57 protein-coding genes, 2 pseudogenes and 1 riboswitch (2 of these 60 running past the window's edge) are annotated in these 57,671 nt (G+C 45.7%); of the genes and pseudogenes, 48 read left to right on the top strand and 11 right to left on the bottom strand.

Annotated elements, in window-relative coordinates; translation table 11 throughout:
• From CKV62_RS09320 to CKV62_RS09305, 4 genes are all read left to right on the top strand, one after another.
• Positions 1-446: the 3' portion of a hypothetical protein gene (locus tag CKV62_RS09320; RefSeq protein WP_095066734.1), read on the top strand. Its footprint begins 709 nt before the window's first position; the window shows 446 of its 1,155 coding nt (coding positions 710-1,155); its start codon lies off the left edge, out of view; it ends in the stop codon at positions 444-446.
• Positions 447-487: 41 nt separating this feature from the next.
• The gene (locus tag CKV62_RS09315; RefSeq protein WP_038117563.1) at positions 488-868 is read left to right on the top strand and encodes a GerW family sporulation protein; all 381 of its coding nucleotides are present in this window, start codon (positions 488-490) and stop codon (positions 866-868) included.
• Positions 869-1,015: 147 nt separating this feature from the next.
• Positions 1,016-1,474, top strand: coding sequence for an OmpH family outer membrane protein (locus CKV62_RS09310; RefSeq protein ID WP_038117561.1), 459 nt, complete (start codon positions 1,016-1,018; stop codon positions 1,472-1,474).
• 259 nt (positions 1,475-1,733) lie between these two features.
• Positions 1,734-2,255 (top strand): nitroreductase family protein, encoded by a 522-nt coding sequence (locus CKV62_RS09305; RefSeq protein ID WP_095066658.1) that lies wholly within the window; start codon positions 1,734-1,736, stop codon positions 2,253-2,255.
• Positions 2,256-2,506: 251 nt separating this feature from the next.
• Here CKV62_RS09305 and CKV62_RS09300 read toward each other — a convergent pair whose 3' ends face one another.
• The 3 genes from CKV62_RS09300 to CKV62_RS09290 form a co-directional block, all read right to left on the bottom strand.
• Positions 2,507-2,794, bottom strand: a complete 288-nt coding sequence (locus tag CKV62_RS09300; protein ID WP_095066657.1) for a cupin domain-containing protein — start codon at positions 2,792-2,794, stop codon at positions 2,507-2,509.
• A 259-nt stretch (positions 2,795-3,053) separates the two neighbouring features.
• The gene (locus tag CKV62_RS09295) at positions 3,054-3,719 is read right to left on the bottom strand and encodes a hypothetical protein (RefSeq protein ID WP_095066656.1); all 666 of its coding nucleotides are present in this window, start codon (positions 3,717-3,719) and stop codon (positions 3,054-3,056) included.
• Position 3,720: 1 nt separating this feature from the next.
• Positions 3,721-4,677 (bottom strand): DUF1858 domain-containing protein, encoded by a 957-nt coding sequence (locus CKV62_RS09290; RefSeq protein ID WP_095066655.1) that lies wholly within the window; start codon positions 4,675-4,677, stop codon positions 3,721-3,723.
• Between the two features lie 460 nt (positions 4,678-5,137).
• Between CKV62_RS09290 and sfsA the strand changes: the two genes are divergently transcribed.
• The 14 genes and pseudogenes from sfsA to CKV62_RS09225 all read left to right on the top strand — a co-directional run bounded on the left by sfsA (position 5,138) and on the right by CKV62_RS09225 (position 17,054).
• Complete coding sequence (gene sfsA, locus CKV62_RS09285) at positions 5,138-6,451, top strand: DNA/RNA nuclease SfsA (RefSeq protein WP_095066654.1); 1,314 nt, start codon at positions 5,138-5,140, stop codon at positions 6,449-6,451.
• A 231-nt stretch (positions 6,452-6,682) separates the two neighbouring features.
• Positions 6,683-7,498, top strand: a complete 816-nt coding sequence (locus CKV62_RS09280) for a hypothetical protein (RefSeq protein ID WP_095066653.1) — start codon at positions 6,683-6,685, stop codon at positions 7,496-7,498.
• Between the two features lie 106 nt (positions 7,499-7,604).
• On the top strand, positions 7,605-10,076 hold the full coding sequence (gene gyrA, locus CKV62_RS09275) for a DNA gyrase subunit A (protein WP_095066652.1): 2,472 nt from the start codon (positions 7,605-7,607) through the stop codon (positions 10,074-10,076).
• Positions 10,077-10,227: 151 nt separating this feature from the next.
• Positions 10,228-10,599, top strand: coding sequence for a hypothetical protein (locus CKV62_RS09270; protein ID WP_095066651.1), 372 nt, complete (start codon positions 10,228-10,230; stop codon positions 10,597-10,599).
• A gap of 218 nt (positions 10,600-10,817) precedes the next feature.
• On the top strand, positions 10,818-11,192 hold the full coding sequence (locus CKV62_RS09265; protein WP_038117538.1) for a hypothetical protein: 375 nt from the start codon (positions 10,818-10,820) through the stop codon (positions 11,190-11,192).
• Between the two features lie 250 nt (positions 11,193-11,442).
• Positions 11,443-11,655, top strand: a complete 213-nt coding sequence (locus CKV62_RS09675; RefSeq protein WP_422821982.1) for a hypothetical protein — start codon at positions 11,443-11,445, stop codon at positions 11,653-11,655.
• A gap of 169 nt (positions 11,656-11,824) precedes the next feature.
• A complete protein-coding gene (locus CKV62_RS09260) occupies positions 11,825-12,358 on the top strand; it encodes a flavin reductase (protein WP_095066650.1) in 534 nt (177 codons plus the stop codon).
• A gap of 198 nt (positions 12,359-12,556) precedes the next feature.
• Positions 12,557-12,994 carry a hypothetical protein gene (locus CKV62_RS09255; protein WP_095066649.1) on the top strand — a complete coding sequence of 146 codons (438 nt, stop codon included), beginning with the start codon at positions 12,557-12,559 and terminating at the stop codon, positions 12,992-12,994.
• Positions 12,995-13,116: 122 nt separating this feature from the next.
• Positions 13,117-13,719 carry a DNA-3-methyladenine glycosylase I gene (locus CKV62_RS09250; protein WP_095066648.1) on the top strand — a complete coding sequence of 201 codons (603 nt, stop codon included), beginning with the start codon at positions 13,117-13,119 and terminating at the stop codon, positions 13,717-13,719.
• A gap of 224 nt (positions 13,720-13,943) precedes the next feature.
• A pseudogene (locus CKV62_RS09245) lies at positions 13,944-14,114 on the top strand (DUF554 family protein); the annotation flags it as partial.
• Between the two features lie 597 nt (positions 14,115-14,711).
• The gene (locus CKV62_RS09240) at positions 14,712-14,996 is read left to right on the top strand and encodes a type II toxin-antitoxin system RelE/ParE family toxin (RefSeq protein ID WP_095066647.1); all 285 of its coding nucleotides are present in this window, start codon (positions 14,712-14,714) and stop codon (positions 14,994-14,996) included.
• Positions 14,997-15,007: 11 nt separating this feature from the next.
• The gene (locus tag CKV62_RS09235) at positions 15,008-15,322 is read left to right on the top strand and encodes a HigA family addiction module antitoxin (protein ID WP_095066646.1); all 315 of its coding nucleotides are present in this window, start codon (positions 15,008-15,010) and stop codon (positions 15,320-15,322) included.
• Between the two features lie 57 nt (positions 15,323-15,379).
• A complete protein-coding gene (locus CKV62_RS09230) occupies positions 15,380-15,733 on the top strand; it encodes a Spx/MgsR family RNA polymerase-binding regulatory protein (RefSeq protein WP_038117523.1) in 354 nt (117 codons plus the stop codon).
• A gap of 547 nt (positions 15,734-16,280) precedes the next feature.
• On the top strand, positions 16,281-17,054 hold the full coding sequence (locus CKV62_RS09225) for a hypothetical protein (protein ID WP_095066645.1): 774 nt from the start codon (positions 16,281-16,283) through the stop codon (positions 17,052-17,054).
• 201 nt (positions 17,055-17,255) lie between these two features.
• Here the strand turns inward: CKV62_RS09225 and CKV62_RS09615 are convergent, their stop codons facing one another.
• Positions 17,256-17,732: an MFS transporter gene (locus tag CKV62_RS09615; protein WP_231968329.1), complete on the bottom strand. Its 477-nt coding sequence runs from the start codon at positions 17,730-17,732 to the stop codon at positions 17,256-17,258.
• A complete protein-coding gene (locus tag CKV62_RS09610) occupies positions 17,729-18,577 on the bottom strand; it encodes an MFS transporter (RefSeq protein ID WP_231968328.1) in 849 nt (282 codons plus the stop codon). The genes CKV62_RS09615 and CKV62_RS09610 overlap by 4 nt, the downstream gene beginning before the upstream one ends.
• A 462-nt stretch (positions 18,578-19,039) precedes the next feature.
• Between CKV62_RS09610 and CKV62_RS09215 the strand changes: the two genes are divergently transcribed.
• The 8 genes and pseudogenes from CKV62_RS09215 to CKV62_RS09180 form a co-directional block, all read left to right on the top strand.
• The gene (locus CKV62_RS09215) at positions 19,040-20,974 is read left to right on the top strand and encodes a heavy metal translocating P-type ATPase (RefSeq protein ID WP_095066644.1); all 1,935 of its coding nucleotides are present in this window, start codon (positions 19,040-19,042) and stop codon (positions 20,972-20,974) included.
• A gap of 165 nt (positions 20,975-21,139) precedes the next feature.
• Positions 21,140-21,658: a MarR family winged helix-turn-helix transcriptional regulator gene (locus CKV62_RS09210; protein ID WP_095066643.1), complete on the top strand. Its 519-nt coding sequence runs from the start codon at positions 21,140-21,142 to the stop codon at positions 21,656-21,658.
• 110 nt (positions 21,659-21,768) lie between these two features.
• A complete protein-coding gene (locus tag CKV62_RS09205) occupies positions 21,769-22,167 on the top strand; it encodes a hypothetical protein (protein WP_038117515.1) in 399 nt (132 codons plus the stop codon).
• 215 nt (positions 22,168-22,382) lie between these two features.
• Positions 22,383-23,153, top strand: a complete 771-nt coding sequence (locus CKV62_RS09200; protein ID WP_095066642.1) for a carboxymuconolactone decarboxylase family protein — start codon at positions 22,383-22,385, stop codon at positions 23,151-23,153.
• Positions 23,154-23,162: 9 nt separating this feature from the next.
• Positions 23,163-23,795, top strand: a complete 633-nt coding sequence (locus CKV62_RS09195) for a site-2 protease family protein (RefSeq protein WP_095066641.1) — start codon at positions 23,163-23,165, stop codon at positions 23,793-23,795.
• A 118-nt stretch (positions 23,796-23,913) separates the two neighbouring features.
• Positions 23,914-24,147, top strand: coding sequence for a (2Fe-2S)-binding protein (locus tag CKV62_RS09190; protein ID WP_095066640.1), 234 nt, complete (start codon positions 23,914-23,916; stop codon positions 24,145-24,147).
• A 268-nt stretch (positions 24,148-24,415) separates the two neighbouring features.
• The gene (locus CKV62_RS09185) at positions 24,416-25,567 is read left to right on the top strand and encodes a glycoside hydrolase family 3 N-terminal domain-containing protein (RefSeq protein ID WP_095066639.1); all 1,152 of its coding nucleotides are present in this window, start codon (positions 24,416-24,418) and stop codon (positions 25,565-25,567) included.
• 125 nt (positions 25,568-25,692) lie between these two features.
• Positions 25,693-26,406: pseudogene (locus CKV62_RS09180) on the top strand (iron-containing alcohol dehydrogenase); the annotation flags it as partial.
• Between the two features lie 250 nt (positions 26,407-26,656).
• Here CKV62_RS09180 and larA (CKV62_RS09175) read toward each other — a convergent pair.
• Entirely contained in the window at positions 26,657-27,934 is a 1,278-nt protein-coding gene (gene larA / locus CKV62_RS09175) for a nickel-dependent lactate racemase (RefSeq protein WP_095066638.1), read from the bottom strand.
• Positions 27,935-28,271: 337 nt separating this feature from the next.
• Between larA (CKV62_RS09175) and CKV62_RS09170 the strand changes: the two genes are divergently transcribed.
• The 8 genes from CKV62_RS09170 (at position 28,272) to CKV62_RS09135 (ending at position 39,377) form a co-directional block, all read left to right on the top strand.
• On the top strand, positions 28,272-29,819 hold the full coding sequence (locus CKV62_RS09170) for a ClC family H(+)/Cl(-) exchange transporter (RefSeq protein ID WP_095066637.1): 1,548 nt from the start codon (positions 28,272-28,274) through the stop codon (positions 29,817-29,819).
• Positions 29,820-30,151: 332 nt separating this feature from the next.
• A complete protein-coding gene (gene larA, locus CKV62_RS09165) occupies positions 30,152-31,426 on the top strand; it encodes a nickel-dependent lactate racemase (RefSeq protein ID WP_095066636.1) in 1,275 nt (424 codons plus the stop codon).
• A gap of 192 nt (positions 31,427-31,618) precedes the next feature.
• On the top strand, positions 31,619-32,362 hold the full coding sequence (gene larE, locus CKV62_RS09160) for an ATP-dependent sacrificial sulfur transferase LarE (protein WP_095066635.1): 744 nt from the start codon (positions 31,619-31,621) through the stop codon (positions 32,360-32,362).
• Positions 32,362-33,141 carry a nickel pincer cofactor biosynthesis protein LarB gene (larB, locus tag CKV62_RS09155; protein WP_095066634.1) on the top strand — a complete coding sequence of 260 codons (780 nt, stop codon included), beginning with the start codon at positions 32,362-32,364 and terminating at the stop codon, positions 33,139-33,141. The genes larE and larB overlap by 1 nt, the downstream gene beginning before the upstream one ends.
• 31 nt (positions 33,142-33,172) lie before the next feature.
• Positions 33,173-34,531: a nickel pincer cofactor biosynthesis protein LarC gene (gene larC, locus CKV62_RS09150; protein WP_095066633.1), complete on the top strand. Its 1,359-nt coding sequence runs from the start codon at positions 33,173-33,175 to the stop codon at positions 34,529-34,531.
• A 40-nt stretch (positions 34,532-34,571) separates the two neighbouring features.
• Complete coding sequence (locus CKV62_RS09145) at positions 34,572-35,366, top strand: sulfite exporter TauE/SafE family protein (RefSeq protein WP_095066632.1); 795 nt, start codon at positions 34,572-34,574, stop codon at positions 35,364-35,366.
• Between the two features lie 457 nt (positions 35,367-35,823).
• On the top strand, positions 35,824-38,646 hold the full coding sequence (locus CKV62_RS09140; RefSeq protein WP_095066631.1) for an FAD-binding and (Fe-S)-binding domain-containing protein: 2,823 nt from the start codon (positions 35,824-35,826) through the stop codon (positions 38,644-38,646).
• A 116-nt stretch (positions 38,647-38,762) separates the two neighbouring features.
• The gene (locus CKV62_RS09135) at positions 38,763-39,377 is read left to right on the top strand and encodes a tetratricopeptide repeat protein (protein ID WP_095066630.1); all 615 of its coding nucleotides are present in this window, start codon (positions 38,763-38,765) and stop codon (positions 39,375-39,377) included.
• Positions 39,378-39,514: 137 nt separating this feature from the next.
• On the opposite strand, the gene rarD is transcribed toward CKV62_RS09135, so the two are convergent.
• The gene (gene rarD, locus CKV62_RS09130) at positions 39,515-40,399 is read right to left on the bottom strand and encodes an EamA family transporter RarD (RefSeq protein ID WP_095066629.1); all 885 of its coding nucleotides are present in this window, start codon (positions 40,397-40,399) and stop codon (positions 39,515-39,517) included.
• A gap of 177 nt (positions 40,400-40,576) precedes the next feature.
• Positions 40,577-40,751: riboswitch (cobalamin riboswitch) on the top strand.
• A gap of 258 nt (positions 40,752-41,009) precedes the next feature.
• On the opposite strand from rarD, the gene CKV62_RS09125 reads away from it, so the two are divergent.
• Genes CKV62_RS09125 through meaB form a run of 3 tightly spaced genes read left to right on the top strand, consistent with a single transcriptional unit; the run spans position 41,010 to position 46,612 of the window.
• On the top strand, positions 41,010-43,172 hold the full coding sequence (locus tag CKV62_RS09125; RefSeq protein WP_095066628.1) for a methylmalonyl-CoA mutase family protein: 2,163 nt from the start codon (positions 41,010-41,012) through the stop codon (positions 43,170-43,172).
• A gap of 4 nt (positions 43,173-43,176) precedes the next feature.
• A complete protein-coding gene (gene scpA, locus CKV62_RS09120; protein WP_095066627.1) occupies positions 43,177-45,366 on the top strand; it encodes a methylmalonyl-CoA mutase in 2,190 nt (729 codons plus the stop codon).
• Positions 45,359-46,612 carry a methylmalonyl Co-A mutase-associated GTPase MeaB gene (gene meaB, locus CKV62_RS09115; protein WP_095066626.1) on the top strand — a complete coding sequence of 418 codons (1,254 nt, stop codon included), beginning with the start codon at positions 45,359-45,361 and terminating at the stop codon, positions 46,610-46,612. The genes scpA and meaB overlap by 8 nt, the downstream gene beginning before the upstream one ends.
• 195 nt (positions 46,613-46,807) lie before the next feature.
• Here the strand turns inward: meaB and CKV62_RS09110 are convergent, their stop codons facing one another.
• Together CKV62_RS09110 and CKV62_RS09105 are read right to left on the bottom strand one after the other, a co-directional pair.
• The gene (locus tag CKV62_RS09110) at positions 46,808-47,185 is read right to left on the bottom strand and encodes a type II toxin-antitoxin system HicB family antitoxin (protein WP_095066625.1); all 378 of its coding nucleotides are present in this window, start codon (positions 47,183-47,185) and stop codon (positions 46,808-46,810) included.
• 9 nt (positions 47,186-47,194) lie between these two features.
• Positions 47,195-47,371: a type II toxin-antitoxin system HicA family toxin gene (locus CKV62_RS09105; RefSeq protein ID WP_095066624.1), complete on the bottom strand. Its 177-nt coding sequence runs from the start codon at positions 47,369-47,371 to the stop codon at positions 47,195-47,197.
• Positions 47,372-47,608: 237 nt separating this feature from the next.
• On the opposite strand from CKV62_RS09105, the gene CKV62_RS09100 reads away from it, so the two are divergent.
• Genes CKV62_RS09100 through CKV62_RS09085 form a run of 4 tightly spaced genes read left to right on the top strand, consistent with a single transcriptional unit; the run spans position 47,609 to position 50,219 of the window.
• The gene (locus CKV62_RS09100) at positions 47,609-48,214 is read left to right on the top strand and encodes a MotA/TolQ/ExbB proton channel family protein (RefSeq protein WP_095066623.1); all 606 of its coding nucleotides are present in this window, start codon (positions 47,609-47,611) and stop codon (positions 48,212-48,214) included.
• Positions 48,211-48,615 (top strand): ExbD/TolR family protein, encoded by a 405-nt coding sequence (locus tag CKV62_RS09095; protein ID WP_095066622.1) that lies wholly within the window; start codon positions 48,211-48,213, stop codon positions 48,613-48,615. The genes CKV62_RS09100 and CKV62_RS09095 overlap by 4 nt, the downstream gene beginning before the upstream one ends.
• 3 nt (positions 48,616-48,618) lie before the next feature.
• A complete protein-coding gene (locus CKV62_RS09090; protein ID WP_095066621.1) occupies positions 48,619-49,488 on the top strand; it encodes an energy transducer TonB in 870 nt (289 codons plus the stop codon).
• Positions 49,489-49,547: 59 nt separating this feature from the next.
• Complete coding sequence (locus CKV62_RS09085; protein WP_095066620.1) at positions 49,548-50,219, top strand: hypothetical protein; 672 nt, start codon at positions 49,548-49,550, stop codon at positions 50,217-50,219.
• Between the two features lie 62 nt (positions 50,220-50,281).
• Here the strand turns inward: CKV62_RS09085 and CKV62_RS09080 are convergent, their stop codons facing one another.
• A complete protein-coding gene (locus CKV62_RS09080) occupies positions 50,282-50,689 on the bottom strand; it encodes a CAAX protease (protein WP_095066619.1) in 408 nt (135 codons plus the stop codon).
• Positions 50,690-51,014: 325 nt separating this feature from the next.
• Between CKV62_RS09080 and purB the strand changes: the two genes are divergently transcribed.
• Both purB and CKV62_RS09070 read left to right on the top strand, forming a co-directional pair.
• Positions 51,015-52,310: an adenylosuccinate lyase gene (gene purB / locus CKV62_RS09075; protein ID WP_095066618.1), complete on the top strand. Its 1,296-nt coding sequence runs from the start codon at positions 51,015-51,017 to the stop codon at positions 52,308-52,310.
• Between the two features lie 244 nt (positions 52,311-52,554).
• On the top strand, positions 52,555-53,694 hold the full coding sequence (locus tag CKV62_RS09070) for an MFS transporter (protein WP_095066617.1): 1,140 nt from the start codon (positions 52,555-52,557) through the stop codon (positions 53,692-53,694).
• Positions 53,695-53,820: 126 nt separating this feature from the next.
• Here CKV62_RS09070 and CKV62_RS09065 read toward each other — a convergent pair whose 3' ends face one another.
• A complete protein-coding gene (locus CKV62_RS09065; RefSeq protein ID WP_095066616.1) occupies positions 53,821-54,429 on the bottom strand; it encodes a TetR/AcrR family transcriptional regulator in 609 nt (202 codons plus the stop codon).
• A 269-nt stretch (positions 54,430-54,698) separates the two neighbouring features.
• On the opposite strand from CKV62_RS09065, the gene CKV62_RS09060 reads away from it, so the two are divergent.
• From CKV62_RS09060 to CKV62_RS09040, 5 genes are all read left to right on the top strand, one after another.
• A complete protein-coding gene (locus CKV62_RS09060; protein WP_095066615.1) occupies positions 54,699-55,379 on the top strand; it encodes an isochorismatase family protein in 681 nt (226 codons plus the stop codon).
• Positions 55,380-55,699: 320 nt separating this feature from the next.
• On the top strand, positions 55,700-56,539 hold the full coding sequence (locus CKV62_RS09055; RefSeq protein ID WP_095066614.1) for a pirin family protein: 840 nt from the start codon (positions 55,700-55,702) through the stop codon (positions 56,537-56,539).
• A 55-nt stretch (positions 56,540-56,594) separates the two neighbouring features.
• Positions 56,595-56,822 (top strand): (4Fe-4S)-binding protein, encoded by a 228-nt coding sequence (locus CKV62_RS09050; RefSeq protein WP_197696277.1) that lies wholly within the window; start codon positions 56,595-56,597, stop codon positions 56,820-56,822.
• Positions 56,823-56,897: 75 nt separating this feature from the next.
• A complete protein-coding gene (locus tag CKV62_RS09045) occupies positions 56,898-57,173 on the top strand; it encodes a GNAT family N-acetyltransferase (protein WP_197696276.1) in 276 nt (91 codons plus the stop codon).
• Positions 57,174-57,396: 223 nt separating this feature from the next.
• Positions 57,397-57,671 carry the 5' portion of an adenylosuccinate synthase gene (locus CKV62_RS09040; protein ID WP_095066612.1) on the top strand. It continues 1,009 nt past the right edge of the window, so 275 of the gene's 1,284 nt are visible here — the first part of the coding sequence; it begins with the start codon at positions 57,397-57,399; its stop codon lies beyond the right edge, outside the window.

Here is a 57,671-nt window from a genome sequence, read left to right as displayed (position 1 = left end):
AGCCTGATCCGGATGATCCTGTGGCATCGTTCAAATCAAAAATTCCTACATTCTGGTTCATGAAACATGTGACTAATACGGAATTATGGCGTCAGCTGTTTCTCGTATCGAAGCGGTGTTATAATCATTCAAAACCTCGAGATATAGAGGTTGAGGGCCGTTTCGGGCTGGGAAATCCGTATCGAATGGGGATAATAGCATCCATGCTGTACAGCATTTGGCCCGAGCAGGCCGAACACATCGAGCTGGATTATGTAAACCTCACCTGTGCCGGTAGCGTACATATTAAAGGGCGCATTATGTTAGGTGTTCTGGCGTGGCATGGAACGCGATTCATGCTTTCAAAACCTGTACGTGATCTGCTTGGTGAAAGCATACGTGTATTCTGGACGAAGCGAAAGGAATCAAAAGAATTAGAAAAGCTGAAGGCGCAGCAGGCGTCGTAGCTTTCACGATAGTAACCTGATGAAATAGCGGAGGTACTGTGATGGAGAACAGTAATGTAAAAGAGAATTTGGAAGTCCTATTTGAGAAATTTAAAAATATGATCAAGGTGGAAACCGTTGTGGGCGAGGCGGTGCAGATCGGCGATACCACATTGGTGCCGTTCGTGGACGTAACCTTCGGTTTCGGGACCGGTACGAATCATAATGTTGCCAATAAAAGTCAGGAATCCGGCGGCGGTGGCGGCGGTGCGCGCATGGAACCGAGCGCTATTCTCGTTATCAAAGGGGATCGCATCGAGTTGTTTAACATCAAGGGGAATCCTTACAGCAGCAGCTTCGATCGTCTTATCGGTCTGGTGCCGGATCTCGTGTCCAAGCTCAAATCCGACAAGTATATTTATTTGAATGATGAAGCGCAATAGAGCTTTATTTATAAGGGTTCATGATGAGTTCATGGGCCCTTATTATTCTATATGATAGAGTCTTGTGAAAGTTTCCGAGATTTGATATAGTTAAACAGTGCACTAGTTGATAGTGTGATGAGACTTTACTGTTGAGGAGGATTTTAGATGAACGTAACTAAGAAATTAACAACTCTAGCTATCGTTGGCGCTCTTTCCGCTACTGCAGCTGTAGCAAGTGCGGCTAATATCGGCTTGGTGAATATGAGTCAGGTAGTTAACAGCTATCCCGGTTATGGCGCTTTGGATATGAAAATGCAACAGGTAGACGCTCAATACCGTCCACAAATTGAGAAGAAAGTTGCTGAAATTGAAAAAATTCAGGATAAAGCACAAGCTGAAGCTGAATTCAATAAATCCGTAGCTCCATTGCTTCAAAAGGAAAACGAAGAAATCAATAAAATTGCTGAACCTATGATGCAGTCGATTCACAACGCAGTAGAAACAATCCGCGTTGAAAAACACATGGATGTAGTTTTGGATGATCCATACACAATCCGCGCTGCTGATAAAGACAGCAAAATTGAAAATATTACCGATGAAGTAATTAAACGCCTTAAAAAATAATCTCTTTTGGGGTGACAATCCCCCTTCGGAAAGCTTCCAAAGCCACCCACTAGCGTGCGCTAAGTCGTTTTCCGAAGGGGGATTGTCTTTTATATAGATTATTCTTTTAAAGCGTTAGAGGTCGGAGTAAAGTTGATTTACTTTACACGAGGGTACTAAGTCGGTTTTTGGGGTCTTTTTATCTAGCTGAGTTATTATTTTAAGGCGTTGGGTATAGAGATTTTTTAAGGCATTTTATACAGAAAAGGAGTGAGGTTCAATGGAAGGTTTTAAATCGTTAGCAGCAAGTCGGTATTCTGTTCGGAAGTTTGACACTAAACAGGTGGAGCAGGAGAAGGTTGATTCGCTTTTAGAGGTTGCCGGATTGGTGCCTACGGCTCATAATAATCAGCCGCAGAGGCTTCTTGTGCTCGATTCGGCGGATAGTTTAAATCGGTTGAAGGATTGTACACCGTGTCATTTTAACGCACCGTTAGCGATTATTGTCTGCTACGATAACAAGGTCAGCTGGAAACGCTCTTTTGATAATGAGGATATGGGGGTCGTAGATGCAAGTATTGTAGCGACTCATATTATACTTGAGGTGGTGGATTTAGGTTTGGGCAGCACCTGGGTGGCTTATTTTGATCCGGATAAGATCCATGAGTTATTTTCCTTGCCGGACAATATCATTCCTGTGGCTGTTATTCCGATCGGTTACCCTCATGCTGAAAGTGTTCCTGCTCCGGGGCATACGGCGCGTTTTGATATTAATGATTTAACGACGTATAATTCGTTTTAATCATCTATTGAAATGTTAATTATATATTTATTCTATAAATTTTCTACTGACAGGGATTTTATATTGTGGGGATAACAGTATACGATTTCTATATAGAAATATGGAGAATAAATTCCAAATAAATCGTGGATGGGTACAAATAACCCCCTACGTTAGATGTTACTTACTCTAACCGTAGGGGGTTATTTATTGATTGGACGGTATAACCGTCCATTATTTATATAAAAGCTATTTTATAGCCATTAATTTTGTTATTCCGGTTTATGGATAAGGTTTACTACGAATTCGCTGTCTTCCACGAGTGTTGCCTGGATATAGTTGTCGCCGTTGAATTCGAGTACTTGGCCCGGTACGAGGATGTGTTCTTCAGTTTCGTTGAGGAATACCTGTACTTTGCCTTTTACGACCGTGAAGATGACGTTGGCTTCCGGATGGTTGTGTTTTTCGACTTTCTCACCGGCTTTGCCGCCTTTTTTCACGATGACGTAGTTCGGACCTTGAAATAATAAACCTAATTCTTGATTTACTGTGCCTGTCATAATAGACCTCCTAATTCCAGCTTTTGTATTTTGAAAGCTTACGCTAACTTTTAATTTACATTGTGTAATTACCTTATGAGTACATTATAAATGAAATTACTTATCAATTATGTACCTGTAGCTACAGTTATGTAGAAATATATAGAAATTCAAAATCATAATAATTTTTCAAGGTTATTATATGAAAAAACGAGCGTAAGTTTACGCTCATCTTTCAATACATATATTTTATTCTAAATGGTTTTATCAAATGGTTTCATCATTTTTTATGAATGGAATATAAACGGGTACCGTTTTCCTCAGTTGTGACGAGTTCGAATGCAGGATCGATTGCTTTCACAAATGCCTCGAACCATGTCTGGTACGCCAGTTCCATGAATTTATGGTCGATGCCCGCCGTGCGCCAGTAGCCCGCCTGTAATTTGTGGTCGCCGACCCATGTGAATTCGTCTTCGCTGTCAGTAACGATCTGGTCGCCACCGTCGCAAGGCATGCCGTTTACATAGTAATTCTGCAGCGCGTTGTAAATCGCAGGCGCCGTATTTTCCGCAAGGCTGTCCTGTGCCACGATCCCGCATGCCTGGCCCTGCACCGCGAAGGCATCCAGAATTGCCGTCACCACGTGAACCGCTTCGTCGCCGGAGTTCGTATCGAGCAGGTCTTTGATGAAAGCCGCTTCGCGAACAGAGGCGATGTTCATCTGATTGGACAACCAGCCGTGGATATTGCCGTGGTCGATGATATTTTCGAGAGGAATACTCGGATTGATAGGTTCTCCGTAGGTATCGATGGAAATGGCGTGCAGTTCGTCAGCCAGATCGTCGACAACCTTCGATGTTTTTTCCAGAATCAGATTTTCCCGTTCCACGAGTAATTGAATTTTGCGATATAACCAGTAGTGAATGTGACCTAAGAATGCGGACATGTTAAGCTCCTTTGCGTGCAGTTTCTAATTTTTCTATTAAATCGTATACGTTTACACCGTGAATTTCTGCGGCCTGCCACAATGGTTCAGCCGTAGAAGACGGACAGCCGAGGCAGCCCATGCCGATGCTTTGTAATACGGGTACAACGACCGGATAGGTATCCACGATGTCGCGAATGATTGTGTCCGGCGTAATCGGAGCGCCTGCTTCGAGGCGGGGCTGTTCCACGATAGGATCGTTGCCCTGGCCCGGCAAGAATACAGCCGGCTCATCGGATTTACTTTCAGCGGGAGCCCCTTCGAGGTCGCCCAATACGGCCGCTTTGAAAGCCTCTAAACCGATGCGGTCGATGAATTCGCCCATCCGTTCAATTTGTGCGTTTTCTTTGTAATAGGCGATGATTCTGTCGACTAATGCAAGAGCTTCTTTTTCTGTTTTCACCTCTGCAATGAGGTCGCCGATGCGAGGGTGAGCACCGCCGCTGCCGCCTGCGTATACATTCCAGCCCTCAACGGTACCGATGACGCCGACGTCTTTCATGCGGCTTTCAGTACAGGAATTCGGACAACCGGAAATGCCGATTTTCATCTTGCTGGGCATTTCCTCGGATAGATACTTGCGTTCAATCTGCATGCCGAGATGGACGCTGTCCTGTTTAGCACGCTTACAGAACGTCGTGCCCGGGCAGATTTTGACGCTGCGCACGCGATTGGACACGGTGTAAGCCGGTTCCATGCCGAGCATTTCCCACGCCTGGTCCACGCTCTCAGCTTTCAAATTCGTAATCATAATGCGTTGGCTGCCCGTCAATTTGAGGACGGCCCCGAATTTGTTCGCTACGTCGATATATTTCTGTAATTGATCCGGTTGAATGAAACCCGCCGGAATACGCGGTGTAATTGCATAACGGCGTTGACCGTTTTTAATGCGTTGTAAATTTGCTGCGATTTGTGCCATGATAAATCCTTTCTCGAGCCCCTCTCTGCGGAGGATTGTGGCTAAACTACTTAGTTAATCTATGTAATTTTTTATATGTTATCTAATACGCCGTAGGGTTTTGTGAAAGCTTCGCATTTAAATACGAACAGCGTAATGAGATCAACTAGGCGATGCCTCATCAAAACCCGGCGCAGAGATCAGCATGGGTATTTGGAATACTGACCTTATGGTCCTTAGTATAATACATTTCGATGATAATGAATGTAACTTCAGCTACATAATTTGAAGCTTTCAATACTAATTATTAATACTAATTATGCACTATATAAATGATATACGGTACGGACAGCTGCTGTATCGGATTATGGGAACATTAGATTCCTGTCGTCATATTCTGTATAATAAAGGTAGTTTTCTTATAGTATATCATTAAAAAATGTGGATTCAGTTGATTTATATACATAGCACATGAGGTTATATGAAAGTATTATATGACACTATATTGAAGGGACGTTTTGTGAATCGGCCCAATCGTTTCGTCGTTCACATTGAACTGGACGGCGAGGTTGTGACTGCTCATTTGCCGAATCCGGGTCGCATGTGGGAACTGCTGTTTCCCGGTATCATCATGTATGCAGTGCCTCACAGCAAGCCTGATGCGAAGACACAGTTTCGCGTGGTCGGTATCGAGCGGGACGGGCAGGTCATCATGCTCGATACAAATTACAGTAATGATGTGGCTCAGCATCTCATTGAGAATCGGCTCATTCCCGGCTGGGAACAGTGGCGCGTCGTACGCCGCGAATATACCGTGAAAGTTCACGGCACGTCATCGCGCTTTGATTTACTTTTAACGAATGATCATGGTGAGGAATTTCTGCTGGAGGTCAAGTCCTGCACATTGTTTTCCAAGACGGGCGCCATGTTTCCGGATGCTATTACCGAGCGCGGTCGCAAGCATCTGCTGCATTTAAAGGAATTACAGGATGAAGGGTATCACACGGGCGTGCTGTTTCTTGTTCAATGGGACAGGGCCCGGTGGTTCCTGCCGGATTACCATACGGATCTCGCGTTTGCCCAGACCTTTAAAGAGGTGGCGCCGCATCTTGACTGGAAAGCCGTTGCCGTAGCGTGGGATGACACCTTTGCCATGCCGACGGTCGCCCGTGAATGTATGTATCCCGGTGCAGTTCTTGCCAGCGAAGCTCATGATAGCGGTGTGTACGTCATGGTGATGCATCTGGATCGCGATTTGGAACTTGAAATCGGTTCCAAAGGAATGATGCATTTCAAGGCGGGCTATTATATGTATGTAGGCTCTGCGAAGGCGAACCTCACAAAGCGCATCGAGCGGCATAAACGAAAACGCAAGAAGATGCATTGGCATTTGGATTATTTCCGCGGGCACTGTGAAATGATCGGAGGCCTGCCGATACGAACCAGCGGGCACCCGCAGGCCATGACGCTTGGTGCTCAGATACAGCGTGAGTTCGCTAACGACGACTCGCCTGTTCGTGAAAGCACCGCTGTGGGCGCAATCGATGTGAGCGTAACCGATAGGGGAATAATTATGGGTACAACTATGGGCGAAAGCGAAATTGACGTAGAATGCGCTCTGGCTGATGCGGTGCGAGCTATTGCGGAATGGGATGTACCGAACTTCGGGTGCAGCGACTGTGAGTGCAACAGCCATCTGTTCGGAATGACGGAAAACCCGATACATAATAAAGGGTTCATGGATGTGATTGAGGAGTTTCGGATGAATATGCTAGATGAACTAGTTAATGGTTAATCATTATTGATGGGGCCCAGGAGTTATATGGCTTAATTAGCTAAAAAGTGCCACTACCTATTTCTTCGCTCCAAAGCGAGCTAAGTCGTTCATCAATAGGTAGTGGCACTTTTTAAAACTTTAGTTATAAAGATGTCCCATCAATAATAATTTAGTCCTTTCAACAGTTGCATCAGCATATTTCATTTGAAATAGAGTAGTGGAGAGTTGGTTGTGTGGGGAGGTGTGTGTATGCGGCTTTGTGTTAGGTATGTGCTGTTAGTTGCAGTTTGTATTTCAAGTTTTTTATTGAGTGGTTGTGACTTCATCTGGACGACGTCCAATGGTGATCCGGCATCGCCGGATGATGTAAAGGCGGGCATTGAGAAGGAATTTAAGGTTTGCAATCCTCAGCTGGTATTGCAGTCGTCTGTGGTGGAAAAGGAGAAGCCGTTTCAGCGGAATGTGTGTGTGTTTTATGATGAACACAATGGTTTCTCTTTTTCGACGCGCTCTAATGTAAAACGTCCGACATTGCCGGTTCCCGGTGGTCAGAGGAATACGAATGCGGATTTTGCATATGCAGAGGCGTATTTAAATCATTTAAACGGTAAAATCAGTGAATTAGCTCGGAGTTATGGAATGCGAACGGCTACGGTCGATGAGCAGGCGATGCTGACACGTTCCAAATTAAAACGACAGACCGGCATGAGTGAAGTACCGCTTTTTGATGAAGGTGAATTTATCTTTGTAGACCACACGGTGAAAGGTGCCGACATGGTTACTATGTTGAAGAAAATATATGCACTCTATAAGCCGAATGATGATGAGGCGCTGTTGCGTCCTTTATTCGGGCGGAAGGTTTCTTTTTACTATCTGCCGATTGGTGAACAGGATAAGACCAAAGCCGGTTATATTGAGGCTATTTGGTTCAAGGGAAAAGATGATTGGCGTGCTACGTTGCTCAATGCTTACGGTAGTTCTTCTTTTGATACCTCTAAGCTAGAGAGTGGATTAGGGGAATATTTTAATCGTAGAATAAGTGATGCGAAGAATAGAGTTAATTAGGTAACTAAACTTTCACAGAATTCATAAGAACAATAGCGATAAATCAGGAAAAATGCTATAATTATATGATGAATCAGTATCAGTGTTAGTAAAATGAGGTGAGATTGTGGCAGACCAACAGTGGTCCCACGGGAATATTCATCCCGTTCAGATTGATAAAGAAATGAAGAACGCGTACATCGATTACGCTATGTCCGTAATCGTTATGCGTGCGCTTCCGGATGTGCGCGACGGTTTGAAGCCGGTGCATCGTCGAATTTTGTACGCTATGCACGAAACAGGCATGACGCCGAACAAGCCGTACAAGAAATCCGCCCGTATCGTCGGTGACGTACTCGGTAAGTATCATCCACATGGGGATAGCTCCGTTTACGATGCGACGGTTCGTTTGGCGCAGGATTTCAATACCCGTTACCTATTGGTGGACGGGCACGGTAACTTCGGTTCCATCGACGGCGATAGTGCCGCTGCGATGCGTTATACCGAGGTTCGTATGGCGAAGATCACGATGGAAATGCTTGCCGATATCGACAAGGAAACCGTTGATTTCATGCCGAATTATGATGAAAGCTTGCAGGAACCGACCGTTTTGCCGGCGAAGATTCCGAATCTTCTCATCAACGGCTCCAGCGGTATCGCCGTAGGGATGGCGACAAATATTCCGCCGCATAATCTCAACGAGGTGTGTAACGGTCTTGCGATGCTCATCGACAATCCGGATGTGACTGTGGATGAATTGATGAAAGCCATCAAAGGGCCTGACTTCCCGACAGGGGCGCTTATTTTGGGCCGGGAAGGTATCAAAAAAGCATATGCCACAGGTCGCGGCAGCGTGAAAATGCGCGCCCGTGCATCTATCGAAGAGATGTCCAAGGGCAAGCATAGAATTGTGGTTACCGAAATTCCATATCAGGTCAACAAGGCTCGTGTGATTGAAAGCATCGCGAATCTCAGTCGTGACAAGGTTGTGGACGGTATCACCGCATTGCGTGACGAATCCGACCGTCAGGGTTTGCGCATCGTTATCGAATTGCGCGCTGATGTGCAACCGGATATCGTGCTTAATAAATTGTATAAACATACCCAACTTCAGGAAACATTCGGCGTGATTATGCTCGCCCTCGTGGACGGTCATCCTCGCGTATTGAATTTGAAAGAAGTCTTGGGTTACTACTTAAATCATCGCCTCGATGTAATCGTACGCCGTACGCGCTTTGAACTCAATAAAGCGGAAGCGCGCGCTCACATCCTGGAAGGCTTATTGATTGCACTGGACCACATCGATGAAGTGATCGCGACGATTCGCAGTTCCCAAACGGACGACATCGCACGCAACGCATTGATGGAAAAATTCGGGCTTTCAGAAAAGCAGGCGGTGGCCATCCTCGACATGCGTTTACGCCGTTTAACAGGTTTGGAACGCGAGAAAATCGAAGACGAATACAAGGAATTGTTGGCATTGATCGAAGATTTGAAAGCTATCCTTGCCAGCGAAGCGCGTCAGCGTCAAATCGTTAAGGACGAACTGGACGACATGAAGAAGAAATACGGCGATCCTCGTCGTTCTGAAATCACGATCGATACGTCCGACCTTGATGTGGAGGACCTCATCGCTGACGAAGAAATGGTTATCACCTTGACGAAACAGGGGTATATCAAGCGCATGAATGCGAACGTATATCGCAACCAGCATAAAGGCGGCGCCGGCGTTATCGGCATGAAGACGAAGGAAGATGATTATGTAACGCAGATTATGCACGTGCGGACGCATAATACCTTGCTATTCTTCACGTCTACGGGCCGTACGTATCGTCTCAAGGCGTACGAAGTACCGGAAGCGGGTTCACGCAATTCCCGCGGTACCGCGATGGTCAATGTATTGCCGCTCGCCGTGGGTGAATCGGTTACGACCATGATCGATCTTGAACGTATACAGGAAGATGTAAACTTATTCATGGTGACGGAGCTCGGCGTCGTGAAACGTACAGCTATCGAAGAATACCGCAACATTCGTCGTTCCGGCCTCAATGCGATTAATCTCGATGAGGGGGACCGCTTGATTTCCGTCAATGTGACGACTGGCAATCAGGATATTCTGATCGGTACGAAACTCGGTATCGCTATCCGCTTTAACGAAAATGATGCGCGCCTCATGAAGCGGGCGGCTCACGGTGTGCGCGGTATTAAGCTCAATACGGGCGATGTCGTTGTCGGTGCCGGTGTCCTTGATACAGAGGAACGGGATGTGCAGATCTTCACCATCTCCGAAGAAGGCTTCGGCAAGCGCAATGATGCGGATGCGTACACATTGCAGAAACGCGGCGGTAAGGGCTCGAAGAACTTTAAGATCACGAACAAGACCGGCGATGTCGTGGCTGTAGAGGTCGTTCATAATGATGACGAAGTGATGCTCATTTCCGAGCAGGGCAAGATTATCCGCTTCAACATGAACGATATTGCCGTTAAGAAGGGCAAAGCTATTTCCGGCGTGAAAACGCAGAACCTTGACGAAGGCGATAAGGTTGCGAGCATTGCTGTCATTCCGGCAGGGGAAATCGAAAACGAAGAAGAATTATAATAAAATATCGGGGTGTTTCGTACATCTATTGTATTCTGTGAAAGTATATGTACATTCGTCATATACTGTATATATATTCATGTAAGAAACTGGCGGGCGACCATCGTTGATGGTCGCCTCTGGTCGTAAAGGGTACATTAAGGGGTAACATATGAAAAAATGGTTAGTTGCCATTGTTATGGCAGGGGTAATGTTTGCTGGCGGCTTCGGACAGGCGAATGCGGCGGACTGGTATTATATCGATGCGGATGCTGATGATGCGACATGGTTTATCGATAATGCGTCCGTGTATAAAACGGACGATATGGCGACCGTATTGGTAAAGGTCAACAATGTGGAAGGCTTTACTTACATTTATACGGTGCGTATCGATCGTAATGCAAAAATGTGGACAGAACTTGAATCAACCGTGTACAGCAATGCGGGGATTGCGCTATTGACCAATAAAAAAGTACAAAAACCGATGAAAATTGAAGGGGATACCATGGGGGCGGAAGTTATGCAGGCCCTCTGGGGAAAATAATCTATTAGTGAGCAAAGAATCCCCCTCCTAAAAACTCCAGCAAGCCACCCACTACGTGCGCTAAGTCGTTTTTAGGAGGGGGATTTTTTTTGTGTATAGCTTATTTCAGAGGGCCTTGAAACTCGCTCTAGGGAAATATGCAACTTCTCTTTCATACAATATTTATTTTCTACTTATATACTATTATTGTATTTTTATTTTTTATGAGAGGTATTGATATGAAAAAAACATTGGCAGCTGTATTGGCAGCAGGGGCTTTATTAATCGGCGGTATCGGTAGTGTTGATGCGGCTAACTGGTATACTGTAGGTACTGATAATAACGGTATTACTTGGTCTATCGATAACGATTCCGTTAAGAAAGATGATAAGAAAGCTACATTGGATATCAAGGCGATGGATGCTGAAGGTTATCATTATATCGTAACCGAAGAATTCAATAACAAAAAACGCGAAGTAAAGGATCTTAAGGTAACTCTGTACAATCCTCAAGGATATGTGGTGAAAGAGGAAAAAACTAACAAACAGGCTCATAAGGTAACTCCTGGTACACCGGCTTATGCTGTATACCGACTTATCTGGGGCGGTAAATAATCGGCTCTCGCTGAATTCTGATAGGCTCATAAACTGATTGAATCAGGTGAAAGCTTATTTTCTGCGCGAAAATAAATGATTTCAACAACGCACGTTCTTATAGTGAGAGCGTGCGTTTTCTTTCACAAATGGTCATGATTGTCTGCCATGAATAGATATGAGAAAGAGGATGATACATATGGAACAATTGAAAGCGCTGTTATCTTTATCCGGACGGATGAATCGCTGATCCTTTTTAGTTAATTTATTAATCGTCTTTGTTATCGGTTTTGTTGGTGGATATATTCTGGGCCTGACTAAATTTTCCACAGTCGGTATTTGTATTGGCGGACTGATCGTGTTCATTGCTATCCTTAGAGAATTAGCGGTGGCCTCGCGACGTATTCATGATGTGAATGGACCGACTTTCCTTGCGTTTATTTATATCTTATCCAGTATCGTTGCCATCTGGTCGCCGGTATAGGTTTGGTGTTACTGTTTGTTAAATTGTTGTTAGTGGTTATCCCCGGTAATAAGAATACAAATAAATACGGAGATAAACCGGAGAATAAGATAGTTTTTTAATATATTTTCGAAACGAAATCTATTATATTTCGATAATAAATTGTCAGTTTTATGACGGAGGTATTTCTATGAAACCGTTTGAATCTCGTAATTATAAAGCTTTTACTATATTCGCAGATCGTTGGGCACTTGTAACGGCCGGTACGCTCGATGATTTCAATACGTGCACCGTCAGCTGGGGCAGTCTCGGCAATATTTGGGGCCCTAATGACGATGATATGTCGACGGTGACGGTATATATTCATCCGGCACGGTATACGCAGGAATTTATGGCTAAATACGATACATTTACGGTCAGCTTTTTCCCGGACCGCTATCGTCAGGCTCTAGGTTACTTGGGTTCTCATTCGGGGCGTAACGAGGATAAGGTGGCTAATTCCGGGTTGACGCCTGTGAAGATAGGGGATGACGTGACCTTTGCGGAGGCGGAATTGACATTTGTATGCAGAAAACTGTATGAACATCAGTTTGATGAGGCTCATTTGGCAGATCACGTGAAGGCGTTTTATGCAGCTAATTCACCTGTGTATACGCAAGCGGGCCACAATCGCTGGGAACCGCATTATATGTATATCGGCGAGATTATTGATGCGGTCGAATAGACTCCTTATAAGAATGTTGCTTTCAATATAATGTTGAAAGCAACATTTTATGTGATTTTTATGAATCTGTACCTCACAATTTGCCTCAAATCTGTTATAATTAATTTTATATTATAAACTGTTGCGCGTATGTCATCGCCGGTTCACTCCGAAGCGTGTGCATATGCGTTTATTATTCTGTTTGATGTAGGTAGTCTCATGAGTGTATTGAAGCCTTTGTTGTGGCTGTTAGAACCGTATATAGTGTACAAAGCCTATTTGTGGGGGCTTCATTTTATCGCTCGACCTCTGATGTGGGAGGGCGATGTTGATCTCTTTGCGCTCACATTGGCCGTGTTGTTGGCGCTGGATGCCATCGTGCTGCCGTTTGTACTTCTTTACTGTCCTGCGCTGAATGATGGTAAAAGCATCCCGGCCTGGATGGAGCGGTTAATAGAGTCCGCCTGCCGCGTATATGATTTGATCGATAATAAGGTTCATAAGAGCACGTCGGTTTCGTGGATCCGCAAAACATTGCACGTGATGCTGTTGTTCGTTTATTATCTGGTGCCGTTTTATGTCGGCGGCAACCTCATCATGGCGCTTGTCATGGCCCTCATGTATGATATATTGTTGTGGGCACAGGGGTTAGTGTAGATGAATTGAGGTTCATTCAGGATATTTATTATTGTGAAAGTAGCTGTCAGGTATTTCAATCTATTTGTAATTTGAAATGGTGTCCGGTTAGAGACTGTTTTGTATTTTCCCGGGAGTTTTTTATGGAAAAGTTTATCTGTGAATGGCCTACGACGCCGTTGTATCATGCTTATCACGATTATGAATGGGGGCGACCCGTTCATGATGACCAACATCAGTTTGAGCATCTTTGCCTTGAAAATCTGCAGTGCGGGCTCAGCTGGCTTACGATTTTAAACAAGCGGGAAATTATACGGTCCTGTTTTGATCATTTTGATATCGATAAGGTGGCTCGCTACACCGAGGATGATGTACAGCGCATTTTGCAGACGGAAGGTATGATTAAGGCACGCCGTAAAATAGAGGCCATCATCAATAATGCGCGCGCTTTTCAGGAGGTTCAGCGAGAGTTCGGGTCTTTTTGCGACTATATCTGGGCTTTCACAGGTCATAAGACCATTATTTATGACGGTCATCCGGAGGGAAAGGTGCCGCCGAAGAACGGCTTATCCACGCGGATCAGTCAGGACTTGAAGAGAAGGGGATTCAAGTTTGTCGGGCCTGTAACGATTTATGCTCATATGCAGGCGGCCGGCCTCATCAACGATCATGCCAAAGACTGTCCGTGCTTTCACGAAATCAATGCGAACGCGGATGTAGTGCATTTGCCGGCAGATGATGAGTAGAGGCTTCTATGCGTGAATGTTTACGGATTGTTCATATGTGAATGTTTATAGGCTGTTCATGCCTAAATGTTTACAGACTATAAGTTGATTTTTAAATGCGAAAATGCATATAAGTAAAGTCCGTCCGACTAAGGCGGGGCGGCTTTCACAGGAAAGGGAACTGGTATGTTCGGTTTGGGGACGGTTATTAACGTGGTTCTTATTATTGCGGGGAGCCTCATCGGGCTTGCGTTTCGGCGCCTCTCATGACACAAAGCGCTATCGATAATCTGTCCTATGTGGGATCGATTTTGATTTTCTGTGTGGGCATCGATTTAATCTGGCCCGGTAAAATACGCATCGCCAATTTGTTGCCGGCCATATTCGTGGCTATGGGGCTGACGTTCTTCCTTTGATTTCTATACGGTGGCTCTATACATTATTTCAGGATTTTTGTTATATAATTTTCGGTTTTTCCGATGAATCATCTATCAGGTATCCGGATATATAATTTAATCGGGTATCCGAACATATAATTTAATACAATATATGACTGAGTTCGCTATTCTGCGGACTCAGTTTTTTGTTGTAGATTACTATTTAATACAACATATGATTGAGTTCAGTATTCTGCGGACTCAGTTTTTTATTGTAGATTACTATTTAATACAACATATGATTGAGTTCAGCATTCCGTGGACTCAGTTTTATGCTGTAGATTACTATTGAAAGAATTATTGTATGTATTATTTTTAGTTGTAAGCGTGCCATCTCCAGAATGAGGTGTTAGTTTATATTTCTATGTGCTGTCGGTAGTTTTCTCTTTTGTAGTATTGGCAGTCGTGCCCTTGAGAATTTTTCGGTCGCGAACGATGTGACCATTGGTGACATCAGCAGGTTTCAGATATACTTTCACAGAAATAATTCATAGATTAGCATTCTTATACCTGTAATTCGGGTAGAGTATATTGAATTATACCTGTATTACAGGTATAATTAAGGAGAGTCAGTTTATGATTATCGGATTTAAGGATAAGGAAACAGAGAAAATTTTTTACCGTAGTTATTCTCGGCATCTGCTGATTCATATTCAGCGGAAGGCTTTGTTAAAATTACGGTTTCTTCATGCCTGTCGATGTTTAGAAGATTTTATGGTTCCGCCAGGCAATCGATTTGAGGCTTTACATGGTGATAGAGAGGGTCAGTGTAGTATTAGAATCAACAAGCAGTATCGTATTTGCTTTCGTATAGATGAGGATTTCAACTTACATGATGTAGAAATTGTAGACTATCATTAGGGAGGATTAGAATGAGTGAACTGATTCCCGCGCCAAAGATGAGTGAAGTTTTATTGGAGGAGTTTATGCGACCATTAGGACTTAGTACATATCGTGTGGCAAAGGATATTAAAGTCCCTGTGTCTCGCATTCAAGAAATTTTGCAGAATAAGCGTAAAATTACAGCAGATACAGATTTAAGATTATGTAAATATTTTGGCATGTCCAATGGTTTTTTTCTTCGCATGCAAATGGATTTAGACTTACTTGAGGCGAAAGATATGGTCAACCTTCAGGCAGATTTAAAAGAAATTACATGTGTTGCTAATCAATCCGTTGATAATTGATATGTTTGTTACACTTATGGTAAAAGCAGGATTATACAGTATAGAAAAGGAGATCATATGTTATTCGTAGAATATCCGAAATGCACAACTTGTAAAAAAGCAAAGAAGTTTTTAGATGATCATAATATTAAATATACCGATCGTGATATTAAATCGGAAAATCCGACAGCCGAGGAAATTGCGGCATGGTATCCGCAATCCGGAAAGGATTTGAAAGCATTCTTCAACACGTCCGGTATGATATATCGTGAGCAGCAACTGAAGGATAAATTGCCAAATCTCAGTGAAGAGGAAAAACTTGCTTTGTTGGCATCGAACGGGATGTTGGTGAAACGTCCTATTTTGGTGCTGGACGACCGCGTACTCGTCGGGTTTAAAGAGGCCGAATGGGTGGAGGCGTTAAAGCTCTAATTTTATATCAAATATGAGGGAAAGCCCCTATCTCTAAAAGCCTCCAAGGCCATCGCTGCGCCGCCAAGTCGTTTTTAGAGATAGGGGCTTTCCATTTGATGAGTTAAAATTAGATCTTTAACTAAGCCTCGTAAGAGGTACTCCGAAGGCCACCCACTTCGTGCGCCAAAGTCGCTTTAGGAGCTATGTCCATTCCTGCATTTAAGTTGCTACTGACTAATTAGATCTTTAACTAGACCTCGCAGGGGGACTCCGAATATTTTGATAGGTATTGTCATTCATGGAGATGTTTTGTATAATATTCACAGTAGATATACCCCTATGGGTACATTGACGAATAGCTGATTACTTAGAAGGTAAATAGCTCTAAATATTTAGACGGTAAATGGCTAATTGCTTGGAAGGTAAATGGGTAACTATTTCAAAGGTAAATGATTAGTCAGTTTAAAACCACTATTTAAAAACAATTGTTAAAAACATTTATTTCAAAGTACATGTGAAATTCCCGCCTTAAGTGTGGACGGTATCTATCAATAGAGAGGTCTTTATGAAACTATTACAAGCGTTATCAGCGCACTGGTCATTACGCACACAGGGGAGCATATTGACCCTTGGTGCAGTATTCATAATACTGGATATAATTACGGAGCGTATGGGGCTGGTTATTGATCTGGCGTGGGTGACCGTGCTTATTTGCGGGTTACCATTGTTGATTAATAGCGTGCAAAGCATATGGGATAACCTGGAAATTCATGCGAATTTCCTTATCGTCGTAGCCATGTTGGCGCTCATTGCTATCGGCGATTATCACACGGCCGCGTATGTGGGGCTTGTCGTGCAGGCCGGCTTTTTCCTGGAACAGTTAATTACGGGTGAGGTCCACTATACGCTCGATGATGATATGCTGCCCGCTATGCCGGCGCCGCTGGTAGCGATTAGACAAGGGCTTAACCGATATTCGTCGGTTATCGTTGTGGCGGTAATGCTGCTTTCTATGGGCGCTTTTGCATTAACACGCGATTTTATGCATACCGTTACATTGCTACTGGTACTCTGCCCGTGCTCGTTGGAACTGATTCTCGTATCTCTTATGATGGGTTCTCTTGTTGATGAAAGCTCTCCGACGGCATTGCTTTCAAAGGAGGCCAAACAAATTCATTTATGTATGCTCATCCTATCCGTAGTATTCCACATAGCGATCATCGGGGCCGGTGTATTCGGTCTCATCGGACCTGTGATGGCTGTCGTTTTACATGGCCTCGCACGACTTGGTCTGGTGTATAATCTGAAAGTATTGGATGGATATTTATGTGTGGCATAAATAGATGGACTATCGTCATAAGTTGTAACGATATAAATTTGCAACGGCGTAAATTTGTAACACGTTTTGTTCCATAACCCTTTTATCCAATAAGTTTGAAATACTGATAAAAAGGACTCTAAAACAGCTCGATAAAGCTGTCTTAGAGTCCTTTTTGTGTGAAAGTATCGTTAGTGTAATTGTTATGAGTTGTAATCTATACTATTGTCTTTTATCACCAAGGGTAAGAAGCAAGAATACGATGGAGAGGATACATGCACTTACGAGCGCTACAAATCCACCGTTCCAACCGTAAAGGTCAACCATGAGACCCATGAAGGCGCCTGCACCGGCGGAACCGATGAGGTAACCAAGCAAGCCCGTAAGGCCTGTGGCACCGCCCGTTGCTTCGCGTGGAACCATGTCGGCTGCCTGAAGGCCGATCATCATAACCGGACCGTAGATAAGGAAACCGATCGCGATGAGCGCCAAGTTATCGATGAAGATATTACCGGCCGGATTGAACCAGTATACGAGAATGGCGACGATAACGAGGATCATAAAGCAGATCGTAGCCGGAGCACGACGGCCGCGGAATACACGGTCGCTCAGGTAACCGCTGACGAGCATGCCCGGAATACCCGCCCATTCATAGAGGAAGTAAGCCCAACGGGAACCTTCCTTTGTAAAGCCTTTCACGCAGTTAAATAGGTAGGAGCCCAGCTGACTACACCGTAGCGGATGAAGTATACGAAAATATTCGCAATAGCAAGGTACCACAAGTATTTGTTGTGCAGAATATATTTAAAGAAAATTTCCTTAAACGTGCTTTTTGTATGGTCTTCTTTAGGAGTATGGGTAACCGATTCGTGTTTGTATTCCTCAATAGGCGGCAGACCGCAGGATTGAGGGGTATCTTTCAGCAGAACAAAGGTAAGAATCGCAAGTATGATAGCAATAATAGCAGGGAAGAAGAAAATACTATGCCATGTGCCGAATAGATAAATACCCAATGTGGCAAGAGGTGCAATGATGCCGCCACCGAGATTGTGCGATACGTTCCACCAGGACCACCACACACCGCGTTCGGAGCGGGAGAACCAGGTAACCATATTTTTCGCATATGGAGGATACCCCATGCCTTGGAACCAACCATTCAGGAAGGCGAGAACACACATGATAGGAATGCTGCTCATAACGCCCGGCAAGGTACCGAATAACAGCATTACTAATGCGCTCAGCAATAGACCTACCGTTGAAAAATACTTCGGGTTAGAGCGGTCAGAAGCATTACCCACGACAAACTTACTGACACCGTAAGCTACGGATAAGACGGTCATAACAACACCGAGATCCGCTTTGGCGTAACCGTACTCGGCAATCATGTACGGCACAGCGAGGCTGAAGTTTTGTCGAATCAGGTAGAATGTAGCATACCCGATAAATGTACCGGCAAAGACCTCTTTGCGAAGTCGTTTGTAGGTGGAATCAATTTGCGCCTCAGGTAAACGTTCGATATGAGGAGCAGGAGAAAAAATCGACATCGTCACACATCCTTTCTACAACATGTCTTTTGTAATAATACCATGTAGGGTATTACATCGACTATATTTAATTTTTAATTATGATAAATAGTTATTAAAGGTTGTATCAGTTAGCGTTTTGCATAGATACGGTGATATTTATATATTTGTTATATGAATAATTGTTCATGCATTTGTGTAATGCACAGTTATAAAAATGGCATGCATCGTAACAAAGCAGTAATTATACGGTTTTGTGAACATATATGAATGTCTGTACATATTTTGTTATTGACACAAATATACCCATAGGGGTATAACATAATCATAAGATATACCCATGGGGGTATATAAAGACATATGTAAATAGATTTACGAATCAGTGAAACTGTTTACAAACAGGGTTATATACATGGACGCATGTACGTATACCACGGTAAATGTGTACATATCAATGATAGTCAGCTTTCACAGGAGGTAATTATGAATCGGTGGAGCAAATTAGCGGAGTGGTTCGATTTGAATCGCGAAAAGATCATATTAGTGGCCGGCGGAATCGGCGTTGTATTCAGTTTATTGGGCATCCGGTTGGGCTTGCCGTTCGATTGGGCCTGGTTTACCATCGTCCTTTGCGGGGCACCTATCGTGTGGGGCGCAGCGGTGGCTATGTATGAGGATTTCGATGTGAAAGCGGATTTACTCGTATCCTTGGCGCTTATCGCGGCTGTAGCTGTCGGTGAAGTATTTGCGGCGGCAGAAATTGCTTTCATCATGCAACTGGGGGCGATGCTCGAAGAGTTTACCGTCTCCAAGGCGCAGGCGGGCATTGAACGGCTCGTAAAATTGACGCCGACGACGGCGCGTATTGTGCGCAACGGTAAGGAAGAGGTGATGCCTGCGGATATCGTGAGCGTAGGCGATGTGGTGCGCGTGTTGCCCGGCGAGGTCATTCCTGTAGACGGCACCATTGTGACCGGTGATACGGCTATCGACCAATCCGTTATGACCGGTGAATCCATGCCGGTGGACAGGACCGTTGGTGACGAAGTCTTCTCCGGTACGGTGAATCAGTTCGGCGCCTTTGATATGACGGCGACGAAAGAGGGCGAGGACAGTTCGATTCAACGGATGATTAAGCTCGTGAAGTCTACGGATCCGGGAAATGCGAAAATCGTGAGCATTGCGGACCGCTGGGCGACATGGATTGTGGTGATTGCCCTCTTGGCGGCGGCCGGTACGTATGCGGTGACCGGCGAAATCATCCGCGCCGTAACGATTCTCGTTGTGTTCTGTCCTTGCGCTCTCGTGTTGGCGACGCCGGCGGCGATTATGGCGGCCATTTCGAATGCCAGCCAACGCGGTTTTCTCGTGCGTCGCGGCAGCATTATGGAGCAGCTGGCGAAGGTGAATACGATGACCTTTGATAAGACGGGGACCTTGACGAACGGTACGCCGGAGGTCATTGCCGTTGAAACCGTCAGCGATATATCTGATGCCGAACTGTATCGCCTGGTGGCATCCATCGAGCGGAAATCCGAGCATCCTTTGGGCAAGGCCATCGTGTCCGGCTTCACGTCCCGCTATGGTGAACGCTTTGATGCGGTAGATTCTTTCCGCATGATTCCCGGCAAAGGCTTAGAAGCAAGTGTACAAGCTCAATCCGTTTTAGCCGGTAATGAGGCGATGATGATTTTGGCCGGCATTTCGATTGAAGATTCCGTGAAAAATGCCGTTCGTGAGCATTTGCATCGCGGCGCATCCATCGTGTATGTAGCTATTGACGGTGCTTTAGCAGGTTATGTAGCGTTAGCTGACCGCGTCCGCCGTGAAAGCCGCTCCGTGGTCGAGTCCCTGCATGAACTCGATGTCATGCCGGTTCTGTTGACCGGTGATCATGTGGCGACGGCAAAAACGATCGCTAAACGACTTAATGTATCCCATGTTATCGCCGACTGCTTGCCGGAGGATAAAATGGATACGGTAGCCCAATTACAACAAGAGGGTAACATCGTGGCCATGGTGGGCGACGGTGTCAATGATGCGCCGGCCCTTAAAAAATCCGATGTAGGCATCGCCATGGGCGGTATCGGCAGTGATATCGCCGTTGAAGCGGCGGACATCGTTCTTGTTAACGATAACATCAGGGAATTGCCTCACCTCGTGGCATTGTCTAAACGCATGATGACTACAATTAAAATCAATCTGTCCTTCTCCCTGATTCTGAATTTTGTAGCGATTATCCTGGCGATGCTGGGCACATTGTCGCCCGTGTGGGGCGCGCTCGTTCATAACGGCGGCAGTTTGCTCGTGGTGGCAAATTCTGCTTTATTACTTAGCTGGGCTTATAAATCGAGCGTTCCGGACGACGATTTCGTCCTTGTGAAAGCTGCGCGCAATAAGGTATTAGAATCTAATTAAGTACTGCCTTTATCGACATGTGGATTATTAATTAATCAGAAAAAATATATAAATTAATTGACAAATCTGAAAAAAGTGCTCAAATTACCGCTTTTAAAGTTGACTGCTTGCCGTCATATTGTGTACAATTAGTTTGTAGAGATTGTGTGCACATGGAGGTAGAAGATGGCAGAAATTGGAACACTTGAAGGATACGAACACGTTGAAGATATCCCTGCGGATGACTTCTTACGACTAGAAAATCAGATCAGTTTCCCTCTTTATGTAGTGGCGAAGGAAATTGTTAACGCATATCGCTTATATTTGGATCCGTTGAATTTGACATATACTCAGTACATCGTAATGATGGCTTTATGGCAGTATGGGGAGTTATCCGTTAAGGAATTGGGCAAAGTATTGCGCCTTGATTCCGGTACGCTGACACCGTTACTTAAAAAATTGGAAGCTAAGAATTTTCTGAAACGTAAGCGTAGCCGTCAGGACGAACGCGTTGTTATGGTAATTCTTACCGATTCCGGTAAAAAATTACGTGAAAGTGCCATCCATGTACCTCAGAGATTGGCGGAGGCTTCAGGTCATATTTTTGATGTAGAGGAAGCTCGTCAATTACGCGGTTTATTAAACCGTTTATTAGATGCCATCGATAAAGCGAATGTAGAAACCAGCAATCGCTTGAAGGGCTGAATTTCATTTCTTCTTTCATAAATATGGTATACTGTATATAGCGTACAGCGCTAAGGCCTTATGAGAACAGGCCGATTAGTTGATATGCCTGTGGGCAGAAGGAGAGCATTATGAATAAAAACTTATTAGGTGCATTCGTTTTAGCCGGTACATTATTGGTCGGCGGTGTAGCAAATGCGGCAAACTGGAACGGATTGGATAATTATCCTGAAGTTCCGAATAGTGCTAATGGTACGGAAACATATTACTTTGATAAAGCATCGCAGTTTAAAGGTATCGACGGCAGCCGTAACTATGTATTCGGCATTAATGTTGTAAATATGCATAATAACCAATATGGTGAAGCATCGTTGTTTAAATACATCGTTCATCCAAGCCTTCGTACCGTATATCGCTATGCTCCGGACGGACAGGTTTACCAAATCAATCCGGGTACAAATGAATACAATATGTTCTTGGCTACCTGGAAACAAGTTTACGGCACTAATTTCGAATTCCCTGCTTTATAATTGAGGGCATTTTGCCGTAATAATTACATAACTATTATTGGTGAAAGTTCTAATCGGGCTTTCACCATTTTTATTTATAGACCTTTTATTACTTTTCATGTGTATATTTTAATGATAAAATATATGAAATATTAACGTCTTTTCTTTCGGTATTGAACTGTATTGGTTATCGTTACGGTGGTGATATGTATCCATTGTGAATGGAGGTTTTTTTTATGTCTAAATCTGAATTCGCTCAAGCCTATACAGAGCGCATGTTTCCTGATATTGCGGCCCCGGCCGGTTATATTGATCCGGAATTTGAAGTATTATTTGATAACTTTGCCTTCGATGAGGTTATCACCGAAGAGGACCGCAATGTACCGTCGAAGGACCGTTTTCTGGCGATTCTCGCCACATTGGTGGGGGTTCAGGCCGTAGATGAATATGCATTGATGTTGCCTGCGGCACTTAACTTCGGACTCATTCCGGACGAAGTGGTGGAGCTCATTTATCAGGCGGTGCCGTACCTCGGTATCGGTCGCGTACGTCCGTTTTTCAAGGTGACGAATAAGATTTTCGATTACCGCGGTGAAATGATTCGGAATCCTGAACGCAGTACCGTTACCCGTGGCTCCCGTCTTGCAAAGGGCATTGAAAAACAGGTGGAAATTTTCGGTGAAAGCGTGCGTAATCTCCATCAGGAAGGCCCTGAAGAAATCCGACATATCAACAAGTGGTTGGCGAATATGTTCGGCGATTATTACACTCGTAAAGGCCTCAGTGTGGCCCATCGTGAGATGATTACGTTCTGTTTCCTCTCCGCTCAGGGAGGCTGCGAAGAGCAGCTCAAAGCCCACATACAAGGTAATCTGAATGTAGGTAACAGTAAACAATATTTGATTAATATCGCATCCCAGTGTGTGCCGTATATCGGCTATCCTCGTACGCTCAATGCGTTGCGCTGCATCCAGGAAAGCGCTACCGCATGGGAGGCGAAACAATAAAGGAGTTTTATGTTTGATTTTAATCCTGTACAGATTTTAGCCAGTATTCCGGCGATTATTATCGTGTTTTCGGTATTCGGCTATGCAGAAGCTAGAGTTGCGACCTGGCTCGGAGATCCTACGCCGCGCATGGCCGGTCGATTGACATTGTCACCGATGGCGCATCTGGATTTGTTCGGCACTATTTGTATCATACTTATCGGGTTTGGATGGCCTAAAGAGATGGCTATTAATCCGTCGTTCTTTAAGGATCCTCGTAGAGACATGACGTTGCTCGCTTTTTCCGGTCCCATAGCGGGCCTTGTTACGGGGTTTATTTTTACTTTTATTTATATATTGCTTAGTATGGGCAATCTAGTCCAATCGCAGGGCCTTTTTATGGTGTTGCAGTATATTATTTCATATAGTATCGGCATTTCTTTGTTCTGTCTGATTCCGTTTCCGCCTTTGCCGGGATTTAATATCATTTTACCCTGGTTGCCTGTAGAATGGCAGATGAGATATTATCAGTTGGGGTTACTGAATCTGTTATTTTTTATTATCCTTATTAATACGCCGATTATCTCAATGATTATTATTCCGTTGCAACATACGATTTTCAAAATGTATTTTACCGTTATAGGTATAATTTTGGGTATGTAACATCTATTTACATTTAAAACTATCGATATAGTTTGTAAGTTGTGATATACTGATTATAGAAATCACAAAATTTCGATATAGTTAATGAATGTATTCAAGTGAATAGATGAGGAATCATATGAATTTTGAAGAAAATACAGTGCCGGAAGCAATTCTGGACAAGCTCACGAAGGTGTGCACCTGCCGTAGTATTACGCGTAAAACGATTAAAGAAGCCATTTTGAATGGCGCTCATACATTTCCGGAAGTAAAAGAAGCAACGCGCGCAGGAACCGGCGCATGCGGCGGTAAGGGTTGCGGACCGCGGATCGTGAAACTGCTGGCGGAAATGCGGGAAAGCGGAAAAATTTAATAGGTTTGCAAATGGACTGTTCTAGGAAAGACTCCGGAGGCCACCTGCTTCGCAGCGCCAAGTCGTTTTCCTGGAACAGTCCATTTTTACATATTAACTTTCTTCCTAGGGAGGAGTAGTATTTTGCGGCGCTAAGTCGGTTTCAGCTAGGCATTTCCTTCTTTGCATTAAGCTTTTTCTGTGAGAATAGAGTTGATTTGTCTTGTGTATCTATTGACAGGGTTTCTGTTTCAAAGGACAATAAGTATATTGAGAAAAGGGGGGCTTTATGAGTTTATTTCGTTCTTTATTGATTGGCTTATCTGTCTGCATACCGCTTGTATTAGGCGGTTGTGGTCTGAATCCGTTTACACACACTTCGGAATCCGTGACGTATGAGTCTGTGGCTCAAAGCGAGCTTTCACCGGAAGAAAAGGTGGACAAGCTGGTGGCGTCCATGAGTGATGCGGACAAGGTGGGACAACTGTTGATGATCGGCGTTCACGGCACGACTTTGAATGATGATGCGAAATTCATGATTAACGAATATCGCGTGGGCGGTATTATTTTGTTTGACCGCAATATGGAGTCCAAGGAGCAGGTGCGAACGCTTATTACGGATATGAAGAAGACCGCCAAGGCTGGTGGTTTGACACCGCTGTTTATCGGGATTGACCAGGAGGGCGGTGCCGTGGCGCGCATGGAGGACGAGCTTGTAAAGGTACCGCCTGCGGAACAGCTGGGACAGCGCGATATCTCTGAAACGGTGGCGTTGGCGAAACAGTCAGGGGAAGAGCTTAAGTCCTTAGGGTTTAATATCAATTTTGCGCCGGACGCCGATTTGGGATTAACCTATGGACGTTCTTTCAGCACAAATCCTGATGAGGTCATCCGCTATGCCGGCGCTGTCGGTAAGGCTTATGATGAGGCGGGGCTGTGGTATTCATATAAGCATTTTCCGGGGATCGGCAAAACGGATGTGGATTTACATGCGGATACCAGCGTAGTGCCCGTGTCAAAAGAGGTGCTTTCACAAGAGGATACAAGAGTATTCGCATCGTTGATTAAAGATTCAAAACCAAATACATACATGATTATGGTTTCTCATGCAGTGTATTCGCAGATTGATCTCGATCATCCGTCCAGTTTATCGAAGACGATTATTACCGATTGGCTACGCAAGGACATTGGATATAACGGCGTTGTGGCCACGGACGATATGGATATGGGCGCATTGGCGAAACATTATGCATTTTCGGAAATGGCGGTACAGTCGATCCTGGCGGGCAGCGATTTGCTCCTGGTCTGCCATGAATACGAACATATGCAGGAGTCCTATAATGGGCTGATGAAAGCCGTCAAAGACGGGCGTATTTCTCAGGAACGCCTCAATGCGTCGGTGAAACGGATTCTGCTCATGAAAATGAGTCGGGATGCATGAGTTCGTGTCATATCTATAGTACGTGATGAAAATTATATACAGGAGTTTACATAACCGATGGAGAATTACTAAGTATAGTAATCCTCTGTCGGTTTTATCTTTTATATACGTTAGGAGTGATGTATATGGCTCAAAGAATGATATTAAACGGTACGTCCTATTTCGGGCAGGGTGCGATTCAGGAAATCGTCAATGAAATCAGGAATCGTCATTTTAGGAAGGCTCTTGTTACATCCACACCTGATTTATTTGAGTTCAAGGTGGCGACGAAGGTAACGGATTTGCTTGATGCGGCGGGAATCGAGTATGTCGTTTATGACGGTATCAAACCGAATCCGACCATTGAGAACGTAAAGGCCGGTGTCGAAGCCTGTAAAGCGGCCGGTGCAGATGTTATCGTCGCTGTCGGCGGAGGCAGCCCTATCGACACGAGCAAGGCTATCGCTACGATTATGACGAATCCGGAGTTTGCCGATGTGCGCAGTCTTGAAGGTGTGGCCCCTACCAAGAATCCTTGCTTGCCGATTATCGCGGTCACGACTACGTCCGGTACGGCGGCTGAGGTGACTATCAACTATGTCATTACAGATGTCGAAAAGAATCGCAAGTTCGTCTGCGTCGATCCGCATGATATTCCTATTGTGGCCATCGTGGATCCCGATATGTCCGCATCGATGCCGACCGGTCTATGCGCCGCGACAGGGATGGATGCGCTTGTGCATGCCGTCGAGGGTTATATTACGCGCGGTGCTTGGGAATTGACGGATATGCTCCATTTAAAAGCGATTGAAATTATCAGTCGCTCGTTACGCAGCGCAGTGGCCGGTGATTACGAAGGTTTTAATGAAATCTGCAGATTTAGTAAAAGAAGGCTATACATAATCGTATTTACAGGAACAGGACCTTTAATAAATGGCTGTTCCGAGCGATTATGTATAGCCTTTCTCTATGTGGTTATATATACTTTATGGGCTGGAGTTCGAGTGAAAGTGCTTTCACATGGAACTGTTTGAAATGTATAGATGTTAACTATAGGAATCCTGATTTGTCTCTATAGGCGTCATTGTGGCGGACAACCTTAAAAGGGGGTTATTGTTTCACGATTACGGATACACCGTCAGGGATAACCGTGATTTTGGCATCTTCACCGACCTTTTTCATTGCTGTTTGTAACGCCTGGTCAAAGTTATAGGCGTGTTCTAAATGCATATCCGTCAACATTTGAGGATCGCATTGATCTGTTACGACAATAACCGTGAACTGATCTAAGATTCTAGCCAGAATTTGCATTTCCCATTGATCGGGAATCGTTTCATTCCGCGGTACTTTGGCGATTCTGTCGAGCAATTCTCGCGGGGTGGTCGCATTTTTCAGATTTTCATATAAGGATTGCCCTCCATGACCGTCATTACATGCGGCAAGTATGATAATGACGCCGTTTTTCTTACAGGTGGCTTCGGCCGCTGTCATGCCTTTTACGGACTGGTAAATATTTTGATCTAACGGGTAGCCGCCGTTAGTAGTGACAACGATATCGGCAGGTACGGCTTTCACACTCGCTAAATCGGATACAAAGGCACAACCTTTTTCGTGAGCTTTCTCCATATCACCCGCAAAGGCGTTGATGATATGTTTATCGGCATCGATAACAACATTTAAAATAAAGGCGAGTTTAGCCGTACGCGCCGCATAGACCATATCTTTATGAATCGGATTGTTTTCAATGATACCGGTTCGTGCATAGGGGCTGTTGATGAACTCCGCACAATGGTTCGCCATGACCGTCACCTCCGATGCTATGCCCGGGAGTACCGATTTACGACCGCCCGAGAAGCCTGCGAAGAAGTGAGGTTCAATGAAACCTTCGGCGATTAACAGTTCCGTTTCGACGGCGATTTTATTGATAATACAATCGCCACCGGATGGGAGAACCCCGATTTTGACCATTTGGGATGCATCTCCCGAAATATGATTTACAATTTTTTCATGGGCCACGATATCCTCACCGAATTTATCGATCATTTCCTCTTTTGTGGTCGGTCTATGAAATCCTGTTGCCAATAAAATCGTGATGTCTATGGACGGATTTGCGCTGCGGATACGGCGTAACAGAATCGGCATCGTGACTTTGCTGGGAACGGGTCTCGTATGGTCGCTTGTAATGATGACCATATTTGATTTTCCCTTTACCAACTCTTCTAATGATTTACCCCCTATAGGATGATCCAATGCGGCTTCGACGAGTTCTTCCTGTGAAAGCTCAGGTTTGTATGAGTGTGCCCTGGATTCCAGTACGCCTGCAATTTGTGTTTCTGGAATCTGAATATCAACGGTGCTTTTAGAATAGGGAAGGTGAAACGTTTTCATTGGTGTTGCTCCTTACGTATATCAAACTACAGAACGATATACCTTCAGTATATTCTATAGAAATGAAAATCCGCTTAAAGAGGACAAAAATCTATCACAAGTGTACAAGTTCGTAGATATATTTTTACAATCAATATTCTTGAAAAAGTGAATACGGACAAGTATACTAATTATGAATATAACTAATATATATGCATTTAATATAAATTGAGAGATTCAGTTATTTTCAGGTCGTTATAAATATATGCTATAAATACAGTAAGGTATTATAATGCGGCATAGTATTAATCTGTATGGAGCGTGCGGACCGAAACGGTTCGAGGCGGAGGGACATAGTATGAAATTATGGAAATTGAATAAACGCAGTTCCACCTTAGCGGATATGTCCATGAATCGTATTCTGTTATCCGAATTGATTCTGAAAGGCGCCTTGGTCGGTGTCATCGCAGGGTTCGGCGGCGCCACATATCGCTATCTGATCCTCGAATCGGAGCATGTGCGGTGGGGGCTGATGGATGGAATTTCCCTTGAATGGGCGTTAATTTGGCTCGCAGGGATGATTCTATTTGCCTTTATCGTGGACCGCCTGCTACAGTGGGCGCCGTTGTCTGGCGGATCCGGCATTCCTCAAATCGAAGGGGAAATGCTGGGTTTGTTCGATATGAAGCCGTATCGTACGTTCGTATCCAAGATGATTGGCGGCGTGCTGACGGGCTTTGCGGGGTTTTCAGTGGGACGGGAAGGCCCGGCCGTACAAATCGGCGGCTCCGCCGGTAAAATCGTGTCTTACTGGATGAATTCGGGCCTACGGGAACAGCGTATACTTACCTCCGCCGGTGCTGCGGCCGGTTTGACCGCCGCCTTCAGCGCTCCCGTGTCGGGGGCGATGTTCGTTTTTGAAGAGGTGCATAAGAGTTTTTATCCGTACCTCGTCATTCCTACCTTTGTGGCGGCGTTGATTTCCAATTACATTACGGTCAGTATTTTCGGCCTCGAGCCGGCGCTGGGCTTTTCCGTGACGACGGGGATGCCTCTGGAGTATTTCCCGTCTCTTCTCGGTGTGGGCGTGTTCACCGGATTGTGCGGCGTTTTTTTCTGCCGTATGATTTTCGCGTTTAAAAGGTTCTTTGATTGGCTCGAATGTTCCCGATTTTTGAAATTAGTCATTACATTTGTCGCCGTGGCGGCTATCGGATTTGATTCGCAGCTGTTGTTGGGCGGCGGCAATGATCTGGTGGGGCATTTGGCATTTCAGTCGCATGGGGTGTGGCTCCTTGCGGGCATCGTCGCGGGCAAGATTTTGTTGACCACGTTCTGCTATGGCAGCGGTGCGCAGGGGGGCATCTTTTTGCCCATGCTCGTTATCGGTGCGGCGACCGGTGCCTTTTGTGAAAGCCTCCTGTCGTCACTGCATCTTATTTCCGGTGAGTTTGTGCCGCAGTTCGTCATTTGTGCAATGGGCGGTATGCTGGCGGCGGCAATGCGAACTCCGATTTTAGCAATCCTGCTGGTTCTTGAAATGACGAACAGCTTTTCAAATATTTATGCCATCGGTATCGTGACCATTGTTGCCTATTTGGTAGCGGAACTGTTGAAAGAACCGCCAATTTACGACTCCTTATTGCGGGCTATGAGCGGACAAAGCAATCTGGAAGCGGTGCAAACCTTCTTTCAGACGAAGGTGCCTGTGGTGGCACCGTATATTGGCAAACAACTGCAGGATCTGGGTGTGCCTGACGGGACTTTGATCGTCAGCATCAGACGAAACGGGACATATATCGTGCCGTTGCGGGATGTGGTGATTGAGGCCGGTGATGAATTGCAGGTTTCATGCGAACGAGGGCGCCTCAAGGAGGCTAAATCGTTTTTTGCATCCAGTATGTAATGCTGTTGGCTGTAGCCGAAGTTTTATTGATATGAACTTAATATATTGAAAATACACCGGCAGGAAAGCCTCCAAAGCCACCCCTTGCGGCGCTAAGTCGTTTTCCTGCCGGTGTATTTTATTTACTTATAAAACTTCGGCTACAGAGGCGCCAATTGTCTCAATACTGTTTACAAAAACGATTGCTGATGTTTCTAATGGCGCCTCTTCTCGCATGAAACTAAGAGGGCCTCCAAAGCTGTTTGATTTCACGTGGATTTTATAGATTGATTATACGGTTCGGTGCTATACTTAACATATATATGAGTTCTGGCGGCTACGGAGGGTTAATCATGAAAACGTATACTTTTCCTTATGATTATAAAAAGCTGGATGTGTCTCTTGATGAGCGTTTCGTTTCGGGCGTGTTGGAGTCAAATGCGGCTTCGTATCAGGCTGAGTTGAGTCAGAGCGAGTCGGTAGAGTATGCTTTGGACCATCCTGTCAACAGTCCTCCGTTGGAAATATTGGTAAAAGGTAAGAAGAATATGGTGATTATCACGAGTGACCATACGCGGCCGATGCCAAGCAAGGTGACATTGCCTATTTTGCTTCGCCGTATCCGCGCTGTGAATCCCGCGATTGATATTACGATTCTGATTGCCACAGGCTTTCACAGGCCCATGACTCATGAGGAGATGGTCGCCCGTTTCGGCGAGGATATCGTTAATCATGAGACGTTGATCAATCATGATTCCGAGGATGATGCGAACATGGTTGAAATCGGTACATTACCGTCAGGGGGCAAATGTATTATCAACAGATTGGCTGTAGAGACGGAGTTATTGATTGCGGAAGGGCTCATCAATCCTCATTTCTTTGCGGGATTTTCCGGCGGACGTAAATCGGTACTGCCCGGTGTGGCATCTAAGGTGACTGTTCTTGCCAATCATTGTGCCGAATTTATTGAAAGTGAATTTTCGCGGACCGGTATCATCGATGAAAATCCGATTCATAAAGACATGCTGTATGCCGCTAGAAAAGCGGATTTACAGTTTATTCTCAATGTTGTCATCGACAGAAAAAAGGAAATCATCAAAGCTGTTGCCGGTGATTGCGTAGATGCCCACAAAGAAGGGTATGAATTTATCCGTTCTTTATCGTCGGTGAAGCGCATCCCTGCGGATATCGTCATTACCAGCAACGGCGGCTATCCGTCGGATCAGAATATTTATCAGTCCGTAAAGGGGATGACAGCGGCCGAGGCATCCTGTAATGACGGGGGCGTCATCATTCTGGCGGCTTCCTGTAAAGAAGGACATGGCGGACAGGCTTTGTATGATGCGATTAAGGGCATGGACAGTGCACAGCAGATATTAGATGATATTCACGGTGTTCCAAGGAATGAGACAAAGCCGTATCAATGGAAAATTCAGATTCTTGCAAGAATTTTGAATCATTATTCCGTTATCGTGGTGACGACCGACTGTGATCATCAGGTGATACGGGATATGCATATGATACCGGCTTCCACGCTGGATGAAGCGGTATCCATTGCGAGAGGAATTAAAGGCGAGGATGCATCGATTACGATTATTCCGAACGGAACCACGGTTATTGTAGAGTAGAAATCATTCAGGTTTAGAAATTTGTTTTAATTGAGGCTAAAGATTATCTTATACTGAGGTTACTGAGGCTAAGTGTATCTTATACAGAGTATCTATGATACAGGTAGAGTATCTACGTTACAGGTGCAAAGTTCAGTATGAATCATAGATTATTTCGTATGTTGGAATCTGTACAGTTTGAGGAGGATGTCGATGGAGCTGGTTGATTATTTAAAACGCTTTGAGCGTTTAGCCATCGCATTCTCCGGCGGTGTCGATTCATCGTATCTGTTATATGCGGCTGTGAAAGCGGGCCTTACGGTGCAGCCCTATTTTGTGAAATCTCCGTTCGTTCCGGATTTTGAAAGGGCCGATGCATTGCGTTTGGCCGCGTCTCTGGGCGTTTCGGTACAGGAAATAACAGTTGACCCGTTGAGGGATGAAAGGATTGTCGCCAATCCGGATAATCGCTGTTATTACTGTAAACAGCATGTATTTAATGCAATTATCGAGGCGGCGAATCATGACGGCTTTCACTATGTGGCGGACGGCACCAATGCGAGCGATGAGTATGATGATCGTCCGGGCATGAAGGCGATTCAGGAACTCCACATACATTCTCCTCTTAGGACGTGCGGGCTGACAAAGTCCATGATTCGAAACGCATCGCGTGAGGCGGGGTTGTTTACGTGGAATAAACCGGCGTATGCGTGCCTTGCTACGCGATTTCCTGCGGGGCAGAGGATTACAAGGGATGGACTTCGCAAAGTGGAAGAGGCGGAGGGATATCTTTTTTCGTTGGGATTTTCCGATTTTCGCGTACGATTACTTGGCAATATAGCTAAAATTCAGGTGCCTCAATCGCAGTTGGAAAACGTATTGCAATATAGGGAGCTCATAATAAAACAGTTGAGTCCTTTGTTTGATGCGGTGTTATTGGATTTAGAGGTGCGATGATGAGTCAGGATGTACGTACTTTGTTAGAGGCTGTTAAAAATGGAACTGTCGATATCGATACGGCATTGCTGACCTTGAAGCAGGCGCCGTTTCAGGATCTGGGCTATGCTCATGTGGATCTGCATCGCACCGTGCGCCAAGGTGTACCCGAGGTTATTTACGGTGAAGGTAAAACCGTTGAACAAGTTGTCGGCATTATCCAATCCATGAAAGCCAACGGAATCGATAACATATTGGTGACACGATTGCCGAAAGCGATGGCACAGGCCGTTCAAACGCAGATATCACAGATCATGCAAACGCATGTATCTCTACATTATTATGAGGCCGGACGTATCGGCATCGTCGGTGATATGCCCGTTGAAAAGACAAGCAGTCATATTGCGGTTGTGACGGGCGGTACCAGCGACTGTAATGTGGCGGAGGAATGTGCTCTGACGGCGGAATTTTATGGAAATTCGGTACATCGCATCTATGATGTGGGCGTGGCCGGTATTCATCGTCTCCTTCATCATCTGGATGAGCTGATGAGTGCTAAGGTTATCGTCGTTATCGCCGGAATGGAGGGCGCTCTTGCCAGTGTTGTAGGCGGGCTCGTGGATGTTCCGGTGATTGCCGTGCCTACCAGTGTCGGCTACGGGACGGCTTTCGGCGGTGTAACGGCGCTGTTGTCCATGCTTAATTCCTGTGCCAGCGGCATTTCCGTGGTAAACATCGACAACGGATTCGGCGCCGCATATATGGCGAATATGATTAACCATATCGGTGAAAGCGAGTGATTGCATGGGTTATGAGTAAAGGGTAACGATAATGAAGCGGTTATTTTTAGACTGTCAGATGGGGGTCGCCGGGGATATGCTGACGGCGACTGTATTGGGACTGACGGACGATCCTTTTCGATGGATTGAAAGATTAAATACTGTCGGCATCCCCAAGGTGACTTATCGATTGGAACCGAAGGAAGAATGCGATTTACAGGGGTATCATTGTACGGTTGCCGTCGACGGTCATATAGAGGATGAAGATATAATTTCTGATCATCGTGATCATCATAATTATAGTCAGCACAATCATGATCAGCAGGCTTATGGCCATGAGCGACATGATAGTCAGCAGCATCATGAACAGGATTATCATCACTTACATCTCCATCACTCACATTCTCATCATACATTGTTGGATGTTCAGAAAATTATTAATGGCTTGTCCTTACCGGATGAGGTAAAACTCGATGCTTTGGCGGTGTATCGGTTAATTGCCGATGCGGAGGCTGAGGTACACGGGACAGATGTGAATATGATTCACTTTCATGAGGTCGGTGCCTATGATGCCATCGCCGATGTGGTGGCGGTATGTTATGTATTGTATTATCTTGCGTTCGACCGGATTATGGTGTCGCCCATTCATATGGGATATGGTACGGTGCATTGTGCTCACGGCACATTGAATGTACCGGCGCCGGCCACGATGAAACTGTTACAAGGCTTGCCGTGTTATACGGATTATCAGGTGGAAGGCGAACTTTGTACGCCTACAGGGGTTGCGCTATTGCGATATTTTGGAACGGATTTCGGACCGATGCCCGTGATGCGCGTTGAATCTGTGTCGTATGGATTCGGAACGAAGCCATATAATCGACCTAACTGTGTACGCGCCTTTGTGGATACGATTACATTGAAAGAAGATACGGCTGGACATTCCATTGAGAATTCTGAGCGGAGGAATGCACGCGATGTGACCGATGCCCTCTATAAGGATGATGAAATCATAGAGATTCAATGTAATATTGATGATATGACGGCGGAGGAAATCGGATATGCGGTGGAGAAACTGATAACATCTTCGGCGCTCGATGTCTTTACTACATCCGTTATGATGAAAAAGCAGCGTCCCGGCACGATGATTACCGTGTTATGTCATGAGGAACATCGCGCTGAGATAGAACAGTTGTTGTTGAAACATACCACAACGCTGGGGCTCCGCTTTCAGAGAAAGGAACGACACATTTTACATAGAGAGTCCGGTTCTATCACGCATAAGGGGCAGGTTATCAGGTATAAAAAGGCCTATGGGGCTGACGGGACATCGATTAAGTATGAGTATGATGATCTTGTAACGGCGGCCGAGGCTTTGGGTATAAGCTTATTGGAATTGAAGCGGCAGCTGTAGGGAGACTATTGTATCCCCGATATATCAGGGAGGTTGTATTATGATTGATAATCCGTTTGTATTCTATTTATTTTTTATGATCGTCGGTTTTTTTACGGCCATGTTAGGGACGATTATCGGCGCCGGTGGAGGTCTCATTTTTGTGCCTTTATTCATGTACTGGTTTCCTCAGTGGTCGCCGTCGATGATCGTGGGCACGTCTTTATTTGCCGTTATGTGTAATGCTATTTCCGGTTCGCTGGCGTATATCAGGCAGAAAAAGGTGTTTATCAGCGCCGCTCTTATTTTCAGCCTGGCCACCTTTCCGGGCGCCATTTTAGGGGCGCGTATGTCCGCCTGGTTCTCAGGCCCTGAATTTATGTTTGCCTTCGGGTGTTTCCTGGCCTGTGTATCTATTTTGATCGGATTTAAAAATTTCCGTAAAGGCGAGCGTCAAGCGGAGTCCCTCACGCTGGATGAGGTTACCTATAATAAGCCGCTAGGCATCGCTATCAGCATTGTGGTCGGCTTTATATCCAGCATCTTCGGTATCGGCGGCGGGCTTATTCACGTGCCGGCGCTTATCTATCTGATGAGCTTTCCCACACATCTGGCGACGGCTACGAGTCAGGCCATTTTGGCGGTATCCACCATGGTGGGCGTTATTACACACTTCCTGTCGAACCATATCGTATTCAGCATTGCTATTCCTGCCAGTTTCGGCGCTCTGTTCGGGGCCCAGGCGGGGGCACAGATTGCAAAACGTCTGAAAGCAAAGGTCATTCTGGCATTGATGAGTGTCTGCGTATTCGCACTGGCGGTGCGGCTGATTATCGGGTCCGGCATTTTGTTCTGATATGGTGTCGATTTTGTAGAATGTTTTGTAAAATGTGTTTATGCTGAGTTATATAGTAGATCTGTTTTTATTTTGCTATGAAAAAAAATCATACATATTTGTAATTGAGAATGTAATGGATAAAATATATATACATGAAGGTTTTATGTATATATATTGCTATCTGATTCTTGTAGGGTTATATATGTTCAAGTCCCTATCTATATGGATTTAGAGATACTTTTTTATTCGTGTATATCTGATCCGGATGGATAGGGGCCTTTTTGCTTTACATGTGGAGAAATCGGTACATGATAATGCGAATGAGATGTACTTTCAACATATAATTTAAAAGGCGTATCGATATCGATAATTATTGGAAGAGATATAAATTATGCATAATTGTGGTAGGCATAATGAGAACGGCGTATACTAAATTTATAAAGATTTCCTTAAGCTGGGATTGGAGGTTATTCAAGTGAATTCATTAGTAAGAGATTATGACCGTTTTGCCAAAGAGGCGCAGGAGATTTGTAAAGATCGTGTGTATACGGATTATCTGAGACGTTATGCATATGGCGTGGATGCATCCTGTTACAGCTATTTGCCGAAGGTTGTGGTGAAAGCGCAGGATGAGTCCGAGGTTCGCCGCTTGATTCGTCTGGGTCAACAATGCGGTACGCCATTCGCATTCAGGGCTGCCGGTTCGTCCTTGTCCGGTCAGTGTTCCTGTGAAGATGTACTCATCGTATGTAATGACGGTTTTAAAAAGATGGAGGTTCTGGATAACGGCCTTGCATTAAAATGTGATTGCGGTGTAATCGGTTCTGATGCGAATGATATGCTACAACCGTATAATCGCAAGATCGGACCTGATCCGGCAACCATTGCGACTGCTCTGATTGGCGGTATTTTGAATAACAACTCATCCGGCATGTGCTGCGGTACGGCACAGAACTCATACAAGACAATCCGTTCCATTCGCGTCGTATTGTTGGACGGAACGATTCTCGATACATCGGATCCGAAGAGCGTCAAGCAGTTCCTCAAGGAAAAACCGCAAATGGTGGAGGATATTTTGCAATTGCGCAAAGATATCTTAGCAGATGAAGAATTGACACACATGATTCATCATAAATACAAGATTAAAAATACTACCGGTTACGGCTTGAATTCACTTGTTGATTTTGAAGATATTATTGATATTATCAATCATCTGTTTATCGGCTCCGAAGGCACGTTAGGTTTCGTGTCCGAAATCGTGTACAATACCGTTGAGGACGTGCCTCATAAGGGGTGCGGTCTCATGTTCTTCCGCACATTGAACGACGCTTCTCTCGCGGTTGTCGCCCTTGCCAACATGGGCCGCGAGAAGGTCGTCGCTGCGGAAATGATGGATTACCAATCGCTCTGCGCGGTACAAAGTCTTGAAAATGTGCCGGCTTTTCTTAGCGAAGTACCGGAAGGTACCAGTGCGATTCTGTTCCAAACTGAAAGCTATTCAAAGGAAACGGTGGATGCGAACTTAGCGTTTATTAAAGATCAGTTGAAGGATATTCCGACGGCTATGCCGAGCCTATATTCCCAAGATCCGAAGGAATATGATTCGTGGTGGGCTATCCGCAAGGGCATCCTGCCGATTGTCGGCGGGCAGCGCAAGAAAGGTACAACGGTTATCACCGAGGATGTGTGCTTCAAAATCGAGGACTTCACCAAGGGCATCGAAATGATTACGGAGCTATTCCATAAATATGATTTTGTGGACGGCGGCGTTATTTTCGGTCATGCTTTGAGCGGGAACGTGCATTTTAATATCACCCCCGATTTCAGCAATCCTAAGGATACCAAGAATTTCGCCGATCTGGTGAAAGAAATGTCCGAGCGCGTATCCGGATTCGGCGGCTCCTTGAAGGCGGAACATGGTACAGGTCGCATGGTCGCTCCGTTTGTTGAAATGGAATGGGGCAAGAAGGCGTATGAAATCAATCGTCGTATCAAGGCCATCTTCGACCCTACGGGCATCTTGAATCCTGATGTTATCATTACCGATGATCCTGATGTGTACAAGAAAAATCTGAAAGCGCAATGCGTTATTGATGATGCTTTCACCATTTGTATGGAATGCGGTTTCTGTGAAAAGCATTGTCCGAGTCGCAATTTAACATTGACACCGCGTCAACGCATCGCGTTATTGCGTGAAACGAAACGACTTGAAGCGGAAGGTAATTTCACGCTTGCCGCTGAGCTTAAAAAAGGTTATCAGTACTATGGAGTGGATACCTGTGCGGCATGTTCCATGTGTAAAGGTCTATGTCCGCTCAGTATCGATACGGCGCAGATTGCATTGTCCATGCGTAAAATCGATCCGCCTGCACCGAGTCTCGCGAAGACGATTTACGATAATTTCGCGACGACCCTTGATATGTGCCGTGCCGGCGTGAGCCTTGAAGGCATTGCCGGCGCTATCGTGACGAAGAAGGCGATTTCAAAAATCACGGATGGTTTACATGGCGTGACCGGAATGACGCCGTACTTGCCGAAGACGACACCGAAGGCGAACCGTTATAAATTGAAGAACCGCATCAAGCCTGGCAATTTTGAACGGGTCGTATACTTCAGTACCTGCGCCAACCGCGCGTTCCGTCCGAACCAGGGCTATAACGATGAACGAAGCTTGCAACAGGTTTTTGAAAGCTTATGCAGCAAAGCTCATATCGATGTGGTGTATCCGCCGCATATTGAAAACCTCTGCTGCGGTCTCAGCTTTGAAAATTATGAAGATATCGATAAACGGGCGCTCAAGGATCTTCATGATGCATTGATGACTGCCTCCGAAAACGGTAAATATCCTATCGTAATCGACCACAGTGCATGTTTCAGCCATGCTTTCAAACATATTACGGATTTGGAAATCAATGATATTTCCGAGTACTTGTATAATCATGTGGTGCCGCGCCTTGATATCCGTAAATGCGATGAACGTGTTCTCGTACATAAACAATGTAAGATTAAATCCGCCGGCAAGTCCGAATATATTGAGCAGCTCGCAAATCTTTGCTCCGATCATGTATTCAATATCAAGTCGTTCGCTTGTGACGGTTTTGCGGGACAAAAGGGGTTCTTTACGCCGGAGCTCAATAAATGCGCTACGAAAGACTTGTCCGGCGAGGTGGCCGAATACGGTGTGACCCTTGGTGTCAGCTCCAGTTCGACTTGTGAAATCGGGCTCGGTGAAAACTCGGGCATTCCGTTCGTCGGCATTGCGTATCTGTTAGACCGGTGTTCTACAAGTAAAAAGTAATAAATTAATGAGTTACAGATGTAAATTATCTGAGATATAACGAAAAGGACGAGTTACCTGAACCGCATCTCCGGAAATTGTGTCTAAATCGGTAGAATTGATAAGCGGGGTGTTTTATGAGATCTGCTTTATTATGTGTATATTTGCTCGTAAGTTTGCTTGGTGTCTGGGGGTGTGGCGTCGATAGAGACCGGACGCAGGAGACCGCTACGGCCACAACGGTGGAGAAGTCCAAGGTGAATGAGGACTCCGATTCACATGTAACGGCGGCCAAGTCGGCCCTTTCAGCGGGCGATTACGACAAGGCCGTACAGGAGGCCACCGCATCGATAGCGGCTCATGCGGGCAATGCGGAGGCGTATTCTGTGCGCGGCATGGCGGAGGCGCTACAGGGGGATACGGACAAGGGTCTGCAGGACACCAGGAAATCTTACGATTTAGATTCCGATAACGTGGCCAATTATTACAATATGGCGATGGTCTATAAATTGCAGGGCCGCTTGAACGAGTCCAAGGAATGGTTTGAGCGTGTATTGGAAAAGGATCCTCGTAATACATGGTCCGTTTACGGTATCGCCACCATTTATGCGGATCAGGGGGATGATGTAAAAGCTCTCGACTGGCTGGAACAGGCGATTAAAATCGATCCGTCCGTGAAAGCCGTGGCAGCGGAGCAGGATCATTTTATGAAATACCACGGTCAGCCCCGCTTTGAAGCATTGATAAAATAATTTATATAGTAAAATAGCCCTTCCACTATGAAGGTCGCCCTACCATCAGATCAAGTTCAATCTGATATCAGGGCGGCACAAAGATGTTATTCTTTAATAGCGGAGGGGCTATATTGTTTATATGTTGAATATATATTTTACCTGTTCCGTTGCAACTGATTCGACATCGTAAAGATGACGAGGGCGAGCCAGATACAGGAGAAGGCGATGATGTTCGTCGTAGTGAAGCTTTCACCGAAGTAGAAGATCGCCAGGAGTAACGCGATGGTAGGCGATACGTATTGCAGAAAGCCGAGTACATTAAGCGGTAACAGGCGGGCGCCATACGAAAACAGTATGAGCGGAGCCGATGTGGTCAGGCCCGATCCGATGAACAGCAGGGTCGTATTCCAGTCCGTGCCGAAATAGGACCATGACGATGTGTCGATGAACGTCGTGTACAATACGGCGAGAGGGGTTACAATCCATGTTTCGAGGGCGATGCTCGTGAACGGATGGATGATCAGTTTTTTCTTTACCGCACCGTAGAGGCCGAATGAGACGGCGAGGGCCACGGAAATCCACGGCAGAGAGCCCAGTTGCCACGTAAGGAAGGTGATGCCCAAGGCGGCGATGCCGACACTGAGCTTTTTCGGAAACGTGAGGACCTCTTTGAAAATGATGACGCCCAACAGTACATTGAGGAGCGGGTTGATATAGTAGCCGAGACTGGTGTCCATAACATGATTATTCGCGATGGCCCAGATATAGGTGCCCCAGTTGAGGCTGACCAGTAATGCGGTGCATAGGAGCAGTTCGATTTGTGAATGATGTGTCCATAAATGGTGGCAGTCCTTTTTGAATTGTGTAAAATTTATGCCCATAACGATGAAAGCCATAAAAATGCCGGACCATATGATGCGATGAGCCAGTACGGTATAAGGGGAAATGTGCTGTAACAGTGCCCAGTAAATAGGGAGTAATCCCCATATGATATAACAGCTGAGGGCCATAAGCAGCCCTTTTTTATCTGTGTGTTCCATAGAATAGATGCCTCCTGGTAAATATGATTTATTATAGCATTATTCATGTGCGATGCGAATATATTACTTTTAGTTATGCTGTATGCTTTTTACATATAATATAAAATTAGGTACTTATGAATTGATTTTATAAATGTTGACTGGATGCAGTGTTTTACACTATATTTAAGGGAGAACAACAAAATATTGAGAATAGGTGTCACAAGACTTAATAGAGAAATCGGTATAAGCCGATGCGGTCCCGCCACTGTAAGGACGAGCCTGCTTTCATAATGTCACTGGAGCAATCTGGGAAGGCGAAAGCGAGGCGATGACCCCGAGCCAGGAGAACTGCCTATTTGATAATCACCGTTATGTACCTACGAGCGATAGGAAGGGGATTGAGGTATACTGCTTAGAGGTTTTTGTGTACCTTTCAACAAGAAACCTAACGTGTCACTCCAGGGTGGCACGTTTTTTGTTGCCATTCGGGAGGGGCGTATTAGGAGCTTTGTATTACGACTCGGTAATGCCGGATTTGCTCGAGTCGGATTCATCCCGAACAGTTTATAGGTACGATGACGGATTCGCTGTTCCCAGTATGGTTTCGAGTTGAAAAGGAGGCACATATATGTCTGATAAAATGGCTTCAAATGCCGCAAATAGTGAACTGCTAGCTCCTGTGTCATTTGATGAATTTGAGAAACCTACGTATGAAAAATGGCAGGCTGAGGTTGAAAAGGCTTTAAAGGGCGGGGACTTTCATAAAAAGATGTTCACCAAAACCTATGAAGGAATTACTTTACAGCCGATTTATACGCCAGCGTTGCATCAGGAAAAAATTCCGAAGGGAGTGTATCCCGGTGCGGGGCAATTTTTGAGAGGCACCAAGGCGAGCGGCTATATTAAGGATTCCTGGGGCGTGTCGCAATACGTAGATGAGTCGTTACCGAAGGACGCAAATCATGCGAGCCTGTACGAAATTGTCAAGGGCAGTACGATTCATAACATCCGGCTGGATGAAGCGACGCGTCATGATCAGGATGTGCAGGTCGACGCCGCTGTAGGCGAGGGCGGTACATCTTTATCGACTGTTGAAGATTGCACGCAATTATTGGAACGGTTTAACTTCAAAGAAAATCCTCTCTACATCGAGGCCGGTGCATCATCCGCCATCCTGTTGGGGATGATTTCCGCCACTGTGAAAGCGACGAAAAAACAGACGTCCGACCTGAAAGGTCTCGTAGGCGCGGATCCTATCGGCGTATGGGTGAAGGACGGCACGCTGCATATGTCGTTGGACACGGCGTTTGATGAAATGGCACATAGCGTGATCTGGGCTTCCGAACAGGCGCCACAGCTCAAGACTGTCCTTATTTCCGGCGATGCCTATGCAAACGGCGGTGCTAATGATGTGCAGGAAGTGGCTTACGCTCTGGCGACGGCGGCGTGCTATGTTCGTCAGCTGGCGCAACGCAACGTGGATATTCACACCATTGCAAACAGCATGATGTTCACATTCTCCTTAGGGGCCAATTTCTTCATGGAAATTGCGAAATTGCGCGCTTTGCGTGTGATCTGGGCGCGTATCATGGAGGCCTTCGGTGCTGATGAAAGCGATCGCGCGGTGCATGTTCACGGCAGAACATCGGCTTTCACAAAGACCGTATACGATCCGTATGTAAATCTGTTGCGTAACACGACACAGGCATTCTCCGGCGTTGTGGGCGGTTTGGACAGCCTGGAAGTATCTCCGTTTGACCAGCCGATTCGCAAATCCGACGATTTCTCCCGTCGTATTGCGCGTAATATTCAGGTCATGTTGCAGACAGAATTCGAATTGCGTCAACCTGTGGATCCTGTAGGCGGTTCCTGGTATGTGGAAACCTTGGCGGCCGAACTGTGTGAAAAAATCTGGGCCGAATTTCAGACTATTGAAGCGAAAGGCGGCATTGTCGCCGCATTGAAGGAAGGGTATCCGCAGGTGCAGGTGAAAGCTGTATTGGCAGAGCGGTTCGAGAACCTGGCATACCGCAAAGACGTTGCCGTAGGGAACAACATGTATGCGAACATGACCGAAGAACTCTTGGATCCTAAGCCTGAAAATCAGGATACATTGCGTCAAAAACGGACGGCGCAAATCGAGGCGTACCTGGCCGGAGCCGATCCTGATGCGGTTGCGAAAGCTCAGGCGGCGCTGGAGGCGAGTACGACGGAACCGGGCGCATTGATCGGACTTATCGAACTGGGGGCGTTGCAGAAATTGACGATGCGTCAAATCCGCAAAGCTTTAGATGCGGGCGATATCTCATCGGAAACGATCGAAGCCATCACGCCTCATCGCTGGACGGAACAATTTGAGGCGCTCAGAATGCGTACGGAAGAATACAAACAACGGACGAAGGACAATGTGAAGGTATTCCTGGCGAATATGGGTCCTATACCGCAACATAAACCGCGCGCCGATTTCTCCACAGGCTTCTTTGAAGTGGCGGCGTTCGAGGTTATCAAGAACGACGGTCATGAAACGACGGCTGATGCGGCGAAGGCGGCTCGTGAAAGCGGCGCCGATGTAGTGGTTATCTGTTCTACGGATGCCACTTATCCTGAATTGGTTCCGCCGCTCGCCAAGGAGTTGAAGGAAACTATGCCGAATGTGACGGTTATCCTGGCAGGGGCACCTCCGAAGGACCTGGAGCCTACCTACCGCGAAGCGGGCGTAGATGATTTCATTTCCGTTCGTGCAAATTGTTACGAAATCTTACATACGTTACAAGATAAGAAAGGGATGTGAGCTCATGTTTAAAAATCCAGACTTCTCCTCTCTTGGCTTGGGAACCCAGACGGCTACATCTCGCGATGCATGGCTTGCTGAACTCCAAAAGGAAACGGGAAAAAGCTTTGAAGAGTTATACAATACGACGATGGAACAGATTCAGGTGAAACCGCTCTATACGGAGAGGGATTATGAAGGAATGACACATCTCGATTACATGGCCGGTGTGCCTCCGTATTTGCGCGGACCTTATTCCACGATGTATGTAACGCGTCCTTGGACGGTTCGTCAGTACGCCGGTTTCTCCACAGCGGAAGAATCCAATGCGTTCTATCGCCGTAACTTGGCAGCCGGTCAGAAGGGTTTGTCTATCGCCTTTGACCTTGCCACTCACCGCGGCTATGACTCCGACCATCCACGCGTTGTGGGCGACGTCGGTAAAGCGGGCGTTGCGGTGGATTCCATCCTGGATATGGAAATTCTGTTCTCCGGTATTCCTCTTGATCAGATGTCCGTATCCATGACCATGAACGGCGCCGTTTTGCCGGTAATGGCGTTCTACATCTTAGCCGGTGAAGAACAGGGCGTAGATAAAAAGGTTATGGCCGGCACAATTCAAAACGATATTTTGAAAGAATTCATGGTGCGTAATACATATATCTATCCTCCGGCTACATCCATGCGTATCATCGGGGATATCTTCGCGTATACATCGCAAAATATGCCGAAGTTTAACAGCATCTCCATTTCCGGTTACCATATGCAGGAAGCGGGCGCTACGGCGGATATCGAATTGGGTTATACATTGGCCGACGGTCTCGAGTACATCCGTACCGGTGTCAATGCGGGCCTTCACGTTGACCAGTTCGCACCGCGCTTGTCCTTCTTCTGGGCTATCGGCAAAAACTACTTCATGGAAGTGGCGAAGATGCGTGCGGCTCGTATGTTGTGGGCTAAGATTATTAAAAGCTTCGGCTCTGAAAATCCTAAATCCATGGCTCTTCGTACACATAGCCAGACATCCGGCTGGTCTCTTACGGAACAGGATCCGTTCAACAACGTGGCTCGTACATGTATGGAAGCGATGGGCGCCGCTTTGGGTCATACCCAGTCACTTCATACGAATGCGCTTGACGAAGCGATCGCATTGCCTACGGACTTCTCGGCGCGTATTGCGCGTAATACTCAACTTTACATCCAGGATGAAACGAAGGTATGTAAGGTTATCGACCCATGGGGCGGCTCCTACTATGTAGAAGCGTTGACCGACGAATTGATTCGTCGCGCCTGGGGTCACATTCAGGAAATCGAATCCCTCGGCGGTATGGCGAAAGCTATCGACACAGGGCTTCCTAAGATGCGTATCGAAGAAGCCGCCGCACGTCGTCAGGCTCGTATCGACTCCGGTCGTGAAGCGATCATCGGCATCAACAAATATCGCTTAGATAAGGAAGATCCGTTGGATATTCTCGATGTAGATAATACGGCGGTACGTGAAGCGCAAATTCGTCGCCTTGAACAATTGCGCGCCAACCGCGATGAAGAAAAGGTTCAATCCTGTCTCGAAGCGATTACGAACGCTACGGAATCGGGCGAAGGCAACTTGCTTGCCCTTGCGCTTGAAGCGGCCCGTGCCCGTGCATCCCTGGGCGAAATTTCCTTTGCCGTTGAAAAGGTGTGCGGCCGTCATAAAGCGGTTATCCGTTCCATCTCCGGCGTATACTCCAGCGAATTTGAAGATGACGATGTGATCAGGGAAGTACGTCAGATGGCGGATGATTTTGAAGAAATCGAAGGTCGTCGTCCTCGTATCATGATTGCCAAGATGGGTCAGGACGGTCATGATCGCGGCGCGAAAGTAATTGCTACATCCTTCGCGGATATGGGCTTTGACGTGGATATCGGACCTTTGTTCCAGACTCCGGAAGAAACAGCTCAGGATGCGGTGGATAATGACGTTCATATTGTCGGATTCAGTTCTCTTGCGGCGGGGCATAAAACATTGTTGCCTCAACTTGTAGAGGAACTCAACAAGCGGGGCCGTGGAGATATTTTGGTTGCCATCGGTGGCGTAATCCCTGCTCAGGACTATGAATTCCTACGCGAACATGGCGCAGTGGCTATCTTTGGACCCGGTACAGTTTTGCCGGTAGCGGCGAAAAAATTATTGGAAACCTTGAGCAGCCACGTTCAGGAAGAGTCTAATGACTGATAAGAAACGGACTGCTCCGGATGAATTGCGTAACACGCAGGACGCTACTTTTACCTCCGGTGAAAGTAACGCCCCCGAACTGGGTGTAAAAAACGCAAGCGCCGAGGGCGGTACCTATCGTCCCGACTGGGTGCCGGAAGAAGCGAAAGCGGATGACACGTACGCGTGTCACGTGATGAAGGGCGTCAAGGAAATGCATGACGGCCTCGTGACGAGCTCCGCTCATCTGGCCCCGTCGTCACGACCCGTGCAGCGACGTAAAAAGCTGACCGTTGCTGATTATGTGCACGGTATCGAGCAGGGTGACCGCGTCATACTTTCACGGGCCATTACATTGGTTGAAAGTAATAATACAATGCATTTTCAAACGGCACAGCAGGTGCTGCAGGCTGTGTTGCCCCGTACGGGCAAGGCGTTGCGCATCGGCATAACAGGTGTGCCGGGAGCCGGTAAAAGTACCGTTATTGAAGCCTTCGGCAACATGCTCATTGAAGCGGGTTACAAGGTGGCGGTTCTTGCGGTGGATCCGACGAGTCAGGTCACGAAGGGCAGTATTCTGGGCGATAAGACGCGTATGGAAACATTGACGAAACATCCGAATGCGTATATTCGTCCGTCCCCTGCGGGCGGCACATTGGGCGGCGTAGCCCGTAAAAGTAGAGAAACTATGCTGCTGTGTGAAGCGGCGGGATATGATATTATCCTCGTGGAGACCGTCGGTGTCGGTCAAAGTGAGGTCACCGTCCGCTCCATGGTGGACTTCTTTATGCTCATCGTTCTCACCGGTGCCGGTGATGAACTGCAGGGCATTAAAAAAGGCGTTATGGAACTGGCGGACGCCATCGTAGTCAATAAGGCGGATGGGGATAACCTTAAACGGGCCCTCATTGCGCGCAGCGATTACGACCGGATGTTGCATTACATCCGTCCGGCTACGGAAAAATGGAAGACTCGGGCCTATACTTGCTCGGCTGTTACTAAAGACGGCCTGCCCGAGCTATGGGAGGTTATCGAAGAGTTCGCCGAACAATGCAAGGAAAACGGAGTGTTCCTCAAACGACGTCAGGAACAGTCCTTACAATGGGTGCGCGACATGATTGATGAACACTTGCACAACCTGTTCTTTAATAATGTTGTCATTCAAGGGCGCATGGGCGAAGTGGAAGCGGCCGTACTGAACGGTAAAATGAGCGAATCGCAGGCCGTAGAAGAACTGATCGGAATCTTTGATAAATCGATTAAATAGAAAAATAATGAAAAGAGGCCCGACATCTATACGGCATTTGATTGCTTTACCATGTAAAGGTGAAGCTGCTGTATAGAGATATCGGGTCTCTTTTATTTGCGTGATTATGTGATTCTTAAGGGTATCTTTATATGCTCTATAGTTAGTGGCGGATAAATATAATAGGTCAACTTCATAGATGATGGTATTGTAATGTTACATTGTCTTTTCTACGAGGGCCTCCTGTAGAATTTGTGAAAAGTTAAGGTTTTTGGCTAATGCGCGTTCATTCAACCATGCCGGAATGGTCAGCGTTTTCTTTACTGATCTGCTGTTTTTAGCTAAATCGATATCCGTTTGCACGAGTGTAGGATAGGTGGATTTTGTACACGGTAAATTGCGAATGGAAGTGGCTTCAGGCAGAGTTCCGCCATCCTCAAGTGCACCTAAGATGAATAATTCCATTGCTTCCTGAGCATTTGTTAATAGCTCTGTCAGCGTTGCCCCTGTGCTGCTGGAGTATTCCAAATCGGGAAATTCAGCCCATAAACCGTCGCCATCATCATGGATAACAGCAGGATATATAAATTTCATAGGTCCTCCTCATATCAGTCCTGTACGTTTTAAAATAGCGTTTAATAATCCGGCGGGTACATCTCTTCCGTGAACCGTGATTACTTCCACTTTATCACCTTTCTTTAATCGGTGGTAACTGCCGCGCTGCCGGACATCCTTCCAACCGTTTTTTTGAAGTAGCTTAAGTAAATCCTTGTCCTTCATATACTCTCCTTATATGATAGCACGTGTACACGTGTTTAACAATTATTACATAGGACTTTCTTGATTTTATTTGTAGTGTAGCATTTTTTTCGGTGAAAGTGCGGTGACTAATAATCACGGAGGTTCTTAATGGTCACTTGACATTTTTGCGTGTATATTTTTCTTATGAGATACGAAAAAACATGATATAATTATTTCCAATAGAGTCCGATATATATGGACTTTTGGAGGTTTAGCATGGACAGTATTATTCATTTATTTTCAGCAGGCGGATTTGTAATGGTTCCGCTATTTATTTTTCTCGTCGCGACATGGATGATCGGTGTGGAGCGTGTGTTGTTGTATCGCCGCTTTCAGAGGGATCTGAAAGCAGTCACGAAGTCTATGGAACAGCAGCCGTCGTGGGTGATGTTGCCGACCGTGGTGGAACGCGACGCCGAGGAGCTCGGTGAATTATTGGCGACGCCGATGCGTCGCGCCCGTAATTATACGGCGCTTGAAAATCGATTACAGGACGTTATCGGCTATGTGGACGAGCGATTGAAGCGCGGTCTCGGATGGCTCAGCATGATTGTAACGATGGCGCCGCTGCTTGGTTTATTGGGTACCGTGCTCGGTATGATTCGCGCCTTTGCCGTTGTAGGTGGCGACATCGGGGCCCCTACTGTCATTACCGGCGGCGTATCGGAGGCGCTCATTGCGACGGCGACGGGCCTTACGGTCGCCATCATAGCGCTCGGCTTTCACAGTTACTGTGCGGCGCGCGTAAATGATTTCATCAATGAATTGGAGCATGCGTGCGGGGCCATTTTAGACGTATATAACGAGGATTCATCCGTATGAGACGACGTACATTAGGTGTAAAAAAGGAACCGGCCATCATGATTATCCCCATGATCGATATCGTGTTTTTTCTGCTCGTATTTTTCATGATCGGCACGCTGTACATGAATTCGGAGCAGCAGATTCCGATCAGTTTGCCGAGTACTTCGACTTCATCGGCGAAGTCCATCGAGCCGAAAACGATTACGCTCACCTCGAATCATCGGCTGTTCCTCGATGACAGCGAGCTTGACGGAGAGGCGTTGGCCGGTGCGGTGCAACAGATCGTGACGGAAAATCCGCGGCAGGCTTTTGTCGTTCGTGCCGCCAAGGATGTCGTGTATAACGATGTCATTACGTTGCTTGATCTGCTCAAGGTGAACGGCGCCAAGTATATTAGTGTAGCGACGGAGCGCAAATAGGCTATGCTGGATACGAATTATAAGAAACCGTTCGTCATCGCCGTCATTATCAGTTCCCTGTGGACCTTTGCGTTCGGCCTGTCTCTGCAGCAGATGGGAGGTACGGGCTTCGGCGGGGACATCATGACGGAAATCACCTTTGATGTCGACAGTGATGGTGAAAGCTTCGGTACTGAAACGGGCAAGGTGGAGCTTCATCATGCGGACCCGGCGGCTACCGATGCGGCAAAGGGCAATACCGATAATGATAAGTCGGCACAGGAGGAGAAACATACGGAAACGGTTGAGCCGAAACAGACCGCAGTGAATAATCTCTATTCGACGCCGGACGTTAATACGCCGAAACATATGGAATGGGGTTATGTGCGCAATACGGATTCCGTGAATCAGTCGGATGAGCCTGTAGCGGAGATGCAGGACGGGCTTACTAAATCGAAAGAAGGGGAGTCTGAGCAAAAATCCTTCGGTTCATTTTCCCGGAATAAGAAAAATCCAAATTCAGGAATTTATGACGGTACGAACGGGAATAATTTACCCGATCAGGAATCCGATCTATCCTTTATGAGCCCTGTGGCATTAGGACTGCTTTCACGAGGGTTACAGGAGGAATTGAAGCCGACATCGGAACGAAATGCGACGAGCTTTTTGAAACGTGTGCAGGAACAGGCCCGTCAATCGCATTTGCAGGGCGCCGTGGCGGTGAAAGTGCATTTCGGCGAGTCCGGCGAAGTGGTGGGTACGCGAATTATCGACGATAAGGTGGCGCCGGCCATCAAAGACGAGGCGCTTCGCATCGTGAAACACAGTGGCACCATTGAAAACAATTTAGGACACCCTACGACATTGACTATACCTGTCGTATTAGGCGAATAAGTTTTAAGAGAACTTATTCGCTTTTTTGTAGTATGTTAGATTATAGAAAGGTTTATTAAATGAGTTTATTAAATAAGGAATCTTGTGATCAGGAAAGATTCTTGAAACCGGTTATCAGTAAATATCATAATATGTTGAGCGCTTATACGGTGAAAGAATTAGAAGAGTGGGCCATCGAATTACAATGTACTAATACAATGACAGATATCAAAAGTAAAAATTTCAGTATGATAACAATTATATTTATAATATTTAATGTGTTTTATTATATGTTGAATTATTATTTTCATGGTGCTTTTTTAGAAAAAATTGGGGGTATTTTTTCAGATTCTTTTTCTTTACCCTCTTTATCAAGTTTAGCGTTTGAATATTTTATTATAAATATACTTTTTTTGGTGGGGATAACTGTTGCTATACATTTTTATTTATTGAGGCGTGTAATTAATTTTATACCAAACAACTACTGGACAGGAATTTTTTGGTGTTTAACGGTAATCTATGGTGTTTTATTTCTTATTGGATCGATTTCAGCTGTTGAGCGAAGTATATACAATATTATTAATTTCTTTTCGAGTCTATTTTTGCTTATGTTATTATTACGAGAGTATTTTGATGCACGTAAGTTAAGGAGAGTTACATTATTAAAAATTATACAGTTAGAGTTAGATCATAGGCGTGATAGGATGTCAAGCATAAATGTTCGGCGTAAATATGTTAAAGGATTACGTTAATTTATAAAAATAAAGGGCTATAATCTATCAAAATTCTTGTTGACTGATTATAGCCTTTTACATTATTGATTGGTAAATATTGTCTTAGTTGAATTGTATACCGCCGTATATACGATAGCGCCGCCGATAAAGAGCGTCACCTGCATCGGTGTGCTGAACTGATCGGCACGCCACAATGCGAATGCGTAAAAGAACATGGTGATGAGCATGATGAGGAAGGCGATGATAACGCGCACATTCGTGTGTACCGCGAGGGATGTGCTGATGCGGGATTTATTCAGCATAACGTAGAGTAAGGATACGAGAATATCCGCTGTAAAGATGGAGAAACTATAGTTTATATCGAACTCGCCAAAGAGTACAACGGCCAAGCCGATAAAACTGAGTCCGAAGAATAAACGCAGGATAGTGCCCGTAGTATCTGATTCGCTGCGCTGAGCGCGGCGTTCTTTTCTGTTTAACGACGACATGGAAACCTCCGAAGTATAAATGCTTCAAAATTGAAATGTATATGATGTGTATAGTATATCATGTATCGAGAAACTATATACAGATGGCTTTCAGAATAAATTGTATAGATGGTTTATTAGAATAAATAGGGGGATAAAGGGGGGATATAGCATATAGATAGCTTTTAGAATAAAGAGCATATATAAAACTTCACAAAAATACGAACAATTAGAAAATTTAATATATTTATCATTCGGAAGTTAAGGCCGAACTGATTGAACGACCCTTGCACATATGGTACAATAAGCCTATCAATACTAGCTTTTATCATGCAAAGGAGACATCATGATACCACGTTATACACGAGAAGAAATGGGCCATATTTGGAGCGAACGCAACGAGTTCGATACGATGCTGCTGGTGGAAACACTGGCATCCGAAGCGCAGGCGGAGCTCGGCGTTATTCCTAAAGAGGCGGCGAAAATCATTCGGGATAAGGGCAATTTCGACGTTGAGCGTATTCATGAAATCGAGAAGGAAACGAACCATGACATCATTTCCTTCGTGACGGCAGTGGGCGAATACGTCGGCCCTGAAGCGGCTAAGTATATCCATCTCGGTCTTACATCTACCGACGTGAAAGATACGGCGCTCGGTTATATGATGAAGCAGGCGTGCGATATTCTGCTTGCCGATTTACGGAAACTGCACGATGTACTGCGCCGCCGCGCCGCTGAATTTAAACATACGCCGATGATCGGTCGTACTCACGGTATTCACGGCGAGCCTACCACATTCGGCTTGAAACTGACCTTGTGGATGGCGGAGGTGGAACGCGATATTGAGCGTCTGGAACATGCCCGTAAGAATGTAGCCGTCGGCAAGTTGTCCGGTGCGGTCGGAACGTACTCCAATATCGACCCGTTCGTGGAACAGTATGTATGCGAAAAATTGGGGCTTGAACCTGTGAAAATCGCGACGCAGGTGGTGCAGCGTGATCGCCATGCGGAACTGATCTCCACCATCGCTGTCATCGGCGGCACCTTGGATAAAATCGCGTTGGAAATTCGTCATCTGCAACGTACGGAGGTTCGTGAGGCGGAGGAATACTTCAGTCCGAAACAGAAGGGATCCTCCGCGATGCCGCATAAACGCAATCCGATTACCTGTGAAAGAATCTGCGGCTTGGCCCGTCTGCTTCGCGGATATGCCCAATCCGCCTATGAAGACCAGGCGTTGTGGCATGAACGCGACATTTCTCACAGTTCCGTGGAACGCGTTATTCTGCCGGATGCGACGATTACACTGAACTATATGCTTCATTTGACGACACGTACCATCGATAAATTATTGGTATACCCTGAAACGATGCTCAGAAACTTGAACCTTACGGGGGGCCTCGTATTCAGTCAGACGATTTTGACGCATCTCGTCGATAAAGGCGCCGTTCGCGATGAAGCGTACCGCTGGGTTCAGAAATATGCGATGGAACGATGGCTTGAAGGTAAAGATTTCGCGACCGGTCTGAAATCCGATGAAAATATCAGGAAATATATGACCGATGAAGAAATCGACGCGTGCTTCGATCCGTATAAGCTTCTGAAACATGTAGATACCATCATGGCGCGGTTCGGGTTATAATTTTAACGATAAAGGTCGAATGCGATTCAAGATACTTATGTAAATTATGAATTAAGTCGATGCTTGAAATGTGTTCGGCTTTTTCTTCTTTGTGTGATGCTATATTTTTGTATAGTACTTACATATAAAACGTGAAGGGATATGGCAGGTATAGACAAAAAACGACTTGGCGCTGCCCGTTAGGGCGGAGGTGGCCATTGGAGGCTTTTTGTCTATCCTGCCCTTTATTTATAGGAGATTATATATGAAAAGTACTGTACGAAAATATGCACCTCCTATTTTCCACTGCATCAATGATTTCGGGCAAGGTTCGCTCGCGGCGCTGCTTCCGTTTTTCATTGCGAATTTCGGACTTAATTATTATCAGGCGGCTACCGTTATTTTCTGCAATACTGTAGTGGCGTCCATCGCCCAGCCTGGTCTGGGATATGTGGCGGACCGGTGGCGTGTGCCCTGGTTTATTCCGCTCGGTTTTACGGTTTGTCTCGTGTCCATCAGCGCCATTTCGATGGCTGCCGGCTATGAGATGATTCTGTTTCTGTCCCTCATGGCCGGTATCGGCGCCGCTCTGTTTCATCCGGAGGCGGCGCTTCTGGTCAAGCGTACGCAGTCTCATGAGATCGGTAATGCGATGGGACGCTTCGCGGTAGGCGGCAGCGCGGGGTTTGCGCTGGGTCCTCTCATTGCGGGCGGCGTTTATATCTTCGGTTTGAACTATTTGTGGATATTCACCGTCATTGCGCTTCTCGGCACGGGTCTTTACTGTTACGCCTTCACAGGTGATTATGAAAGCTCCTTAACTCGTAAAAGTGACCGCCCCGTCGACTCTTCTGCCGTTAATGACTGGCGGAGTTTCGGTAAACTGTTTTTTATTATCGCGTCACGGTCCATTCTGTTTTCCGTGCTGTCCATTTTTATTCCGATTCTGTATATTACGGTAATCAATGGCGCTCCCGAAACATCAAGCTTGGCATTGACCGCATATTTCGCTCTTGGCGGTGTTCTTACCTATGTGGGCGGCCGGTTATCCGACCGCATCGGTTTTCTGAAAACTGTTAAACTCGGCTATATCGTGTTCTTACCGTCCATATTGGCTTTTATTTATATTCCTGATATGTGGGGCTTTTTCGGGGCCATGATTCCGATGGCGTTCGGCGTGTTCTCTCAATACGGGCCGTTGACTGTGCTGGGGCAAAAGTATCTGGCTAAGAATGCCGGATTTGCATCGGGCGTCACGCTCGGGTTAGGAATTACTTTAGGCGGTCTTGTATCACCGTATGTAGGACATCTGGCGGATCTTTACGGTGTACAAACGGCATTGCAGATACTGGTGCCGGTCGGAGTCGTAGGTCTTGTTATGAGTTTCTTACTGCGGGAACCGTAATCTTTAAGAACTTGAAAGTGTAAGAACTCAGGAGGTGATTAATAGTCACCTCCTGTTTGCATGCATATTGAACGTTATATTTCTATAGTAGAAGTGTATAGAGTTTCGGTTGTTCGTGTATTTGTTTCATAACAGTTGCAGTCCTCTTAAAATGAATCGCAGTACATTGGCCTGTTTAGCGTACCATTCACGTCGGTTATGGACGGACATTAACTGATTGATGGCAAGTGTACCGCTGACAATGAAACGGAAAATGAGGGACGCATCTTCCTCAGAGAGATCGTTTTCCTTCATAATGGTGGGAACGATTTTAGGTTTTTCCGCTTCGTAAATTCTGTCCGTAACGAGCGGCGCAATCGTGATGTCGGTAAACAGGGCATGGTATTCAGGTATGTGGATAAGTCTGTGACATGGCGGCAGCTGCTCCGCATGATGCATCAAAATATACGGATCATCACTTTTGAGCAGTTCGACGAGATTTTTCATCATGCCCTGACATTCGTAATTGGAGATACTGTTGACGAGAATAAGGGCGTCATCGATGATGTCGTGCAGCAGAGCGTAGATGTCGGTGTAATGAAAATAGAATGTGGATCGTGTAATATGTGCCTCCGTACAGATGCTGGTAATACGGATTTTTGTGAATGATTGTGTCTGTAGCAGCTTTAAAAATGCGCATTTTATACATTGTTTTGTATTCTGTTTATCAGTGACTGGTATGTTAGAATGTATCATGAATATACCCTTTCTAGTATGATGTGAAATTATCGTAACATTACAGGCTGAAAGTATACAAGACAATATCAGAAAGATTGTACAGAATTGGAAAAGTGTACGTTGAGAACTGTTCCTGTATATGTTAGCATAAAGTAAATCGATAGTTATCTATATAATGGGCTGTCATAACCGATTGTCGGGCATATTATATATGTGTGCAGGTGTTCGGGCTGTATTTGTTCATTATCGGATAGCCGATTTATTATGTTATCTTTAAGGAGGTTCAGATGGAACTATATAAGAATTTTGACGGAAAACCGCCGGTAATTGACGTTGATGATGCGGTAATGCTGCTTATCGATCATCAAAGCGGATTGTTCCAATGTATTAACGATATGTCTTTCAAACGTGTACGCGATCATGCTGTCGCATTGGCGGAAGTGGCGACGATGGCCGACATCCCGGTTATCACAACCGCATCCTTACCGCAGGGCCCCAATGGTCCGTTGATTCCTGAAATCCACGAAGCCGCCCCTCATGCCGTATATGTACCTCGCCGCGGTGAAATCAATTCCTGGGATTGCCCTGAATTCGTAGAAGCTGTAAAAGCGACCGGCAGAAAAACACTTATCATTGCCGCCACCGTGACCAGCGTATGCTTGGCATTTCCGGCAATTGCGGCTGTTAATGAAGGTTATCGCGTATTTGTGATTCCTGATGCTTCCGGGACATATTCCAAAATGGCGCAGGAAGTATCTACACTTCGTATGATGCAGGCCGGTTGCGTACCTATCGATACCGCTGCAGTACTGGCGGAAATTCAGAAAACCTGGAAACGCCCTGATGATCAGGCGTGGGCAAAAGTCTGGACCCGTATCTTTACAAATTATGAATTACTGCTTGAAAGTTATGCGAAAGCTAAGCAGGTTACGGAAGATCATGAGGTATGGGATACAAACCGTCCGTAACTCAACACTATAACTGCTTTATAATTATTATGCAGCCGGCATGTTTTCATGCCGGTCTGTTTTATGGCGGTTTTTATATGAGGCTGAGTTCTGCGTGCGGATGTAAGAACCGTTATATGGAAATTCTTGTAAATTATTAAAATTTAATTGTATGCAACTGTTATATTGACAACTTCTTAACCTGTGATAAGATGTAAATAAGCCAAATATATCGACAAAAATCGATATATAATTAAGGCCGGATTCAAGCTTGAAATAATGGACAGTGAAAAATAAAACTTGGCGAATTTTATTCTTAAGTTAACAAGGAAATTGATACTATGATACGTGAAATTCAAACTACGGTACAGGGATATAGAGTCGTTGACGGTGCAGGAGTGCAACTAGTACGTGTGCTGGGCGGTGAAACGGTTAAGGAATTTAATCCGATTCTGATGCTCGATTCTTTTGACAGCACGGATCCCGACGATTATAAGGCGGGGTTCCCAATGCATCCGCATCGCGGTATTGAAACGATCAGTTATGTATATAAAGGCGGCATGGTGCATCGCGATAATCTCGGACATCAGGCATCCGTGACCGGCGGTGAGGTGCAATGGATGACGGCCGGTTCAGGTATCATGCATGAAGAACTCGTGCCGAAAGCGGAACATCTTTTAGGGGTGCAACTGTGGCTTAATCTGCCTAAAGAGCATAAAATGGCCCCGCCTAAATATCGTCCTGTTACAAATGATATGATCGAGGATATCGAATTTGACGGCGGTTACCTTCGTCTTCTGGCCGGTTCATACAAAGATCATACAGGTTATGAAGGGCAGTATTTGCCTCTTAACTATTATGACGTACATCTGGATAGGGGGAACACGTTTACTCATACCGTGAAAGAAGACGCATCCATCATGCTTTTCACATTACTCGGTGAAATTGACATCAACGGCAGACATGTATCCGCTAAAACGGCGGTAAAACTCGGTGCCGGTGATATGGTGACGTTTACAGCGACCGAGGATGACACACAGGTTCTTTACATCGAGTCGATCGCCATCCCCGATGAAGTGGCATGGGCCGGGCCTATCGTAATGAATACGCAGGAGGAACTTCGCGAAGCCTATCGGGAACTTCAGAACGGGTCGTTCATCAAGGAAGGTATGGAGTTGTAAAGCCGGATAGAATAGTTATCCTTCATATAGTATACTGAAGGTGAGATTTTATTAAATGAAAGGTTTCATAATGAGTGATGTAAAAGTTTATGAAAATGACGATATTGTCATCGAGTGGAGGCGAGATAAATGTCAGCATGCCGCTAAATGTGTAAAAGGACTGCCGAAGGTGTTCAACCTGAAAGCTCGCCCCTGGATTAATGTAAACGGCGCCGATGCGGATACTGTTGCCGGCATTATCGATACATGCCCGTCCGGCGCACTAAATTATAAACGCAAATAACGGCGCCGGGACTGTTCAGGAACAATTGACTTGTAATTTAACTGTTTTCACGATCTGCGTAGAAATGAGGCTATAATGGTAGAAATTAAATTTGAACGGGACAATAACCGTGCCGCCGCTTATGATAACGGTAAAAATATGGGGGAAAGTACATTTTCCCAATCCGCAACGATGTGGATTATCGATCATACGCTCGTCGAAGACGGGTACGGGGGACAGGGCATCGCCGGTAGGCTTGTAGCGGAAATCGTACGGCACGCCCGTGAAGAAGGCGTAAAAATCCTTCCGCTGTGCCCGTTTGCAAAAGCGGAATTTGATAAGAAAGAGGAATACGCGGACATACGGGTGTAAGAAACCGGAATATCGCGTATGTACATACATCCTTCGTTACACTGCCGAATATTTTGCGGGAGTAGGGAATTTTCAGCGGAGGATGTATTTTTTATTGCCCGATCGATAACGGGCAGTAAAAGTTGCCGGATATGTGCCGATATAATATAAAGCTTTCACAGAGCCCGAACATTGTTGTATAATGAATATGGATTAATTCGACTTTCACATGGAGGATATATACATGGCAACAAGTATGGTTATCGGCACTCAGTGGGGTGACGAGGGTAAAGGTAAAATTGTTGACTGTCTTGCGGAACGGGCTGATGTGGTTGTCCGCAGTCAGGGAGGGAACAATGCGGGTCACACCGTGGTGGTGGATGATAAAGCATTTGCACTTCGCCTGTTACCGAGCGGTATCCTGTATGATAATAAAACGAATATCATCGGCACCGGTGTCGTTATCGATCCCAAGGTGCTGCTGGGGGAAATCGCAGGTCTTGAAAAAGAAGGTAAATC

Source organism: Veillonella rodentium, from assembly GCF_900187285.1.
GTDB classification, from domain to species: Bacteria; Bacillota; Negativicutes; order Veillonellales; family Veillonellaceae; genus Veillonella; species Veillonella rodentium.
The sequence above is the reverse complement of the archived record's forward strand: the minus strand, read 5'-3'. Positions and strand labels throughout refer to the sequence as shown.

Bases quoted from the DNA above. Each gene is read 5' to 3' on its own strand.
- CKV62_RS09315 (WP_038117563.1), top strand. From the start codon at position 488: ATGGAGAACAGTAATGTAAAAGAGAATTTGGAAGTCCTATTTGAGAAA.
- CKV62_RS09310 (WP_038117561.1), top strand. From the start codon at position 1,016: ATGAACGTAACTAAGAAATTAACAACTCTAGCTATCGTTGGCGCTCTT.
- CKV62_RS09305 (WP_095066658.1), top strand. From the start codon at position 1,734: ATGGAAGGTTTTAAATCGTTAGCAGCAAGTCGGTATTCTGTTCGGAAG.
- CKV62_RS09300 (WP_095066657.1), bottom strand. From the start codon at position 2,794: ATGACAGGCACAGTAAATCAAGAATTAGGTTTATTATTTCAAGGTCCG.
- CKV62_RS09295 (WP_095066656.1), bottom strand. From the start codon at position 3,719: ATGTCCGCATTCTTAGGTCACATTCACTACTGGTTATATCGCAAAATT.
- CKV62_RS09290 (WP_095066655.1), bottom strand. From the start codon at position 4,677: ATGGCACAAATCGCAGCAAATTTACAACGCATTAAAAACGGTCAACGC.
- sfsA (WP_095066654.1), top strand. From the start codon at position 5,138: ATGAAAGTATTATATGACACTATATTGAAGGGACGTTTTGTGAATCGG.
- CKV62_RS09280 (WP_095066653.1), top strand. From the start codon at position 6,683: ATGCGGCTTTGTGTTAGGTATGTGCTGTTAGTTGCAGTTTGTATTTCA.
- CKV62_RS09270 (WP_095066651.1), top strand. From the start codon at position 10,228: ATGAAAAAATGGTTAGTTGCCATTGTTATGGCAGGGGTAATGTTTGCT.
- CKV62_RS09265 (WP_038117538.1), top strand. From the start codon at position 10,818: ATGAAAAAAACATTGGCAGCTGTATTGGCAGCAGGGGCTTTATTAATC.
- CKV62_RS09260 (WP_095066650.1), top strand. From the start codon at position 11,825: ATGAAACCGTTTGAATCTCGTAATTATAAAGCTTTTACTATATTCGCA.
- CKV62_RS09255 (WP_095066649.1), top strand. From the start codon at position 12,557: ATGAGTGTATTGAAGCCTTTGTTGTGGCTGTTAGAACCGTATATAGTG.
- CKV62_RS09250 (WP_095066648.1), top strand. From the start codon at position 13,117: ATGGAAAAGTTTATCTGTGAATGGCCTACGACGCCGTTGTATCATGCT.
- CKV62_RS09240 (WP_095066647.1), top strand. From the start codon at position 14,712: ATGATTATCGGATTTAAGGATAAGGAAACAGAGAAAATTTTTTACCGT.
- CKV62_RS09235 (WP_095066646.1), top strand. From the start codon at position 15,008: ATGAGTGAACTGATTCCCGCGCCAAAGATGAGTGAAGTTTTATTGGAG.
- CKV62_RS09230 (WP_038117523.1), top strand. From the start codon at position 15,380: ATGTTATTCGTAGAATATCCGAAATGCACAACTTGTAAAAAAGCAAAG.
- CKV62_RS09225 (WP_095066645.1), top strand. From the start codon at position 16,281: ATGAAACTATTACAAGCGTTATCAGCGCACTGGTCATTACGCACACAG.
- CKV62_RS09610 (WP_231968328.1), bottom strand. From the start codon at position 18,577: ATGTCGATTTTTTCTCCTGCTCCTCATATCGAACGTTTACCTGAGGCG.
- CKV62_RS09215 (WP_095066644.1), top strand. From the start codon at position 19,040: ATGAATCGGTGGAGCAAATTAGCGGAGTGGTTCGATTTGAATCGCGAA.
- CKV62_RS09210 (WP_095066643.1), top strand. From the start codon at position 21,140: ATGGCAGAAATTGGAACACTTGAAGGATACGAACACGTTGAAGATATC.
- CKV62_RS09205 (WP_038117515.1), top strand. From the start codon at position 21,769: ATGAATAAAAACTTATTAGGTGCATTCGTTTTAGCCGGTACATTATTG.
- CKV62_RS09200 (WP_095066642.1), top strand. From the start codon at position 22,383: ATGTCTAAATCTGAATTCGCTCAAGCCTATACAGAGCGCATGTTTCCT.
- CKV62_RS09195 (WP_095066641.1), top strand. From the start codon at position 23,163: ATGTTTGATTTTAATCCTGTACAGATTTTAGCCAGTATTCCGGCGATT.
- CKV62_RS09190 (WP_095066640.1), top strand. From the start codon at position 23,914: ATGAATTTTGAAGAAAATACAGTGCCGGAAGCAATTCTGGACAAGCTC.
- CKV62_RS09185 (WP_095066639.1), top strand. From the start codon at position 24,416: ATGAGTTTATTTCGTTCTTTATTGATTGGCTTATCTGTCTGCATACCG.
- larA (WP_095066638.1), bottom strand. From the start codon at position 27,934: ATGAAAACGTTTCACCTTCCCTATTCTAAAAGCACCGTTGATATTCAG.
- CKV62_RS09170 (WP_095066637.1), top strand. From the start codon at position 28,272: ATGAAATTATGGAAATTGAATAAACGCAGTTCCACCTTAGCGGATATG.
- larA (WP_095066636.1), top strand. From the start codon at position 30,152: ATGAAAACGTATACTTTTCCTTATGATTATAAAAAGCTGGATGTGTCT.
- larE (WP_095066635.1), top strand. From the start codon at position 31,619: ATGGAGCTGGTTGATTATTTAAAACGCTTTGAGCGTTTAGCCATCGCA.
- larB (WP_095066634.1), top strand. From the start codon at position 32,362: ATGAGTCAGGATGTACGTACTTTGTTAGAGGCTGTTAAAAATGGAACT.
- larC (WP_095066633.1), top strand. From the start codon at position 33,173: ATGAAGCGGTTATTTTTAGACTGTCAGATGGGGGTCGCCGGGGATATG.
- CKV62_RS09145 (WP_095066632.1), top strand. From the start codon at position 34,572: ATGATTGATAATCCGTTTGTATTCTATTTATTTTTTATGATCGTCGGT.
- CKV62_RS09135 (WP_095066630.1), top strand. From the start codon at position 38,763: ATGAGATCTGCTTTATTATGTGTATATTTGCTCGTAAGTTTGCTTGGT.
- rarD (WP_095066629.1), bottom strand. From the start codon at position 40,399: ATGGAACACACAGATAAAAAAGGGCTGCTTATGGCCCTCAGCTGTTAT.
- CKV62_RS09125 (WP_095066628.1), top strand. From the start codon at position 41,010: ATGTCTGATAAAATGGCTTCAAATGCCGCAAATAGTGAACTGCTAGCT.
- scpA (WP_095066627.1), top strand. From the start codon at position 43,177: ATGTTTAAAAATCCAGACTTCTCCTCTCTTGGCTTGGGAACCCAGACG.
- meaB (WP_095066626.1), top strand. From the start codon at position 45,359: ATGACTGATAAGAAACGGACTGCTCCGGATGAATTGCGTAACACGCAG.
- CKV62_RS09110 (WP_095066625.1), bottom strand. From the start codon at position 47,185: ATGAAATTTATATATCCTGCTGTTATCCATGATGATGGCGACGGTTTA.
- CKV62_RS09105 (WP_095066624.1), bottom strand. From the start codon at position 47,371: ATGAAGGACAAGGATTTACTTAAGCTACTTCAAAAAAACGGTTGGAAG.
- CKV62_RS09100 (WP_095066623.1), top strand. From the start codon at position 47,609: ATGGACAGTATTATTCATTTATTTTCAGCAGGCGGATTTGTAATGGTT.
- CKV62_RS09095 (WP_095066622.1), top strand. From the start codon at position 48,211: ATGAGACGACGTACATTAGGTGTAAAAAAGGAACCGGCCATCATGATT.
- CKV62_RS09090 (WP_095066621.1), top strand. From the start codon at position 48,619: ATGCTGGATACGAATTATAAGAAACCGTTCGTCATCGCCGTCATTATC.
- CKV62_RS09085 (WP_095066620.1), top strand. From the start codon at position 49,548: ATGAGTTTATTAAATAAGGAATCTTGTGATCAGGAAAGATTCTTGAAA.
- CKV62_RS09080 (WP_095066619.1), bottom strand. From the start codon at position 50,689: ATGTCGTCGTTAAACAGAAAAGAACGCCGCGCTCAGCGCAGCGAATCA.
- purB (WP_095066618.1), top strand. From the start codon at position 51,015: ATGATACCACGTTATACACGAGAAGAAATGGGCCATATTTGGAGCGAA.
- CKV62_RS09070 (WP_095066617.1), top strand. From the start codon at position 52,555: ATGAAAAGTACTGTACGAAAATATGCACCTCCTATTTTCCACTGCATC.
- CKV62_RS09065 (WP_095066616.1), bottom strand. From the start codon at position 54,429: ATGATACATTCTAACATACCAGTCACTGATAAACAGAATACAAAACAA.
- CKV62_RS09060 (WP_095066615.1), top strand. From the start codon at position 54,699: ATGGAACTATATAAGAATTTTGACGGAAAACCGCCGGTAATTGACGTT.
- CKV62_RS09055 (WP_095066614.1), top strand. From the start codon at position 55,700: ATGATACGTGAAATTCAAACTACGGTACAGGGATATAGAGTCGTTGAC.
- CKV62_RS09050 (WP_197696277.1), top strand. From the start codon at position 56,595: ATGAAAGGTTTCATAATGAGTGATGTAAAAGTTTATGAAAATGACGAT.
- CKV62_RS09045 (WP_197696276.1), top strand. From the start codon at position 56,898: ATGGTAGAAATTAAATTTGAACGGGACAATAACCGTGCCGCCGCTTAT.